General features: G+C 61.8%; 57 protein-coding genes and 2 pseudogenes (2 of these 59 cut by a window edge). 33 read left to right on the top strand and 26 right to left on the bottom strand.

What is annotated here, in order from left to right:
• The 5 genes from ACWIEX_RS11820 to ACWIEX_RS11800 all read right to left on the bottom strand — a co-directional run.
• On the bottom strand, positions 1-425 hold the start of the coding sequence (locus tag ACWIEX_RS11820; protein ID WP_454033191.1) for a xanthine dehydrogenase family protein molybdopterin-binding subunit. Its footprint begins 1816 nt before the window's first position; the window shows 425 of its 2241 coding nt (coding positions 1-425); the start codon lies at positions 423-425; the stop codon falls past the left edge of the window.
• A 10-nt stretch (positions 426-435) separates the two neighbouring features.
• A complete protein-coding gene (locus tag ACWIEX_RS11815) occupies positions 436-1461 on the bottom strand; it encodes an FAD binding domain-containing protein (protein ID WP_454033190.1) in 1026 nt (341 codons plus the stop codon).
• The gene (locus ACWIEX_RS11810; protein ID WP_454033189.1) at positions 1458-1973 is read right to left on the bottom strand and encodes a (2Fe-2S)-binding protein; all 516 of its coding nucleotides are present in this window, start codon (positions 1971-1973) and stop codon (positions 1458-1460) included. The genes ACWIEX_RS11815 and ACWIEX_RS11810 overlap by 4 nt, the downstream gene beginning before the upstream one ends.
• Positions 1974-2093: 120 nt before the next feature.
• On the bottom strand, positions 2094-3212 hold the full coding sequence (locus tag ACWIEX_RS11805; protein WP_454033188.1) for a catalase family protein: 1119 nt from the start codon (positions 3210-3212) through the stop codon (positions 2094-2096).
• A gap of 80 nt (positions 3213-3292) precedes the next feature.
• A complete protein-coding gene (locus ACWIEX_RS11800) occupies positions 3293-3796 on the bottom strand; it encodes a YciE/YciF ferroxidase family protein (protein ID WP_454033187.1) in 504 nt (167 codons plus the stop codon).
• A 254-nt stretch (positions 3797-4050) separates the two neighbouring features.
• Here ACWIEX_RS11800 and ACWIEX_RS11795 point away from each other — a divergent pair, with 254 nt between their 5' ends.
• Both ACWIEX_RS11795 and ACWIEX_RS11790 read left to right on the top strand, forming a co-directional pair.
• Positions 4051-5844: a thiamine pyrophosphate-requiring protein gene (locus tag ACWIEX_RS11795; RefSeq protein ID WP_454033186.1), complete on the top strand. Its 1794-nt coding sequence runs from the start codon at positions 4051-4053 to the stop codon at positions 5842-5844.
• 64 nt (positions 5845-5908) lie between these two features.
• Positions 5909-6507, top strand: a pseudogene (locus ACWIEX_RS11790) (flavodoxin family protein).
• 46 nt (positions 6508-6553) lie between these two features.
• On the opposite strand, the gene ACWIEX_RS11785 reads toward ACWIEX_RS11790, so the two are convergent.
• Together ACWIEX_RS11785 and ACWIEX_RS11780 are read right to left on the bottom strand one after the other, a co-directional pair.
• Positions 6554-7498, bottom strand: coding sequence for a cation diffusion facilitator family transporter (locus tag ACWIEX_RS11785; protein ID WP_454033185.1), 945 nt, complete (start codon positions 7496-7498; stop codon positions 6554-6556).
• Between the two features lie 107 nt (positions 7499-7605).
• The gene (locus tag ACWIEX_RS11780) at positions 7606-8886 is read right to left on the bottom strand and encodes a DUF763 domain-containing protein (protein WP_454033184.1); all 1281 of its coding nucleotides are present in this window, start codon (positions 8884-8886) and stop codon (positions 7606-7608) included.
• Between the two features lie 210 nt (positions 8887-9096).
• On the opposite strand from ACWIEX_RS11780, the gene ACWIEX_RS11775 reads away from it, so the two are divergent.
• Entirely contained in the window at positions 9097-11193 is a 2097-nt protein-coding gene (locus ACWIEX_RS11775; RefSeq protein WP_454033183.1) for a catalase, read from the top strand.
• A 151-nt stretch (positions 11194-11344) separates the two neighbouring features.
• Here ACWIEX_RS11775 and ACWIEX_RS11770 read toward each other — a convergent pair whose 3' ends face one another.
• A complete protein-coding gene (locus ACWIEX_RS11770) occupies positions 11345-11554 on the bottom strand; it encodes a cold-shock protein (protein ID WP_454033182.1) in 210 nt (69 codons plus the stop codon).
• Between the two features lie 126 nt (positions 11555-11680).
• On the opposite strand from ACWIEX_RS11770, the gene ACWIEX_RS11765 reads away from it, so the two are divergent.
• On the top strand, positions 11681-11926 hold the full coding sequence (locus tag ACWIEX_RS11765; protein ID WP_454033181.1) for a hypothetical protein: 246 nt from the start codon (positions 11681-11683) through the stop codon (positions 11924-11926).
• 216 nt (positions 11927-12142) lie between these two features.
• On the opposite strand, the gene ACWIEX_RS11760 is transcribed toward ACWIEX_RS11765, so the two are convergent.
• Positions 12143-12469: a hypothetical protein gene (locus tag ACWIEX_RS11760; RefSeq protein WP_454033180.1), complete on the bottom strand. Its 327-nt coding sequence runs from the start codon at positions 12467-12469 to the stop codon at positions 12143-12145.
• Between the two features lie 297 nt (positions 12470-12766).
• Between ACWIEX_RS11760 and ACWIEX_RS11755 the strand changes: the two genes are divergently transcribed.
• Both ACWIEX_RS11755 and ACWIEX_RS11750 read left to right on the top strand, forming a co-directional pair.
• Entirely contained in the window at positions 12767-12997 is a 231-nt protein-coding gene (locus ACWIEX_RS11755) for a hypothetical protein (protein ID WP_454033179.1), read from the top strand.
• A 34-nt stretch (positions 12998-13031) separates the two neighbouring features.
• Positions 13032-13592 (top strand): DNA-3-methyladenine glycosylase, encoded by a 561-nt coding sequence (locus tag ACWIEX_RS11750; protein ID WP_454033178.1) that lies wholly within the window; start codon positions 13032-13034, stop codon positions 13590-13592.
• Positions 13593-13669: 77 nt separating this feature from the next.
• On the opposite strand, the gene ACWIEX_RS11745 is transcribed toward ACWIEX_RS11750, so the two are convergent.
• Entirely contained in the window at positions 13670-14125 is a 456-nt protein-coding gene (locus ACWIEX_RS11745; protein WP_454033177.1) for an MOSC domain-containing protein, read from the bottom strand.
• 418 nt (positions 14126-14543) lie between these two features.
• Between ACWIEX_RS11745 and ACWIEX_RS11740 the strand changes: the two genes are divergently transcribed.
• Both ACWIEX_RS11740 and ACWIEX_RS11735 read left to right on the top strand, forming a co-directional pair.
• Complete coding sequence (locus tag ACWIEX_RS11740) at positions 14544-15395, top strand: SDR family oxidoreductase (RefSeq protein WP_454033176.1); 852 nt, start codon at positions 14544-14546, stop codon at positions 15393-15395.
• 224 nt (positions 15396-15619) lie between these two features.
• Complete coding sequence (locus tag ACWIEX_RS11735) at positions 15620-16111, top strand: hypothetical protein (RefSeq protein ID WP_454033175.1); 492 nt, start codon at positions 15620-15622, stop codon at positions 16109-16111.
• Between the two features lie 56 nt (positions 16112-16167).
• Here the strand turns inward: ACWIEX_RS11735 and ACWIEX_RS11730 are convergent, their stop codons facing one another.
• Positions 16168-16542, bottom strand: a complete 375-nt coding sequence (locus tag ACWIEX_RS11730; RefSeq protein ID WP_454033174.1) for a VOC family protein — start codon at positions 16540-16542, stop codon at positions 16168-16170.
• A 71-nt stretch (positions 16543-16613) separates the two neighbouring features.
• Here ACWIEX_RS11730 and ACWIEX_RS11725 point away from each other — a divergent pair, with 71 nt between their 5' ends.
• Both ACWIEX_RS11725 and ACWIEX_RS11720 read left to right on the top strand, forming a co-directional pair.
• The gene (locus ACWIEX_RS11725; RefSeq protein ID WP_454033173.1) at positions 16614-17003 is read left to right on the top strand and encodes a cupin domain-containing protein; all 390 of its coding nucleotides are present in this window, start codon (positions 16614-16616) and stop codon (positions 17001-17003) included.
• A gap of 143 nt (positions 17004-17146) precedes the next feature.
• The gene (locus ACWIEX_RS11720; protein WP_454033172.1) at positions 17147-18322 is read left to right on the top strand and encodes a pyridoxal-phosphate-dependent aminotransferase family protein; all 1176 of its coding nucleotides are present in this window, start codon (positions 17147-17149) and stop codon (positions 18320-18322) included.
• Between the two features lie 105 nt (positions 18323-18427).
• On the opposite strand, the gene ACWIEX_RS11715 is transcribed toward ACWIEX_RS11720, so the two are convergent.
• Together ACWIEX_RS11715 and ACWIEX_RS11710 are read right to left on the bottom strand one after the other, a co-directional pair.
• Positions 18428-19042: a hypothetical protein gene (locus ACWIEX_RS11715; RefSeq protein ID WP_454033171.1), complete on the bottom strand. Its 615-nt coding sequence runs from the start codon at positions 19040-19042 to the stop codon at positions 18428-18430.
• A 146-nt stretch (positions 19043-19188) separates the two neighbouring features.
• Positions 19189-19506 carry a hypothetical protein gene (locus ACWIEX_RS11710; protein WP_454033170.1) on the bottom strand — a complete coding sequence of 106 codons (318 nt, stop codon included), beginning with the start codon at positions 19504-19506 and terminating at the stop codon, positions 19189-19191.
• A gap of 146 nt (positions 19507-19652) precedes the next feature.
• On the opposite strand from ACWIEX_RS11710, the gene ACWIEX_RS11705 reads away from it, so the two are divergent.
• The 4 genes from ACWIEX_RS11705 to ACWIEX_RS11690 all read left to right on the top strand — a co-directional run bounded on the left by ACWIEX_RS11705 (position 19653) and on the right by ACWIEX_RS11690 (position 25511).
• Positions 19653-20405, top strand: a complete 753-nt coding sequence (locus tag ACWIEX_RS11705) for an ImuA family protein (protein ID WP_454033169.1) — start codon at positions 19653-19655, stop codon at positions 20403-20405.
• Positions 20320-21843, top strand: coding sequence for a Y-family DNA polymerase (locus ACWIEX_RS11700; protein WP_454033168.1), 1524 nt, complete (start codon positions 20320-20322; stop codon positions 21841-21843). Before ACWIEX_RS11705 ends, ACWIEX_RS11700 begins: the two co-directional genes overlap by 86 nt.
• The gene (locus ACWIEX_RS11695; RefSeq protein ID WP_454033167.1) at positions 21840-25100 is read left to right on the top strand and encodes an error-prone DNA polymerase; all 3261 of its coding nucleotides are present in this window, start codon (positions 21840-21842) and stop codon (positions 25098-25100) included. The genes ACWIEX_RS11700 and ACWIEX_RS11695 overlap by 4 nt, the downstream gene beginning before the upstream one ends.
• A gap of 69 nt (positions 25101-25169) precedes the next feature.
• Positions 25170-25511 carry a 3'-5' exonuclease gene (locus tag ACWIEX_RS11690; protein ID WP_454033166.1) on the top strand — a complete coding sequence of 114 codons (342 nt, stop codon included), beginning with the start codon at positions 25170-25172 and terminating at the stop codon, positions 25509-25511.
• Between the two features lie 628 nt (positions 25512-26139).
• On the opposite strand, the gene ACWIEX_RS11685 is transcribed toward ACWIEX_RS11690, so the two are convergent.
• Together ACWIEX_RS11685 and ACWIEX_RS11680 are read right to left on the bottom strand one after the other, a co-directional pair.
• A complete protein-coding gene (locus tag ACWIEX_RS11685; RefSeq protein ID WP_454033165.1) occupies positions 26140-26706 on the bottom strand; it encodes a hypothetical protein in 567 nt (188 codons plus the stop codon).
• A 33-nt stretch (positions 26707-26739) separates the two neighbouring features.
• Positions 26740-27039, bottom strand: a complete 300-nt coding sequence (locus ACWIEX_RS11680; RefSeq protein ID WP_055728248.1) for a PepSY domain-containing protein — start codon at positions 27037-27039, stop codon at positions 26740-26742.
• Between the two features lie 144 nt (positions 27040-27183).
• Here ACWIEX_RS11680 and ACWIEX_RS11675 point away from each other — a divergent pair, with 144 nt between their 5' ends.
• Both ACWIEX_RS11675 and ACWIEX_RS11670 read left to right on the top strand, forming a co-directional pair.
• A complete protein-coding gene (locus tag ACWIEX_RS11675; protein WP_113584195.1) occupies positions 27184-27687 on the top strand; it encodes a YciE/YciF ferroxidase family protein in 504 nt (167 codons plus the stop codon).
• 2 nt (positions 27688-27689) lie between these two features.
• A complete protein-coding gene (locus tag ACWIEX_RS11670; RefSeq protein WP_454033164.1) occupies positions 27690-28151 on the top strand; it encodes a DUF3597 domain-containing protein in 462 nt (153 codons plus the stop codon).
• Positions 28152-28160: 9 nt separating this feature from the next.
• Here the strand turns inward: ACWIEX_RS11670 and ACWIEX_RS11665 are convergent, their stop codons facing one another.
• The 4 genes from ACWIEX_RS11665 to ACWIEX_RS11650 all read right to left on the bottom strand — a co-directional run bounded on the left by ACWIEX_RS11665 (position 28161) and on the right by ACWIEX_RS11650 (position 36514).
• On the bottom strand, positions 28161-28700 hold the full coding sequence (locus ACWIEX_RS11665) for a hypothetical protein (RefSeq protein WP_142111728.1): 540 nt from the start codon (positions 28698-28700) through the stop codon (positions 28161-28163).
• A gap of 79 nt (positions 28701-28779) precedes the next feature.
• A complete protein-coding gene (locus ACWIEX_RS11660; protein WP_454033163.1) occupies positions 28780-31464 on the bottom strand; it encodes a response regulator in 2685 nt (894 codons plus the stop codon).
• 308 nt (positions 31465-31772) lie between these two features.
• Positions 31773-35237: an AAA family ATPase gene (locus ACWIEX_RS11655; protein ID WP_454033162.1), complete on the bottom strand. Its 3465-nt coding sequence runs from the start codon at positions 35235-35237 to the stop codon at positions 31773-31775.
• Positions 35237-36514: a metallophosphoesterase family protein gene (locus tag ACWIEX_RS11650; protein WP_113584190.1), complete on the bottom strand. Its 1278-nt coding sequence runs from the start codon at positions 36512-36514 to the stop codon at positions 35237-35239. Before ACWIEX_RS11650 ends, ACWIEX_RS11655 begins: the two co-directional genes overlap by 1 nt.
• A 367-nt stretch (positions 36515-36881) precedes the next feature.
• On the opposite strand from ACWIEX_RS11650, the gene ACWIEX_RS11645 reads away from it, so the two are divergent.
• The gene (locus ACWIEX_RS11645; protein WP_091862437.1) at positions 36882-37292 is read left to right on the top strand and encodes a Ros/MucR family transcriptional regulator; all 411 of its coding nucleotides are present in this window, start codon (positions 36882-36884) and stop codon (positions 37290-37292) included.
• Positions 37293-37378: 86 nt separating this feature from the next.
• Positions 37379-37723, top strand: coding sequence for a DUF2958 domain-containing protein (locus tag ACWIEX_RS11640; RefSeq protein ID WP_454033161.1), 345 nt, complete (start codon positions 37379-37381; stop codon positions 37721-37723).
• Positions 37724-37793: 70 nt separating this feature from the next.
• Here the strand turns inward: ACWIEX_RS11640 and ACWIEX_RS11635 are convergent, their stop codons facing one another.
• Positions 37794-38030, bottom strand: coding sequence for a hypothetical protein (locus ACWIEX_RS11635; RefSeq protein WP_139163632.1), 237 nt, complete (start codon positions 38028-38030; stop codon positions 37794-37796).
• On the opposite strand from ACWIEX_RS11635, the gene ACWIEX_RS11630 reads away from it, so the two are divergent.
• Positions 38029-38862 carry a transglutaminase-like domain-containing protein gene (locus ACWIEX_RS11630; protein ID WP_091862431.1) on the top strand — a complete coding sequence of 278 codons (834 nt, stop codon included), beginning with the start codon at positions 38029-38031 and terminating at the stop codon, positions 38860-38862. The genes ACWIEX_RS11635 and ACWIEX_RS11630 overlap by 2 nt on opposite strands.
• Before the next feature lie 173 nt (positions 38863-39035).
• Here ACWIEX_RS11630 and ACWIEX_RS11625 read toward each other — a convergent pair whose 3' ends face one another.
• Positions 39036-39974, bottom strand: a complete 939-nt coding sequence (locus ACWIEX_RS11625; RefSeq protein WP_454033160.1) for a L,D-transpeptidase — start codon at positions 39972-39974, stop codon at positions 39036-39038.
• A gap of 346 nt (positions 39975-40320) precedes the next feature.
• On the opposite strand from ACWIEX_RS11625, the pseudogene ACWIEX_RS11620 reads away from it, so the two are divergent.
• A pseudogene (locus ACWIEX_RS11620) lies at positions 40321-41190 on the top strand (cysteine desulfurase family protein).
• 3 nt (positions 41191-41193) lie between these two features.
• On the opposite strand, the gene ACWIEX_RS11615 reads toward ACWIEX_RS11620, so the two are convergent.
• From ACWIEX_RS11615 to ACWIEX_RS11605, 3 genes are all read right to left on the bottom strand, one after another.
• Positions 41194-41319 carry a hypothetical protein gene (locus ACWIEX_RS11615; RefSeq protein WP_280140842.1) on the bottom strand — a complete coding sequence of 42 codons (126 nt, stop codon included), beginning with the start codon at positions 41317-41319 and terminating at the stop codon, positions 41194-41196.
• A gap of 249 nt (positions 41320-41568) precedes the next feature.
• Complete coding sequence (locus ACWIEX_RS11610; protein WP_454033159.1) at positions 41569-42600, bottom strand: MFS transporter; 1032 nt, start codon at positions 42598-42600, stop codon at positions 41569-41571.
• A gap of 223 nt (positions 42601-42823) precedes the next feature.
• A complete protein-coding gene (locus ACWIEX_RS11605) occupies positions 42824-43240 on the bottom strand; it encodes an Lrp/AsnC family transcriptional regulator (RefSeq protein WP_091862419.1) in 417 nt (138 codons plus the stop codon).
• A gap of 131 nt (positions 43241-43371) precedes the next feature.
• Between ACWIEX_RS11605 and ACWIEX_RS11600 the strand changes: the two genes are divergently transcribed.
• The 13 genes from ACWIEX_RS11600 to ACWIEX_RS11540 all read left to right on the top strand — a co-directional run bounded on the left by ACWIEX_RS11600 (position 43372) and on the right by ACWIEX_RS11540 (position 52914).
• Positions 43372-45024, top strand: a complete 1653-nt coding sequence (locus tag ACWIEX_RS11600) for a M20/M25/M40 family metallo-hydrolase (RefSeq protein WP_454033158.1) — start codon at positions 43372-43374, stop codon at positions 45022-45024.
• A gap of 384 nt (positions 45025-45408) precedes the next feature.
• Entirely contained in the window at positions 45409-45594 is a 186-nt protein-coding gene (locus tag ACWIEX_RS11595) for a hypothetical protein (RefSeq protein ID WP_091862412.1), read from the top strand.
• Between the two features lie 303 nt (positions 45595-45897).
• The gene (locus ACWIEX_RS11590; RefSeq protein ID WP_091862408.1) at positions 45898-46143 is read left to right on the top strand and encodes a hypothetical protein; all 246 of its coding nucleotides are present in this window, start codon (positions 45898-45900) and stop codon (positions 46141-46143) included.
• Positions 46144-46152: 9 nt separating this feature from the next.
• The gene (locus tag ACWIEX_RS11585) at positions 46153-46449 is read left to right on the top strand and encodes a SemiSWEET family sugar transporter (protein ID WP_091862405.1); all 297 of its coding nucleotides are present in this window, start codon (positions 46153-46155) and stop codon (positions 46447-46449) included.
• A gap of 330 nt (positions 46450-46779) precedes the next feature.
• Positions 46780-47037: a hypothetical protein gene (locus ACWIEX_RS11580; RefSeq protein WP_091862402.1), complete on the top strand. Its 258-nt coding sequence runs from the start codon at positions 46780-46782 to the stop codon at positions 47035-47037.
• A complete protein-coding gene (locus ACWIEX_RS11575; protein ID WP_425284634.1) occupies positions 46991-47521 on the top strand; it encodes a metallophosphoesterase in 531 nt (176 codons plus the stop codon). The genes ACWIEX_RS11580 and ACWIEX_RS11575 overlap by 47 nt, the downstream gene beginning before the upstream one ends.
• Entirely contained in the window at positions 47514-47897 is a 384-nt protein-coding gene (locus ACWIEX_RS11570; protein WP_091862396.1) for a metallophosphoesterase family protein, read from the top strand. Before ACWIEX_RS11575 ends, ACWIEX_RS11570 begins: the two co-directional genes overlap by 8 nt.
• Before the next feature lie 139 nt (positions 47898-48036).
• Positions 48037-49020, top strand: a complete 984-nt coding sequence (locus ACWIEX_RS11565) for a 3'-5' exonuclease (protein WP_454033498.1) — start codon at positions 48037-48039, stop codon at positions 49018-49020.
• Positions 49021-49342: 322 nt separating this feature from the next.
• Positions 49343-51412, top strand: a complete 2070-nt coding sequence (locus tag ACWIEX_RS11560; protein WP_142115642.1) for an ATP-dependent helicase — start codon at positions 49343-49345, stop codon at positions 51410-51412.
• Complete coding sequence (locus ACWIEX_RS11555) at positions 51403-51702, top strand: hypothetical protein (RefSeq protein ID WP_139163630.1); 300 nt, start codon at positions 51403-51405, stop codon at positions 51700-51702. Before ACWIEX_RS11560 ends, ACWIEX_RS11555 begins: the two co-directional genes overlap by 10 nt.
• A 14-nt stretch (positions 51703-51716) precedes the next feature.
• Positions 51717-51962, top strand: a complete 246-nt coding sequence (locus ACWIEX_RS11550) for a hypothetical protein (protein WP_091862381.1) — start codon at positions 51717-51719, stop codon at positions 51960-51962.
• The gene (locus ACWIEX_RS11545; protein ID WP_091862378.1) at positions 51962-52180 is read left to right on the top strand and encodes a hypothetical protein; all 219 of its coding nucleotides are present in this window, start codon (positions 51962-51964) and stop codon (positions 52178-52180) included. Before ACWIEX_RS11550 ends, ACWIEX_RS11545 begins: the two co-directional genes overlap by 1 nt.
• A gap of 11 nt (positions 52181-52191) precedes the next feature.
• A complete protein-coding gene (locus ACWIEX_RS11540; RefSeq protein WP_091862374.1) occupies positions 52192-52914 on the top strand; it encodes an SOS response-associated peptidase in 723 nt (240 codons plus the stop codon).
• A gap of 361 nt (positions 52915-53275) precedes the next feature.
• On the opposite strand, the gene aspT is transcribed toward ACWIEX_RS11540, so the two are convergent.
• Together aspT and ACWIEX_RS11530 are read right to left on the bottom strand one after the other, a co-directional pair.
• Complete coding sequence (gene aspT / locus ACWIEX_RS11535) at positions 53276-54961, bottom strand: aspartate-alanine antiporter (protein ID WP_454033157.1); 1686 nt, start codon at positions 54959-54961, stop codon at positions 53276-53278.
• A gap of 110 nt (positions 54962-55071) precedes the next feature.
• Positions 55072-55393: the end of a bifunctional aspartate transaminase/aspartate 4-decarboxylase gene (locus tag ACWIEX_RS11530; RefSeq protein WP_454033156.1), read on the bottom strand. Its footprint extends 1322 nt past the window's final position; 322 of the gene's 1644 nt are visible here — the last part of the coding sequence; its start codon lies beyond the right edge, outside the window; the stop codon is at positions 55072-55074.

The following is a 55393-nucleotide window of genomic DNA, read 5'->3' as shown; positions in this document are numbered from 1 at the left end:
CGCAGATCGGTGAGATGAGGCCGTTGCTCATATGAAACCGACACGAGAGCGGCCGCGTCCCGGGCTGCGTCGAAGCTCGTCGCGACGACCAATGCGATGGGCTGCCCGCTGAACTGGATCTCGTCGCTGTAGAGGGGGCGGAAAGGCGATCCCGGAGGTCCGACCTGATCGCGGTACTTGTAGGTGAACCAGGCTGTTCGCGGCTTGTTTTCGTGCGTGAAGACCTTGATCACGCCAGGTGCCGCTTCTGCTGCGCTGACATCTATGGCCTCGATGCTTCCGCGCGCGATCGCGCTCTCGACGATGTAGCCATAGCCAAGGTCGCTCGCGGCAAACTCCGCTGCGTAGGTTGCGGCGCCCGTGACCTTGGCCGGCCCGTCGACGCGATTGCGTGGGGCGCCGATATGGGGATCGTTTCTCAGCATGGCGCTCTCCTCACGCGATCCGCTTGTCGGCAAGCGACTGCGGCGTGCCAGCTGCCCCCTGTGACAGCGCGCGAACAATTGCGCGGCGCGCCAAATCGATCTTGAAGGCATTGTGCTCGTGGGGCCGGGCGCCTTCGAGCAGGATATCGGCTGCGCGGGAGAACGCTGTCTCGTCGGCGGGCAGGCCGACAAGCGCTTCCTCGGCTTCCTGCCTTCGCCAGGGCTTGTGCGCGACGCCTCCGAGCGCCAGTCGCGCCGCGGTAATGCGTCCGCCATCGAGCTGCAGCGCAGACGCCACCGATACGAGGGCGAAGGCATAAGAGAGGCGATCGCGCAGCTTCAGGTAGGTGTGGTTCGCCGCGAAGGCTGCAACCTCGCGCGGCAGGATCACCGCGAGGACGATCTCGCCCTCGCGCAGGGTGTTGTCCCGCTGCGGCTCATCGCCGGGAAGGCGGTGATAATCCGCGAAGGCGATGCGACGTTCACCGGCGGGTCCGGCGACCTCGACGGTGGCATCGAGCGCCGCAAGCGCGACGCACATATCGGATGGGTGCGTCGCGATGCAGTGGTCGCTCGCACCCATGATGGCATGGATGCGATTCACGCCGCCGATGGCGCTGCAGCCCGCACCGGGCTCGCGCTTGTTGCAGGCTGTCGCGACGTCGTTGAAATAGTAGCAACGGGTGCGCTGATTGAGGTTGCCGCCGGTCGTCGCGGCGTTCCGCAATTGTGGCGTCGCGCCTGCCAGGACCGCTTGGGCCAGCAGTGGGAAGCGCGAATTGATCCGCTGATCGTAGGAGACATCGCTGTTCGGCACGAGGGCGCCGATGCGCAAACCGCCATCCGGTATCTCGGAGATGCCGCTCAACTCCTGGAGACGCGTCACGTCGACGAGTTCGGCCGGGCGCTCGACCTCGTACTTCATGAGGTCCACGAGGTTCGTTCCGCCGGCAATGATGGCGGCAGCCGGGTTGTCCTGGAGATGCGAGATCGCGTCGGCGACCGTCTGGGCGCGATGATACGAAAAACGATTCATTCCGCGGCCTCCCGGACGAAGCCGGAGCGCTGGGCCAGAACGTCCTCGATCGCGTCGACGATGTTCGGATAGGCGCCGCAGCGACAGATGTTGCCACTCATCAGTTCGCGAATCTCGTCTCGCGTGACGGCATGCCCTTCTTCGATCAGCGCGATGCCGGAGCAGATCTGTCCGGGCGTGCAATAACCGCACTGGAACGCGTCGCGCTCGATGAAAGCCTGCTGCAACGGATGCACGGCGCCGCCGCCTCCGATCCCCTCGATTGTCGTGATCTCCTTGCCATCCTGCATCACGGCGAGCTGGAGACAGGAATTGATGCGGCGGCCGTCGATGAGGACGGTACATGCGCCGCACTGTCCGTGATCGCATCCCTTCTTGGTGCCCGTCAGGTCCAGATCGTGACGCAGCAGGTCGAGCAGCGTGGTCGTGGACTGCACCTCGATGAGGTGCGGCTTGCCATTGAGCGTGATCTGGATCGGAATAGCGGGCGAGCCCGTCTGGGTCTGGGACATCCGAAGCGCTCCGATCCGATGATGATGATGACCCCCCGGCCTGATATGGTTCCAACAGGAAGGTGCGAACGAAGTTCCGTGGAATTGGAATGGTTCGCGATAGGATCGGTTCGAGGCCGCTCAGGCAGGCAGATCGACGTCGTCCAGCTTCCGCGGCTGGTGCATGGGGCAGCCGCTGTGCTCCGAGCGGAACCGGGCCGAGCTACGATAGGCAGCCTTGCGCAGCCGCATGATGGAGCCGAGCGGGCGATGCGCCGCAAGCCCATGCCAAGGGCTGAACGACTGGCCGTCGTCGATGGCGCGCGACTTTTCCGCATCCCACGCGATCTGCGCGGGCGCGCTGATGGTCGCGATTGTCCGATAGGGGCTGATATCCTGCGGCCACTCGACGCTCGCGTTCTCGATCGGCATCACTTCTAGATCAGTGCAGAGCTGAACACGCAGCTCCCAGCGCCCGCCGTGATGAGCAAAGAACTCATTGCAGGCCTCCCGCAAGCCATCAGGATGCCTGAAGAGCTCGACCGGCTGATCAGTCAGGCTGGTCAGGTCGGGCGGAACCGGAGCGAGTTGAACTTTGGCCATGTATTCACCAAACAAAATCGGGGCGGCGCTGAAATATGTCTCGCCGAGAGGATGCGTGGCAGGATGACCGCCGAGCGGCTTAAGCGCGGCGCTGTCCCCTCCCACCGCCTCGACAGCGGTTGCCAACCCTCGCAAGGTGTAACTCAGCGCCTTTTTGAGGAACTGGGCTTTATCGGTTGTCGCGGCGAGCAGCTTTAGGTTGCCAAGAAACGCCTTGCCGGTGGGAGCGGCAAAGACAGGCTCGTTGACGAGCACGAAATCCTGCACAGTCTCGCTCTCCGAACCCGGAAGCCGTTCTCCTTCGACGCCGATCACCTTGAATGCGAGACCGCGAGGCACCGACACGTCGTCGTCGAGCACATCGCCAGGGATGGTCGAGAGCCGCATAATCACAGGGTAAGAGCCGGGCCGAGCGAACAAACCTTGGGCGAGTTCGGGTGGCAGGTCGGGCGCGACGGTGAGCTCGCCTTGCAGCAGCGCATGGCTCTTGGCGTGGACGCTGCGCAGGACACGGCCTTCTTCCTTAAGCGTCGTCTCGCTGATGCTTCGGAGTGTCGCGACGAGACCATCTTCAGTCGCGCGCTCCTGGGGCTCCGGTTGCTCGTACTCAGGTTGAAACGGCAGGGGGCAAACGGCAGAATCACGGTACTGGCTCATGACAGGCTCCTGGGAAGAACGCCACTGAAGCGGCCGCGACAAGCTAAGCGCTCCCGTCTTGGACGGGAGCGCTTGAGGAGTCAGGCGGCCTTGCGATTGATCCCGCCGGTGGCGAGCTTCGTCAGTTTCTTATCGGTGGCAGCCTCTTCATCTAGATTCTGCTGAAGCAATGCCGCGCAGTCATCGCGTCCAAGCTGTTTGGCCCACGCTACGAGCGTGCCATAGCGCGTGATCTCGTAATGCTCGACAGCCTGCGCGGCAGCAACTAGCGCGGCATCGAGCACCTGCTTGTCTTCGACCTCGCCCGCGACCTCGCTTGCCTCCTTGATGATGCCGTCGATCGCGGGGCAGGTGACGCCCTTTTCCTCGACGCCGTGCTGCTTGAACACCTGCTTTAGCCGCTGGATATGACCCTCGGTTTCCCCGAGATGGGTCTCGAAGCCGGACTTCAATTCCGGGCTCGTCGCCTTCTCGATCATGTCAGGCAGCGCCTTCTTGATCTGGTGTTCGGCATAATAGATGTCGCGCAGCGTATGGACGAACAGATCGTCCATCGTGGCGATGTCCTTGGAGAACCAACCCATGGTCGTTTCCTTTCGGTGAGGGGTGATAGCCCCTCAACGAGCCGCGCCTGACGTCGTTCCTTCGAAACAGGTGCGTTTTGCGGTTCCTCTGGGGTCGCCGCAGCGCCTTCGGATCTCTAACGGTGACTCGAAGGGGAACCTCGCTTGGAGCAGGCTGTTCAGCTCAGAACCTAAGCGCTGGGGGAACTGCGCACGGCGTTGAATGAGACGGGAACGCGTCTCGTATTGCGCTGTCCAATCCTCTGGAGAGCCTAATGGCCGATACCGTCTCGGATTTCATCTGGAGCCGATTGCACGAATGGGGAGTCAGGCGTGTCTACGGCTATCCCGGTGACGGGATCGGCGGACTGATCGCGGCGCTGCAGCGACGCGAGAAAGATATCGAGTTCGTCCAGGCCCGGCATGAGGAGATGGCGAGCCTCATGGCATCGGGTGAGAGCCGCTTCACCGGAAAAGTCGGGGTATGCATTGCGACCTCGGGGCCTGGAGCGGTTCACCTGCTCAACGGTCTCTACGATGCACGGCTGGATCATCGTCCGGTGGTAGCACTCGTCGGCCAGCAGGCTCGCTCGGCAATGGGCTCGCACTATCAGCAGGATCTCGATCTTCAATCGCTCTTCAAGGATGTGGCCGGCGCCTATATCGAGACAGCATCAGTTCCTGCCCAGGTGCCTCACCTGATCGATCGTGCCTTCAGGATTGCTGAGGCGGAACGTCGCGTAACATGCGTGATCCTTCCAAACGACCTCCAGCTCGAAACGATGGAAGAGCCGTCGCGCGGACACGGGATGACGCATTCCGGCGTCGGGATCGAACTGTCACCCGTGGTCCCGGCCGAGCCGGCTCTGCAGCGTGCGGCTGATGTGCTCAATGCTGGAGAGAAGGTGGCAATCCTGGTCGGAGCCGGCGCACTGGGCGCGACCGATGCTGTGCTCGCTACGTCGGAGAAGCTAAAGGCTGGAATCGCGAAGGCGTTGCTTGGCAAGGCGGCGGTGCCCGACGACGTGTCGTTCTGCACCGGCTCGATTGGCCTACTCGGTACAAAGGCGAGTTGGGACCTCATGCAGGGCTGCGACACGCTGCTGATGGTCGGTTCGGGCTTTCCCTATACCGAGTTCCTGCCGAAGCCGGGACAGGCGCGCGGTGTCCAGATCGACATCGATGCCGGGATGCTGGGCCTGCGCTATCCGATGGAGGTCAATCTGATCGGTGATGCAGCGGCGACGCTGGAAGCGCTCCTGCCCCTGCTGAAACCGAAGGCAGATAATGAATGGCGGGCGATGATCGAGACGAATGTCAGTGAAGGCTGGCAGGAAGTCCGTGATAGCGCACTGGTCAAAGCCTCGCCGATCAATCCCCAGCGCGTCGCGTCTGAATTATCGGATCGCCTGCCGGACCAATGCATCGTCACCGCCGACAGCGGGACAACCACTGTCTGGTATGCGCGGCATCTCCGATTCCGGCGTGGGATGATGGGATCGGTTTCCGGCACACTCGCGACGATGGGCTGTGCCGTTCCCTATGCCATCGCCGCGAAGTTCGCGCACCCCGACCGGCCTGTGATTGCGCTGGCGGGCGACGGCGCGATGCAGATGAACGGTATGTCCGAGCTGGTGACCATCGCGAAATATTGGAAACGGTGGCGTGATCCCCGTTTGATCGTGATGGTGCTGAACAATCGCGAGCTGGCCTATGTGACCTGGGAGGAGCGCATCCAGGCCGGCGATCCGAAGTGGCCGACGAGCCAGGATTTGCCTGACATTCCTTACGCCGATATCGCGAAGCTCATGGGTTTGAATGGGCGTCGTGTCGTAGACCCGGAGCAGGTCGGGCCGGCATGGGACGAGGCTCTTGCGGCCGACCGACCATTCATTCTCGACATGGTCACCGATCCGAACGTTCCTCCGCTCCCGCCCCACATTACCCTCGCTCAGGCGCGTGGATTGACTGGCGCACTGATGAAGGGCGATCCGGAGGCCGGAAACGTGGTCACGAATACCGCACGGTCGCTTCTGGGGACCTTGCTGCCATCGAGGAAGGATCGCTGACTACGCCTCCCCGCAAGTGACACGTCGGGGCGCCCTGAAGCCTCTAAAGCGATTGGATTTGCAGATCACGCTCACAATCCTTGCTCTCAATTGTACCCTGAAGTCCGAAGGTGCATCTTCAACCCAGGCATCCTGTAATTGGCTCTCGATGAGTTCCCCGACAGCTGTAAGCACGAAATCGTTCGCGTCGCCGCGCTCAACATCAAGCCAGGCGTTTCCTCTGACGAAGGAAAAGGGGACGACTGGCCGGCCCTTAGGCGGAAGATTGATGATTGCGACATATTGCTGATCGGTACCCCGATCTGGCTGGGTCAGCCATCGAGCGTGGCCAAGCGTGTCCTGGAGCGCATGGACGCGTTCCTCGACGAGGCAGATGATCAGAACCGAACGCCGGCCTATGGCAAGGTTGCAGCCATTGCAATCGTCGGGAACGAGGATGGAGCCCACCACGTCTCCGCCGAAATCGCCCAAGCCTTGTTTGACGTCGGGTTCACCATCGCGGCCGGCGGGCCGACATATTGGGTCGGCGAAGCCATGGGCAGCGTGAATTTCATCGATCTCGACGAGATTCCGGAAACGACCGCCAAGACCAACAGGATGATCGCTCGGAACGCGGCCCATCTCGCGGGACTGCTGAAGCGACATGCCTATCCTGGATACTGAGGCAAGCCGTGGTGATATATAGCGCTGCCGTCGCCGGTCTAAATTTTCACTCGACGAGCTTGGCCCGCCGCTTTCGCCAGGTGGCAGAGGTCTGCGGCTTCACGAAAACCGAGGCAATGTCCGAGCGGCGCTGTTTGAGCCTCGCTTCAATGCGCTCCACGCAATCTTCGATGTCCTCGGTTGACCGATCGTCCTTGAATTCAAGGCTCAGCGCCACGACGATCTGATCCGGACCCAGATGGACGGTCGTCATGCCGTTGACACGCTCGACGTCTGGATCTCCATCAACCGCCGCCATGATCTCTTCCTGCACGTGGGGCAAAGCCGCTTCCCCGATCAGCAAGGCCTTACTTTCGCGCGCCAGAAGCATGGCCGTCATCGCCAGAATGAGGCCGATGAAGATCGACGCCACGCCATCGAGCTCAGGGCGCTCGAAGTAGGCTGCTGCCGTGATCCCGATGAAGGCGATGAACAAGCCGAGCAAGGCTGCGGTATCTTCGAACAGGACCGTGAAGACGCTCGGATCCTTGCTTTGCCGGACCGCGGCGAAGTAGCTCAACGAGCCTTTCGCTGCCCTGAACTCCTTCAGCGCGATCCGCCAGGAGTAGCCTTCGAACAAGGCCGAAAGGCCTAAGACGATGTAGTTCGTGGTCAAATTCGTTGCCGGGTGCGGGGCAATGACATGGGAAATGCCTTCGTAGAGAGACACACCGGCGCCTACCGCGAAGACCAGGAGCGCGACAACGAAGCTCCAAAAATAGAGCTCGCGGCCGTGGCCGAAAGGATGCGTGAGATCCGGTGGCCGCGCGGCCCGGTTGAGGCCATAGAGCAAAAGCACGCCATTGCCGGTGTCGACCAAGGAGTGAACGCCCTCGGACATCATCGCGGAGCTTCCGGTCCAGGCCGCCGCGATGAATTTTGTCGTCGCGATCAGCAGATTGCCTGCTAGCGCCGCATAGATGACTTTCCGTGATCCCGAATGTGCAGCCATCTAGCTCCCCGCCCAGGCGCAACGGGGTTTAGCGGTACGTGTTCCCTAATCCCGACCTCGAAAGGGTTGAAACAGGAGAATGGAGAACGGGCGGTGCGGTACCGTTGTTATACGCGTCGACGCGCTGCGCTGACGCTCTCAACATGTGCAGTCTCTGACTCCTCCCACCCGAAGACGCTTCGGCCGCCGTATTCCGCGGATCGACGGCGCTCCTCGGCGACATATTCGACAAATGTCGGACCGGTCGTACTCCGCTCCAGCCGACGGCTCTCACTGTCCACCCGTGCAATGGCGGCGAGGCGGTCGTCCTGGCCGATCTTAGCCCGATCGATGGCCGACCGCAGGACAGCGATGGTCTGGTTGTAGACCTTGGTTGGCACTGCGAATGGCTGTCGGTCCTTGCCGCCATTGGCGAGAGAGAAACGCGCCGGATCACTGAAACGGCAGGGCGCGCCATGCAGTACTTCCGCGACCATCGCGAGTGATCGCACGGTGCGCGCGCCGATGCCGGGAACAAGCAGCAGTTCGGAAAAGTCTTCTGGCCCCCGATCGGCTGCTGCAGCCAATGCCCCGTGCAGTCGTCGCGTTATGACGTCCTTGGGCCTTACATCATGGTGCGCCGGCATCACGAGATGCGGGAGGGTTAGCTGCGGGGCGTTTTCATTCGCAATGGGGCGCGCCGGCTGTAGCGCCTCCAACTCGCTGACGATCCTGTCCGGTCCCTGATCGCGCAGCATCGTGACCTGCGCATCGCGGGCGCGCTCGGCGCGCGCATCGGTCAGATTGACGATGCTGCCGGTATTACGCCCCTCGATCGCGGCGTGGGGTGCTTCGACGAAACTGCCAAGCCCCTCGGAATGCCAATGATAGCGCCGTGCCAGGCCGCCATCGCCGTTCATGCCCTGTTGCACAACCGTCCAACGGCCGTCATCGGTTACAAAGAAGCCGTGCAGATAGAGGTCGAAGCCGTCCTGCACCGCCGCGCTGTCGACCTTGGAGACGAGCCTGCTTGCCTGCGCCAAGGCTGTCCCGTCAAACCCCACCTTCGCGCCAATCTGTTCCAGCTCGGCCGGTGTCCGACGGGAATGGTTGCCTCGCCCCCCGCATACATGCAGCCCTAACTCACCGGCCAGCGGCTTCAGACCTCGTTTCAACGCTCCGATGACGCTGGTCGTGATGCCCGAAGAATGCCAATCCATGCCCATGATCGCGCCGAACGACTGGAACCAGAAGGGATGCGCCAGTCGCCGCAGCAGCTCGTCGCGCCCGTACTGCTGGATGATGGCTTCGCAGATCACATCACCTAGCCGGGCCATGCGCTCGCCGAGCCAGAGCGGCACACGCCCGTAGTGCAGGGGAAGATCGGCACTGCCTGATCGCTTTGTCATTGCTCACCAGAACAAAATAGGAACAGCGAATATATACGTCGGTCCCCGTTCCTTGACCACCCCGAGCGGGCGGCGCCGGAACTTGGAACGGTTCAACTTCGTTCAGTGAGCGTCCGCGGGCGCGGAAACCTGAGTATTCACCTCTGCGACCCATCGAGGTGAGACTTCAGCGCCACGCAACTGCTCGCATCACATAACGAGGATGGTGACATGGCCCGCTCCCCCCGCGATCTCTCGGCAAATGCCAAAACCACCCTGGGAGAGGGCGGCGAGACGCACCAGTCGACGTCTGCGCCGGAGGCTCGCATCACGACCAATCATGGGGTTCCGGTCAGCGACAATCAGAATTCGCTGAAGGCTGGCGGTCGCGGTCCGACGCTGCTGGAAGATTTCGTGCTCCGTGAGAAGATTCAGCATTTCGACCACGAGCGCATCCCGGAGCGCATCGTCCATGCGCGCGGTTCGGCCGCTCACGGCTTCTTCGAACTGACGGAGTCGCTCGGCGAATTTTCGCGCGCGAAGGTGTTGACCGAGGTCGGGGTCAAGACCGAGGTATTCACCCGATTTTCGACCGTTGCCGGTGGTGCCGGTTCGGTCGATACGCCCCGCGACGTGCGCGGTTTTGCAGTGAAGTTTTACACGAAGGAAGGGAACTGGGACCTCGTCGGTAACAATATGCCGGTCTTCTTCATTCAGGACGCGATCAAGTTTCCCGATCTGATCCATGCGGTGAAGATGGAAGCCGATCGCGGCTATCCGCAGGCCGCAAGCGCCCACGACACCTTCTGGGACTTCGTAGGGCTGATGCCTGAATCGACGCATATGATCATGTGGGCGATGTCCGACCGGGCCATTCCGCGCTCCCTGCGGATGATCGAAGGCTTCGGCGTCAACACTTTCCGCCTGCTCAACGACAAGGACGAGCCGACCTTCGTCAAATTCCACTGGCGGCCTCGGCTTGGCACGCAGTCAACCTGTTGGGACGAGGCGGTGAAAATCGCCGGCGCCGACCCGGACTACCATCGCCGCGATCTGCATGAGGCCATCGCCAAGGGTGACTTCCCCGAGTGGGACTTCGGCGTGCAGCTGTTGAGCCAGGATGAAGCCGACGCGCTGCCCTTCGACATCCTCGACGCTACCAAGGTGATCCCGGAGGAACTGGTGCCGATCCGCATGATCGGCCGCATGGTGCTGAACCGCAACCCGGACAATTTCTTCGCCGAGACCGAGCAAGCTGCCTTCCTGCCAACCAATATGCCGCCTGGCATCGATGTTTCGGAGGACCCGCTTCTGCAAGGCCGGCTGTTCTCCTATCAGGACACGCAGCTCTCCCGGCTCGGGACTGTGAACTTCCATCAGATCCCCATCAACCGGGCCAAGGGCTGCCCTTTCCAGAACCTGCAGCGCGACGGACAAATGCAGACGCAAGTCTTCACCGGACGCGCGAATTACGAGCCGAACAGCCTTGCAGAGGCTGGCGAGGACGGCGGCCCGCGCGAGGATCCTGTCGGTGGCTTCCGGACGGCGACGATCCCGGTTGAGGAGCATAAGGTTCGGCTGCGCGCGGAGAGTTTCGCTGACCACTACAGCCATGCGCGTCTGTTCTTCCGCTCGCAGAGCGAGATCGAGCAGGCACATCTCGTGAGCGCGCTCGTTTTCGAGCTCTCCAAGGTCACGCTGGAGCATGTCCGCAACCGCGTGATGTCGAACCTCGTCAATGTCGATGAAGCGCTGGCGCAGCGCGTTGCTGACGGACTCGCCATGTCCCTGCCGAAGGGTTCGAAGCCTGCAGCGATCCCGATGGACATGGAGCTATCGCCGGCACTTCGCATAGTCGGCAAGTACCCCGAGACCCTGAAGGGCCGGACCGTTGGCATACTTGTCTCTGATGGGGCGGACGGAGCCCGGATCGCGGCCGTCAAGGCTGCCGTCGAAGGCGATGGCGGAGCCGTCAAGATCGTCGCGCCAAAGATCGGCGGCGTGAAACTCAAGGATGGGAAGACGCTCAAGGCCGACGGCCAACTCGCGGGCACCCCGTCTGTGCTCTTCGACGCGGTCGCTATCATTCTGTCCGAAGCTGGCTGCGCCGCATTGATGAAGGAAGGCGCGGCAATCGATTTCGCCAAGGACGCCTTCGGGCATCTCAAAGCGATCGGCTACAGTGCTGAAGCCAGGCCGCTGCTCGACAAGGCCGGAGTCGAGCAGGATGAAGGGATCGTGGCGTTGGACAAAAAGGTCGCCGCCTTCCTGAAACCAGCGCGTACGCGCCAGTGGGCTCGAGAAGGCAAGGTTCGCACGCTGGCGTGATTTCTTGTTGCCGGCTGTGCGCAACTAGCTTGCGGCCAAAGCGGTGTGTCGTTCGATGGTCGCGATCAGCGAGGCGCGCCGCCCTTTCGCAAATGAACAGATCCGTCGCTCGATCGCGGCGGGTCTGCGCACGTGGGTAACGACCCGGCCGTTATTCTGCTTTGAGATTATCCGCGGACTGCTTGCCCGACCTTTTGTCGGCAACGAGTTCGTACGACACTTTCTGGCCGTCGTTCAGGCTACGGAGACCGGCGCGCTCGACCGCACTGATGTGAACGAACACGTCGTTTCCGCCGCTATCAGGCGTAATGAAGCCATAACCCTTGGTCTCGTTGAACCATTTCACAGTGCCGCTAGCCATTTCCATCTCCAAAGTGAAGCGCCAGCATGTGCCAACGTCGGTTTCTCGGCAAGTTAGGGGCTGGCGCAGGAACTTCTGGATCGCGAGGCAGTCTCCCTAGGAGCACATAAAATTTGGAGGTGCTCGATGACCAACCGCCAGGATCCGGATATTCGCGAGGCCAACGCACGAGCCGACAGGCAGACGGAAGGCCCGGGCGGCGGGGTTGTCGCTCCGATGCACCCAGACAGGCATACGACCACTGACCCTGCCGTGGAAACGCCCGTCGAAGGTCGTCAGGGATTTCTGGGCCGCCCGGTGCTGGCGGTGCTCGTGGGCGGCCTTATTTTAGCTGGGCTTGCTTGGATCGTCGTTCACTACCTGGCTCGATGATAGCCTGATATGCCCGCTGCGGGCGGGATGCGTCTGAGAACTAGCCGCGGTCAAGAAGATGTCGGTAGGAACGTGGGTTTTTGTGGCAGTTGCGCCTCAATTACCCATCTCACGTTCTGCAACGGAGACGAACTTAACGCCGCCCTGGATCGAGCGATCTACCCCCGCAGGATGCGCGAGGGGGCGATCAAGAACGAGAGCTCGAAACCATCAATGTCACGGTCGAGCTTTCTGAGCGGTCATTTGCAGTTGATATCGCAGCCAGCCGGAGCACTCGGCGATCAGGGCATGATGTTCCGAGCGGCAGTGGAGTAGAATAAATCTGTATCCGTTGGACTGCCACCACCCGATAAGGATGAGAAGTTCGCTGCAGGTGCCGTCGCCATTATCGCCTTCGTCATCGTGGCGATATTCCTCGGCTTCAATCTGAATCAGGCTCTGACACAACGCGAGCTGCAATTCGGTCAGGTCGATCGAAAGACGCCCCGAAGGGTCCCACTGATTTACAAGAGCCACCGCCGCCGTTGAAGCGACACGTTCCACGCCTCGGCCGAGGTGGGAACCAGCAGATGCTCTGCTCGTTGACCGGCGAAACGCTTGAGGTGGAAAACTTTGGTTGCAATTTGGAAAAGTGACGGCCCGAATAAGCGACCGACGCAAGTACGGCGCGCGCTCCATACGGAGCACTGCCGCGACAACGACGGCAAGCGCTACAGAGTTGTGATGGCCTGGTCTCTCGCTCACGTCTTATACGCTCGAAGATGGTACGCCCGTGCACTATGAGGACGAGTGCTATTTCACACTGCCGTCCGGGAAAATGCTCACGCGCTGCGAGGATGAATGAACGAAATCGAGGATGGAGAGGTTGTCGTCGTGCTGCGGCAGGATGTGAAGCGCGGCGGTGAGCTTCTGGCAACGTACCAGATGGAATATCGTGACCTGGCTACTGCGCTTTCGGCGATTCGTGCTGATCTCATCGCTGGGCGGGTCGAAGTCATCACCGTTGCTGGACGGGAGCTCAGCGACGACGAGATTACTGCACTTTCGTTGCAAGCTACCAACCCTCGGTAGATTCAGAACATTGTGCGAAGCTCGGGTTGATGGAATGCCCTTAAATTTACTCGAGCTAAAGGCCTTGAACGCCCTAGAGCTGGCTCCGCGCCTGATCGGTATGAAGCTGCTTGTCGGGGGGGTAGGAGGTTCCATTGTCGAAACCGAGGCCTATCTCGCCGACGATCCAGCTTCGCACAGCTTCCGCGGTCCGAGACCGCGAAATGCGGCCATGTTCGGTCCATCTTGGCACGCTTACGTTTATCGGTCCTATGGGCTTCACTGGTGTTTGAATATCGTCGCCGAAGGCGCGGGCGCGGTCTTGCTTAGGGCCATCGAGCCGACAGAGGGGCTGGCTGAAATGCGGGTGCGTCGCGGCAGCAGGGTAAGCCTATGCAATGGGCCGGGACGGTTGGCCCAGGCGCTTGGGATAACGGGCGCCCATAATGGGCTTAGTTTGGAATGCCAACCGTTCTCGATTGTCGACCGGTCGCATGCGCCGGAGATTTCCAGCAGCACTCGCATTGGAATTTCGAAGGCCACCGAGCAGCCTTGGCGATTTGGCTTTGCGGGTTCGCGTTTCGTGAGTCGCGCTTTCCCAAAGCCTGGGAGGTGAGCAGCGCCGCGGCAAACTGCCGTGAGTGAGCCAGCAACAGAGCATTCCGGGGCCAACAATCTCTTTGGACGATGGACCTAGGCAGATCCGCCTGCAACCCCGTCCGGGAGGTCGACGACAACATCATCTCCGAGCTTGACCGTACCGCTCTCGATGATGCGGGCAGTAATGCCGCCGAGCCCGCGAACGGCGTTGTACCCGCCAACGCCGAGGATCTCCTCCATTCGCGAACACGGATGGCACTCTCCGGTGGTTTGCAAAACAGCGGAGCCAATCCTGAAGTGCTTGTCTTTCAGCGCGACCAGATTGATGCCTTGAGTAACGACATTGCGGCGCAGGTCGCCCGGCAGAACTTGTGAGAGGCCAAGATGGCTGGCGATCGTCCCGAGATGCTCGGCCTGGATCAAAGTGACCTGTCGAGCCCCCCGCGCCCGCGTATAGCGGTCGCCTATAACACCGCTCGTAATATCGAAATCCGCGCTCTGAACCTCAATGAGCGTTTCGCGGCGGCCAGGCCGGATGCCGAGCCACATAACTTGACCCGCCCTGAGAGGGGCGTTCAGAAGCTGCGCGAGTGAGGATGATGGGCTGAAAGGCATGGTTTCGACCCGGGCAGTCCTTAGCGCGCTGAGAGACGCTGAACGATATCTCGGGCGAAGCCGACCACTCGCTCCCGCAACTTAGGTCGGGTCGCGAGCATCCATCCCGCCGCGCCGGCCAATATCAACCTGATCATTGTGAACATCTCCGAATGGCACCAGCGTTCCGCGGGCATGTTCGAAACGCGCTTCCGACGGATAGGTTCTCAACGAACGGGCCGTGCTCTGAAGCTGCCATCGACCCGCTTTGAGTTTGGGAACCAGTCATGGTTCAGGCGGTTCGATGACTAAGCGCTGGGGGCAGATTTGCTGAGGGCACATGCGTGCCGCAGCCTCACCTCAGGAATTGTCCATGTCCGCCACAGAGCCCATGATTCATGAAGACGGTCTGCCGGGCCACGAGTCCGCACTAACGCCGAAGCCAGAATGGGAGCCGCGCTATCCCGGGAGCGATCGCCTTAAGGGGAGGGTGGCGCTGATCACCGGGGCGGATAGCGGCATCGGTCGCGCTGTTGCTGCGCTGTATGCCCGCGAAGGTGCCGATATCGCCATTGTCTATCTGAGTGAGCATGACGATGCCAAAGCGACCGTTGGCATCGTCGAGCGCGAGGGGCGCCGAGCGATCGCTATCCCGGGAGATGTCGGCGACAAGGCATTTTGCACCGACGCCGTCGCGCGGACCGTCGAAGCGTTCGGGAAGATCGATATCCTAGTAAACAATGCGGGCGAGCAGCATCCCGATAAGGACATCACGGACATTACCGAGGAGCAGCTTCGCCGAACGTTCCAGACAAACATCTTCGGTATGTTTTTCATGACGCAAGCCGCGCGGCCGCACCTCCAAAGTGGCGCCGTTATCGTCAACTGCACGTCCGTCACAAGCTACCAGGGTTCCAGCGAGTTGCTCGATTACAGCTCGACAAAAGGCGCGATCACCGCATTCACGCGGGCCCTTTCCGAAAATCTGATCGAGAAGGGGATCCGTGTAAATGCGGTGGCGCCAGGGCCGATCTGGACGCCTCTCAACCCCATGGGCGGAGCAAGCCCAGAGAAGCTCAAGCACTTTGGTGAAAGCACGCGCATGAAGCGGGCCGGGCAGCCGAATGAGGTCGCGCCCAGCTTTCTGTTCCTGGCGTGTGAGGATTCCAGCTACATGTCCGGCCAGGTGCTGCACCCGAACGGCGGCACGGTTGTGAACGGGTGAGTAGCCGTCGAATGCCGATCGGCAACTCAGTCCTGCCCATGAGGCGAAGGCTGCCATCGGCAGCGGATTGCATAGCTGCGAGCGTGGCGGATCGAGCAACTTTGCCAATGATCGCGAGCGCGCGTCGGAGCAGGTTGCAGGGCGCCAGCACTAATCACCGTCGCAGTGAGAATTGAGTGGGCGGTTCCTGTCGGGCTCGCCCTTTTCGCAATAAGGAGACCAGAATGCTTCAAGTCCGAACGATTACCCGAACCTACCAGACGTTTGAAGATGCTCGAAATGTCGCGGTCCGCTTGGCCGAGGCTGGCATCCAGCCGGAGAGGATCGGCCTCCTCGGGCAGCAGGCTGGCGGCGACGACAATACGGCTGCAGTCGCTGGCATCGGCGGAGCGGCAGGCGCCGCGACGGGGCTAGCACTTGGGTTGGGCGCGCTTACGATTCCGGGCGTTGGGCCGATCATTGCGACAGGCTGGTTCCTCTCCGGTGCGGTGACTGGCGCGTTGGCAGGGGGCGTTCTCGGGGCACTCGTCGACGCCGGCGTACCGGCGAGCGACGCCGAACATCACGCTAGAGAACACGCCCGGGGTCGGTCCGTGGTCTCTGTCCGAGTTGAGGAATCGGATGTCGCGCTAGCGACACGGATATTGGATGCAGCAATGCCGCTCGAGGCGAGCGACAATCCTCCTGAATCCGATTTCTCGAAGGTCGTTTCCTGAAATCTCAACAGCAAGCTCTAAGCGATCACGGACATCATTTAGCGCAACCGCCGCACTTATTTTGTCGGTTGGGAGCGCGCCGTCAGCTTGTTCCCATCAGGGTCGCGAAGGTATGCGACGAAGGCACCATTGGGACGCTCGCTCGGCGGGGTCTCGATCGACTTTCCGCCATGCGCCGTTCCAGCGTCGTGCCAAGCCTGGACATGTTCTTTGCTAGCCGCAGCGATACCAATCGTGCCCCCGTTTGCGAATGTGGCCGGATTTCCGTCGATTGGCGTCGTGATCATAAGCCTGCCGCCGCTGTGAGTGTAGATCAGCCTGCCTCTGGCATCGACCTCACCGCGCTGGCCTCCCAAGGCGACGAATGTCGCGTCGTAAAAGCCCTTGGATCGCTCCAGGTCGTTGCTGCCAATCATGATGTGCGTGAACATGCGTGTCTCCAAAAATCCTGCGCGAGATAATTGCAGCATGGCGCGGGCGACACGTTGGAAGGAACGAACGCATGCGCGTGATTCAGCCCAACTCGGAGCTCGAAAAATGGCGAGAGGGCGTGCTTACCTCGATGCGAATTTCAGCGGTCGTCGGATCGCACCAGCTCTGCATTTTTGAGCAACTTTGCCAACCAGGCCTTGGCGCGCCGATGCACTCGCATACCGTCGAGGAAATCCTTGAGGTCGTTGAGGGGCAGGCCGAGATTCGCATCGAGGACGAGGTGATGTCGGTGCTGCCCAACCAGTCGGTCATCGTGCCCGCTGGCAGCCGTCATGGATTCACGAATAGCGGAGCCGGGACACTGAAAGTTCGCGCCACTCTCGCTTCGCCGGTTTTCGAAGCAAGCTACGACGACAGCGAAGAGGTGAAACGGAGGTACAGCCCGGACGCACCACCATAGAGAGATTTTGGACACCACTGGACGGGCGAGTCGGCACACGCGTCATGCAGAGCGAGATGTCGAGCAATGCGCGCACGCACTTGCCCAGGAAACGCGCTTGGCGGATCTCTGCTGTGGTGATTTTACTGCCCTGAGGATTCGGCATGTCCCTGGCGAATGGTCGGCCGCTGCTCGCGATGCCAGGCCCCACTAATATTCCCGATCGCGTGCTCCAGGCGATGATGCGGCCGGCTGAGGAACTCAGTTCCGACAGTATCGTGAGCCTGACCGAAACGGTTCTCTCCGATCTCAAGCGCGTCTTCCGGACTGACGGCGAAACCTTCGTCTACGCCGCCAACGGCCATGGCGGCTGGGAAGCGGCTTTCACCAATGTTCTGTCACGAGGCGATCGGGTTCTGGTGCTGGAAAGCGGCCGCTTCGCCATCGGCTGGGGCGAGATGGCCCGCTTTATGGGCGTCGATGTCGAGATGCTGCCCGGCAGCTGGCGCCGGGCCGTCGATCCAGCCGCGGTCGAAGCCCGGCTGCGTTTTGACACGCAGCATAAGATCAAAGCCGTGATGGTCGTGCAGATCGATACCGCTGCAGGCATCGTCAACGATATCCCAGCCATTCGCAGGGCCATCGACGCCGCCGGTCACCCCGCTCTGTTCATGGTCGATGCCATTGCCTCCCTCGGGTGCATGGAATTCGAGATGGATGCCTGGCGCATCGACATCGCCGTCTCAGCCTCGCAGAAGGGCCTCATGTCCTCGCCCGGCCTCGCCTTCGTCGCGGCCAACGACAAGGCTCTGGCCGCCCATAAGCGCGCCAACCTGCGCACCGGGTATTGGGATTGGAGCGGCCGGATGAACGTGCTGGCCTACATGAAGCATTGCGGCACTGCACCGGAGCATCTCCTCTTTGGACAACGTGCCGCGCTCGACATGATCTTCGAGGAAGGGCTGGAGGCGAGCTGGCGCCGCCACGCTGCTCTTGCCAAGGCGACGCATGCTGCCGTCGATCTATGGTCGAGCGGTCAAGCTCTCACCTTCGGAGTGACCGAGGGATCTGAGCGAGCGCCGTCTGTGACAGCGGTGCTAAGGCCTGGCATTGATGTAAGCGTCATCACCTCCTTTGCGCGCGACGTCTGTGGTGTGACGCTCGGCCTCGGGATCGGGGATTATCACGGCAAGGCCTTCCGGATCGCCCACATGGGTCATTTCAACGCCGCGGCGCTTCTTGGAGCTCTCGGCGCCGTTGAGATGGCGCTTCAGGCTAAAGAAATCCCGCACGGCTCGGGTGGTGCGGCAGCTGCAATCGCCAGCTTAGCCGCCGCGTGAAAGAGACCGCGCTTCTGCCGCCTGGAGGCCTTGAACAGACAGGATGTCGCTCATGTGGACAGATTCATGGAGTAGCTCTTCTCCCGTCCGTCCGGGCGGCGTGCCTCACCTAAGCAGACCTTCAGCCTCAAACTCTTCCCAGCCGTCGAGGCCGGTTTCCTGTTCATCGGGAACGGGCGCAGCCTTACGGGATTTGGCCGATCGCTTTCCGGCGCGCGTCAAAGCTGCCTTTCCTGCCGCTCGGCGCCGATTCTCTGCTGTCGTCGCGATATCCTCTTCCCGCCAGATTTCCGGCAGGCCGCTATCGAGGACATGCTCGATGAAACTTGGGGTGAACACGTGGAAAGTGACCGCCTTGGCCCGGCCACGCAGCTTGACCGTCTTTGTCCCCGCGCTCTGGAGCCGGCCGTCGTCGAGCCACTTGTGGCGCTCGCGAGATGAGATGGAGAGAATGTCCTCGGCCTCGCTGGGGAGGATGGGCAACTCTGTAATATCGGCCAACATATCCGCTACGAGCGCAGATAGGGCTTCAAACTCAGCAGCTCCGGTGTCCGGCATGTGAAGGATCGCTCTGCCAGATTCGACCGTCAGGTGCTTCCGCGTCGACCAAGGAAGCCGCCGCCTGATTTCGCGCTCGATTCCCTTGGCGCGGATCGACGATCCAAGGGTGGCCGTTGATGGAAGAGACCACTCAGCGAGCTGCGTTGAGGTGCGCTTCACATAATGCTCTGTTCAGGTTTGCGGGTCTGGGACTAATCGCACGGATCGATCGCGTGTTCCCAGCTTCTACGCTCCTTGTCGTGCGGCACGTACGGTTGCTCCCTAGTGCGTGGGCGTCCTGAAGGTGGCCGATACTCGGTGGGCGATCAGCTGGCTCCCGATTTCAGCCATTCATTTCGGAGCTTCTGTCGATCGAGCCGCGCTTCAGCGAGTTCCTCGCGAAGGCGCTCGTTCACACCTTCCAGTTCGGCCCGCAACGCGCCTCGCTCGAGTTCGGCTGGCATTGCCTCGCTGTTGACTGTCTGATCGAGAATATCTGCCAGCACGGTGTGAAGGAACTGGGAGCACTCCTCCTCGTTCTCCGGCGCTGGAACCAGGATCTGCGCCAGAAGGGCTAGCGCGAGCCCTCGCCAAGCGACCACCTCGTACGACTGCTGGACGATTTCGGTTGGATCCTCGGACATTTGGTTCTCCTGCTCGGATGCAGAGGCTGCTTCTCGGCAACCTCCCGTCGCGTCGCTGTGTTCCCGCCAAACACCGAGCTTGACTCTCAGCCCCTCGCTGAGAACATAAGAGGAACATCAAGTGTCGTTCTAGCAGGTAAAGTCCGTTGCGGCCACAGCCGTTATTTCAGTCGCTCCGCGACCAGATCGAGCGGATCGAGGGCCGAGGCGCCCGCGGCCGGACGGTGCTGCCGTTCGGTATCGCGACGGTCGACTCACGCTTGCCTGGTGGAGGCCTCGCGCTAGGAGCACTGCATGAGGTCGCGGGCGGCGGCAACGGCGCGATTGACGGTGCAGCGGCGGCATTGTTCAGCGCCGGGGTTGCCGCGAGGAGTCGCGGCAAGGTGCTCTGGTGCCTCACCCGAGCCGATCTGTTCGCGCCGGCGATGGCGCAGGCGGGGTTGATCCCTGACCGCGTGATCTATGTCGAGGCCGGCGATGACAAGACGGTGCTCGCCTGCATGGAAGAGGGCCTGCGCCATGGCGGGCTGGGCTCCGTCGTCGGCGAGGTAGCCCGCTTGTCCATGACAGCGTCGCGTCGCCTTCAGCTCGCCGCGGAGGGGACAGGTGCTATCGGCATCGCGCTGCGACGATGGCGACGCGAGGTCGACGCCTCTGATTTTGGTCAACCCACGGCGGCGATGACCCGATGGCGGGTTTCGGTGCTTCCATCGACAGCGCTGCCAGTGCCGGGGGTAGGGCGGTCACGCTGGCTTGTTGAATTGATTAGGGCCCGGGCAGGCGAAAGCGCGGATTTTGAGTTGGAGGCATGCGATGATACGGGTCGTCTCGGTCTTCCTCCCGAACTGGTCGACCGATCGGTTTCGGCGGATGGCTGGCGGCGCGGCGCCTCCGCCTGAGGTCCCGCTCGTCCTCATCGCTCGCGACGGCAGCAGGAGGGTAGTGCAGGCGGCGAATGCCGCTGCACTGACAGCCGGGCTTCGCGTCGGCATGCCGGCCACGAAAGCGCAGGCGCTCGTGCCTGGCCTGCTGGTCGAGGAAGCGAATCCCGCCGCAGACGCACAGGAGCTTGAGCGGCTGGCAATCTGGCTGCATCAGCGCGTCGCCCCGATCGTCGCGCCGGACCCTCCCGATGGTATCGTCATCGACACGACGGGTGCAGAACACCTGCATGGCGGAGAAGCCGACATGCTGGACGCCATCGTTGGACGCTTGGCGATATCGGGCGTCGAGGCCAGGGCTGCGATTGCTGACAGCTGGGGGACGGCCCATGCGCTCGCTCGATACACCTCTCGGGCAACGATCGTGACTCCGATCGGGCATGAAGCGCAGCCGCTATTGCCGCTGCCGCTAGAATGCTTGCGACTGCCCGCCACGATATCGAACGACCTGCGCGTTCTAGGCTTCGAGACTGCCGGCGACATTATCGCCCAACCGCGCTCGCCGCTCACGCTGCGCTTTGGGCCAGCGATCGCTCGCCGACTGGCCCAGGCGCTCGGGGAGGTCGCGGAGCCGATCGTCGCCATCCGACCTCCCGACCTGATCGAGGTCCGCCGGGCTTTCGCCGAACCGATCGGCGCGCCGGAGACAATCGCTCGCTACATCAGCAAATTGGTTGCCCAGCTCTGCGATCGCCTCGAGGCGCACGGTCTTGGCGCTCGGCGCCTCGATCTCGTCTGCCATCGCGTTGACCGTGGACTGCAGACAGTCCGGGTTGGGCTCGCCAAGCCTGTTTGTGACGTGAAACGACTGACGCGGCTCCTCTGTGAGAAGATCGAGGCGATCGAACCTGGCTTCGGCATCGAGATCATGACGCTGGCAGCGACCTTGGCTGAGCCCCTCGAACGAAAGCAGGCGGTCAGCTCCCTAGTTGAGGAGACCAGCGCGGACGTGTCCGGCCTTATCGACATCCTCGCCAATCGTGTCGGCGAGCGGGCGGTCTATCGCATGGCTCCGGTTGCCAGCGATGTACCCGAGCGCTCTGTCCGCCGTGTCGCGGCGCAGACTGAGGAGACCGGAGCAGTCTGGCCCAGCCACTGGCCACGGCCGGCGCGGCTGCTGCCCCGACCCGAGCCAGTCGAGACCATGGCGCTCCTGCCGGATCATCCTCCCGCCTGGTTTAGCTGGCGCGGGATCCGCCGTCGGGTTCGTCGCGCGGACGGACCGGAACGCGTGTTCGGCGAATGGTGGAAGCGCGAGGCCGAGATGGTGGCCGTACGCGACTACTTCCGCGTCGAGGACGATGCCGGCGAGCGATATTGGCTTTATCGCGCCGGCGACGGTGAGGACGTTGCAACCGGATCGCATCGCTGGTTCTTGCACGGCGTGTTCGGATGAGCGTGCGCTATGCAGAGCTTCAGGTCACCAGCCATTTCAGCTTCCTACGCGGCGCCTCGTCGGCCGAGGAACTGTTCGCCCAAGCGGCACTGTTCGGTATCGAGGCGCTCGCTGTCGTAGACCGCAATTCGCTCGCCGGCATCGTCCGCGCCCACGAGGCCGCGAAGACCACAGGCGTCAGACTGATCGTCGGCTGCCGGCTCGATCTTACTGACGGCATGTCGCTCCTGGTTTATCCGACCGATCGGCCTGCCTACTCGCGCCTCTGCCGACTGCTTTCGATCGGCAAGAACCGCGGCGGCAAAGGCCGGTGTCACCTTGAATGGTCAGACGTCGTCGCCCACGGCGAAGGTCTGGTCGCGGTGCTCGCGCCGGATCTGGCTGACGAAGACTGCGCCTTTCGACTGCGTCGGCTCCGGGAAGGATTTGGCGACCGTGCCTATCTCGCCCTGTCGCTGCGGCGCCGGCCGAATGACCATCTCCGCCTGCATGAGCTATCGAACTTGGCGACGCGGATGCGCGTCCCCACGGTCGTGACCAACGATGTGCTCTTCCACGAGCCGGCCCGGCGGATACTGCAGGACGTTGTCACCTGCATCCGCCACAACGTCACGATCGACGCTCTTGGCGATCGGCGCGAGCGCCATGCCGACCGCTATCTGAAGCCACCGGACGAGATGTGCCGGCTCTTCGCGCGTTACCCCGAAGCCCTGGCCCGAACGCTGCAGATTGCCGATCGCTGCCGGTTTTCGCTCGACGAGCTCGCCTATCAGTACCCGGAGGAGCGCGACGATCCCACGCTGACGCCACAGGAGACTCTTGCAAAGCTGACCTGGGAGGGCGCTGCCCAACGCTATCCCGAAGGGCTCTCCGAAAGCGTCCGGGCGAGCCTGAACCGTGAGCTGACGCTGATCGAAAGGCTCGGCTACGCGCCATATTTCCTGACGGTGAATTCGATCGTCCGCTTTGCCCGCTCGCGGGACATCCTCTGCCAAGGTCGTGGCTCGGCGGCAAACTCGGCCGTCTGCTTCGTTCTTGGCATTACCTCAATCGACCCGGGCCGCAACGACCTGCTGTTCGAGCGCTTTGTCTCCGAGGAGCGTCGTGAGCCGCCCGATATCGATGTCGACTTCGAACATGAGCGGCGCGAGATCGTCATGCAGTGGGTCTTTGACACCTATGGCCGCGATCATGCCGCTCTCTGCTCGACCGTCATTCGCTACCGGACCAAGGGGGCCTTACGCAACGTCGGCAAGGCGCTGGGCCTCCCCGAGGACCTGATCGGCACGTTGTCGTCGCAAGTCTGGGCCTGGTCCGAGGAAGGCATCGAGAAGCGACACGTCGAGGAGCTCAACCTCAACCCGGCCGACCGACGGCTGCGCCTGGCGCTCCATCTCGCCCGCCAGCTTCACGGCACCCCGCGCCACCTCTCGCAGCATCCCGGCGGGTTCGTCCTGACCCATGACCGCCTCGACGACCTTGTCCCGATCGAGCCAGCGGCAATGGCCGATCGTCAGGTCATCGAATGGGACAAGGACGATATCGGCACGTTGAAATTCATGAAGGTAGACGTCCTCGCGCTGGGCATGCTGACCTGCATGAAGCGAGGCCTGGACATGCTCGCCGATCACAAGGGTATCGCGCTCGACCTGGCCTCCATCCCGGCCGAGGATCCACGGACCTATGCGATGATCCGGAAGGCCGACACGCTCGGCACATTTCAGATCGAGAGCCGCGCGCAGATGTCGATGCTGCCCCGGCTTAAGCCGCGGACGTACTATGACCTCGTCGTGCAGGTCGCAATCGTTCGACCAGGTCCGATCCAGGGGGACATGGTCCATCCCTATTTGCGCCGACGCGAGGGCCGCGAGCCGGTCCACTATCCCAAGCCCGAGCTGGAGAAGGTTCTGGGCAAGACGCTCGGCGTGCCGCTCTTCCAGGAGCAGGCGATGCGGGTCGCGATCGAATGCGCCGGCTTCACGCCCGGCGAGGCAGACCTGCTGCGCAAGAGCATGGCGACCTTCAAGTTCACGGGCGGCGTGTCGAAGTTCAAGGAGAAGCTCGTCGCCGGCATGGTCGCCAACGGTTACGAGGCCGAGTTCGCCGAGCAAACCTTCCGACAGCTCGAAGGCTTCGGCTCCTACGGCTTCCCTGAGAGCCACGCGGCCTCCTTCGCTCTGATCGCCTACGCCTCCGCCTGGCTGAAATGCTGGCATCCGGACGTGTTCTGCGCCGCGCTGCTGAACAGTCAGCCCATGGGCTTCTATGCTCCTGCACAGATCGTGCGCGACGCCCGCGATCACGGCGTCGAGGTTCGGCCTGTGTGCGCAAACGCCTCCCGCTGGGACTGCACGCTGGAGCAGACCGGAGACGAGGGGCGGTTTGCCGTTCGCCTGGGCCTCCGGATGGTCAAGGGGTTGTCCAATGCTCACGCTGCCGCGATCGCCACGGCCCGAGCCCGCCTTCCGTTCGAGTCGATCGAGGATCTCTGGCGCCGGGCTCGGGTGCCCGTGGCAGCGTTGGCGCAGATCGCCGAAGCCGATGGGTTTCGGCCCAGCCTTGGGTTGGCGCGGAGAGAGGCGCTCTGGGCGATCCGCGTCCTGCGCGACGAACCGCTGCCCCTGTTCGCCGCGGCTGCGGATAAGCGCACCGATGAAACGCCGGAGCCTGCCATCACGCTCCGGCCTATGGCGACCGGTGGAGATGTGGTCGAGGACTATCGCCATGTCGGGCTGTCGCTTCGCGATCATCCGGTCTCATTCCTGCGGCAGGATCTTCGGCGCAGGGGCATTGTCAGCTGTCAGGCCGCAATGGAAGCGCGCGATGGACGTTGGCTCGAAGCCGCCGGCATCGTCTTGGTACGGCAGCGGCCTGGCTCGGCCAAGGGTGTCATGTTCATTACCCTCGAGGATGAAAGCGGGATCGCGAACCTCGTGGTTTGGCCCAAGGTGTTCGAGCTGTTCAGGCGGACGATCCTTTCCGCAGGGATGATCTCGGTCCGCGGACGCATCCAGCGCGAGGGCGAGGTCGTCCACCTCGTGGCGCAGAGGCTCACTGATCTATCTGCCGACCTCGCCGGTGTTGGGAAGCGCGGGCAGCCTTTCCCGCTGCCTCATGGACGAGGTGACGAGTTTCATCATGGCTCTGCAACGCCTGATCCGCGCGATCTTCCGCCCAAGGGACTACGAGCCCGGGACATTTATATCCCCGATCTGCATATCGACGCGATCAAGGTGAAGACGCGGGATTTTCGTTGATCCACCTGCCAGCGGGGATGGAAAGGCTCCTGCCTTGTATGGACCAGCTGAAATGCTGATCTACAATCCATGCTCAGTAATCGCGTTCGGGTCATCGACCTTGAGACGGCCGGCGACGGCCCCCACGACGTCTGTGAAATCGGTTGGCAGGACGTCTCGCTAGGAGCCGATGGACGCTGGGAAGTCACCGAGGAACGCGGCGCGCTTCTCGTCAATCCCGGACGCGCCATCTCCGCCGATACGATGGCAGTGCACCATATTCGGGATGAGGACGTTGCTGGCGCGCCGTACTGGAAGGATATAGCGCCGTCTATCCTGAAGCCGGAGCGCGGAGTATTGGCTTTGGCGGCGCACCGAGCGGCGTTCGAACAGCGATACTGCCGACCGCGGCTGAGCGCGGGTGCTCAATGAATCTGCACCTGGAAATGCGCCTTGCGCCTCTGGCCGGAGCTGCCCCGGTTCTCAAATCAGATGCTTCGGTATCAGCGGAAGCCGGCGGGCCTCGTGCACGAGATTGGCTTGCCCGCTCATCGCGCGATGCCCGATGCGTACGTAACTGCGCACCATCTCCGCGACATGTTGAATGAAGCTTCGATCGACCAATTACTTGCGTGGAGCATAGAGCCCGGCTTGCTCCCTCGCGTGCCAACGGGGCCTGATCGCGGCAAGACATGGGGCCAGCTGAGCGTGCCGGCACTCTCAGAATGCGCTGCCAGTCGTGATGTCGATCTTCGATTCAGTGCTCAAATTGAGCTCGAGCGGCGAAATGGCCGGAACGAAGTCGACCGCGAACCTGCACAGGCGCGCTTGCTCTGACACTCCCATGCTCCGTCTGCTGCGCTTCTTGGTAAGGCGCGCTTTTGCGGACCGAGGGAGAGATCGTCGCCTGATGACCTGCCTCTCGATCACTCTCAGAGGTTCTGCCTGATCGATCAATCGAGCCGCCGTGAAACATGCAAAGAAGCTCTCGCGCTTGTCTGAACGCCAAACAGAAAACAGCCCCGGTCGCCCGAGGCCGTTGTTCAACATGCGCGCGCCGTCAGATCACGGCAGGCGGCACTCGGCCCGACGCGGTGGCATCCCGAACGTAAGGATCGGCGTTTTCGTCGAAGCGCGACCAGCCGCCAGCTCGATAGTCAGCCTCGCGGGTCGCACGGTCGATCGGAGTGGCGCCGTCAAGGATAGCTTGGACGGTTGCCTCATGCTCGGGTTCGGTGCGGACGGATACGACCGATCCGCCGCGGCGAACGGTCTCGGCGTAGTAGTTCGCCTCGTCCTCACCGTGGCCTTCCTTCACGAATGAGCCAACCAGACCACCGGCGGCGGCACCGGCGACGGCACCTGCGGCGGTGGCGGCAAGCCAGCCGGCGGCAACAACCGGGCCGACGCCGGGGATCGCCATGATGCCAAGGCCGGTCAGCAGTCCGGCGGCGCCGCCGACGCCGGCACCGATTCCGGCACCTTCGGCGGCGTTGGTCTCGTCAGTCTTGCCGTCGCTGCCGACAATGCTGATGGCGCGGCTGGAAACGCCAGCGGCCTCGAGTTGGTCCACGACCGAGCGGGCGGTGGCGTGGCTATCGTAGGAACGGGTCAGGGTACGGGTCATGTCGTTCTCCAGTTTTCGCGGTGCGAGCACCGATCAGTTGCGGGTGATGTTGCCGCGGTAGTCGACGGAGACGTTGACCTGCGCCCCCGAGTGGGTCGCGGTGCCCTTCCAGACGCCATTGTCGTCCTTCTTCAAGGCTCCAACGTTTGAATAGCCGTTGGCCTCGAGGCGGCTCTTGGCCTGACCCTCGGTGAAGCTGTTGGCGCCCGGCAGCGGGGCATTCTTGTCGGCGTCAGCCTTTGGGGCGGGCATCGGCGAGGTCGTCGACGTCTGTGCGATCGCGCCAAAGGATGTCGCGGAGGCGATCAAGGTGGCAATGAGCAGCTTCTTCATGATGGTCTCCCGTGGGCGTGCGGCCGATGCCGCGATGCACAATCCAACGGCAGATTGCCCCCGAAAGTTCCAGCGGAGCGGAATGGAACACGGGCTCTCAGGGTTCGTTCAGACCATCGACTAGCCACATCGCTGGAGGAAGACATGGCGACCGAACCGAAGCCGCTCGACGACCTGTTCCACGACATGCTCAAGGACGTCTTTTACGCGGAGAAGCAGATACTGAAGGCGCTGCCGAAGATGGCGAAGGCGGCCAAGTCGCCCGAGCTCAAAAAGGCTTTCGAGACCCATCGCGAAGAGACCGAAGGTCACGTCGAGCGCCTCGGTGAGGTGTTCGAGCTTATCGGCAAGGCCCCGCGCGGCAAGACCTGCGACGCCATCCTCGGGATCATCGAGGAAGGCAAGGCGGTCATTGAGGACTATAGCGACAGCCCGGCGATCGACGCCGGCCTGGTGGCCTCGGCACAGGCCGTAGAGCACTATGAGATGGCCCGCTACGGTACCCTCAAGGCGTGGGCCCAGCAGCTCGGCCATAAGGATGCGGTCAAGCTGCTCGACGCGACGCTCGCCGAGGAGACCAAGACCGACAAGACGTTGACGCAGCTCGGCGGCGCCGCCAACACCGCCGCGACGAAGAAGGCAGCCTGATCATGGGAATTTTCAACAGCATCAAGAAGGCCATCTTCGGCCAGGCCAAGGCCGATACGGTCGCCACTTCAACGTCTGCTCCCGCACCGGGTGCGGTTGTCCCACCGTCCGGCACTTCCACCGCACCAGCCTCGTCGCCGGCAGGGACACCCGTCGGTCAGACCACGGCAAACATCGGCACTGCGCCTGGATCGATGGCCTCGCAGCAGGTCGACGTCGCGCCGATCCTCGACAAGGCGGCCAAGGACAGCGGCCAGCAGCTGAACTGGAAGACGTCCATTGTCGACCTGCTCAAGGCGCTCAAGATCGACAGCAGCCTCACCGCCCGCAAGGAACTGGCGCAGGAACTCGGTTACACGGGCGATACCAACGACTCGGCGACGATGAACGTCTGGCTGCACAAGGCAGTCATCAAGAAGCTCTCCGAGAACGGCGGCAAGGTCCCCGCCGATTTACTCGACTGAGCGTACAGCTCAGGCGCTACTCGCCTGATAACGACCTACCGCCGCGCTTCTGCGAGGAGCGCGGCGTTCTCGATTGAGATCGCAGCGTGGCCGCGATCGCCTTGACGATCTCCTCTGCCTCTTCATCGAATTGCCCAGGCTCGTTGTGGGCAACAAAATGCCGCCGTGCACGATGCCGGCTCGCGAGATGACCGCGACCGCCAGATAACAGACAGCCGACAGATGGCTTTTTGGCATCCCGAAATGAGGCCCGTTCAGGTCGTAGAGCGGGTCCTTTCGAATGTCGTCAGAATGTAAAGCGCGCAAGCCGTTAAAGATCGACGCGAAAATCTCGGTCTTGCGAGGCATTTCGACATCGGCAAAGGCTGATCTCGGAACGCCCGCTAATTTGTAAGGGCGATACGCCTCCCCGTTCTCGTCGATCTGATTATAGAAAAACGCGCCGAACGTTCCGCCCGACCCTCCCGCGCCGGCCTCCGTCACGATTGCAACCAGCTCAGCCAGCTCGAATTGCGGCATGCCGCTATCGCAAACGATCGGCAGCGACAACCAGCCATGTCATTTGGTGGTTTTGTCCGCGCCAAGTGGTCGGGATCCACCCTGGGCAAAACTGGACTCGGTCTTGCCGCTAGGTTTGCAATCGCTCAGCTGCAAGCGCCGCAGCAAGATCAGCCGCGCCATAGGGCTTTGAAACCAATCGGGTCCGGTTGTCCATTTGGAACCCGTCGAGCTGGCTGCGACCCGTCGCGAATACAACGATCAGATCGGCATTGCGCTCTCTCAAGCGGGTCGCGAGGTCGACGCCGCTTATGTCCGGAAGCCCGATATCAGTCATCAGGCGGTCGATCGTATGCGTTTCGGCTAGGGCGATCGCTTCGCGACCCGATCCAGCCTCTAGCACCTTGTGACCGAGCGACTCGATCATTTCGGCCGCATCCAGACGGATGATGGCATCGTCCTCGACCAGCAGCACCGTCAAAGAAGCGGCGTCATCAGATGTGGTAGAACTGTTCGGTGGGGAAGGGGCCTTTTCCGCCGCAAGCACATACCGGAGTTTCCGAGCCATGGCTTCACGCGTGTATGGTTTCGATAGAAGGTGAACACCCTCGTCCAACCTTCCTCCGTGTACGATGGAATTTTCGGTGTAGCCGGAGGTGAAAAGGACAGCGAGGCGCGGAAGAATTGCTTTCGCGCTGCGGGCAAGTTCGGCGCTTTTCAGCGGACCAGGCATGATAACGTCTGTGAAAAGGAGATCGATCTCGGTGCCGCTTTCGATGATCGACATCGCACTCTGCGCATTCGGCGCTTGTAGAACGCGATAGCCGAGCTCTGAAAGCATATTCACGACCGTGTCGCGCACAGCATCGTCGTCTTCGACGACGAGAACCTGCTCTGTCCCGCCGATGACAGGCAGTTGATCACTGTGGTCGATGACATCCTCCGTGTCATGCGATCGCGGGAGGTAGAGCTTGATGGTCGTACCGTGGCCGAGCTCGCTGTAGATTTTCACGTGGCCGCCGGACTGCCTCACGAAGCCATAGACCATTGACAGACCCAGGCCCGTGCCTTTTCCAACGGGCTTCGTCGAAAAGAACGGCTCGAACACCTTGGCTAGCACCTCGGGCGGCATTCCGCTGCCCGTATCGGTTACGCTGATGACGACATATTGCCCACGCGCTGCTTCAGCGTTCCACCGAACGTAATCGTCGTCGAGGTAGCTGTTGCCCGCCTCGATCGTTAGGCGCCCAGCACCATCCATCGCGTCGCGTGCGTTGATCGCCAGATTCAGGATCGCATTTTCGACATTCGTCGGGTCGACGAACGTGTGCCAAAGCCCACCGGCGACGACAGTCTCAATCTCTATTTCTTCACCGAGTGTCCGCCGCAGAAGATCGTCCATTCCGCGGATAAACCGTCCAACGTTGATCACCCTCGGCTCAAGTGCCTGGCGCCTACCGAATGCAAGCAACTGCGCTGCCAACTGCGCCCCTCGAGACACACCGGCCACGGCGTTGGCGATGCGGGTATGGGCCTTCTCACTCAGTCCCGGTTCCTTTTTTAGCAGCTCGAGATTGCCTCCGACGACCTGCAGCAGATTATTGAAGTCATGGGCGACTCCGCCGGTGAGGTTACCGACAGCTTCCATCTTTTGAGCCTGCGCAAGCATCGCTTCGATACGCTGGCGTTCGGCGGCCTCCGCCCTCACCAGTTCGCTGGCCTGCGCTAGTTCGGCGGTTCGATCGGCGACCTTGGCCTCAAGCTCGGCGCTGCTCGCATTGAGTTTCTGAGACGCCTCGGACATCGCGTCTCGAAGCGCGATGAATTCGGTTAGCTTGGTCGGCACCTGGATCGGTCCGGAGAATTTGCCCAGCCGCGCGCTAACCAAGGTCAAACTACGCAGGGGTTTTCCGATGAGGCGCCAAAGAAGCGTTGCTGCTATCAGCATGACGAACAGGCTCGTGACCCCGCCAGCGGTCAAGGCAATGACCGCGCTTCGAAGCGGCTGCTCAACCACACTTCGGCGGATGTTCGCGGCGACTAGCCAATCTGACAATTCAGAACGCGCATATCCGACCAGAATCTCCTCGCCTAATGCGCTCTTGCCGACAAAGGTGCCTTGCTTCCCGACAGCTTGAGCCAGAAATGCCGGCACCCCGGGTTGCCCAGTGAACCTGTCGTGGTCTTCCGAGCGCGTGACATAGACGCCGTCTCTGTCGCCGATCGCCACAAACCAGCCAAGCGGGATCATAGGCTTGATGACATCTGCAAATAGCGCCGTTTCAGCGCCGACATGCAGGAGGTAACGAGGCGCTCCATCGACGAAGATCGGCACGATCACGGCAACCAGTGGCCGCTGTGCGATCGCCCCGGTGAAAACGTTAGTGACGTGAGGTCTCGCGGACGCGATGACCTGCTGGTCGACGGGGAAGGGAGTGAAGGGCAACTCTTTACCCCAGGACTGCCTGGTGTTGACGAGTTGCTGACCGCTGAGGTCCCGCAATCCGATGTCAGCTCCGATGAAAGCCTTCACCTCGAGAGCCTGGCGATAAAAACCTTCCAGATCGCCGTCCCTTAGGGCTCTTGAGGTTCCCAGCGTTTGAAGCGTGATTTGCCAACTGCGAATGTGCCGATCGACGACGGCTGCGCCCGTTGTCGCCGCCTCGATTGCCTCCTGTTGATAGCGGCCACGCTGAACTTCAGCGTACCTATTCATGAGAATGGCCGCGAAGATAATGCCCGGGATGACGATGACGGCGAATACCGCGACTATGATCAGCCTGGCTGGAATTCCGGAGCTGAAAGTCCGCGACATGAAGCTCTGTCCTCGCGCCATCCAGCGCGCATGGCATAGTTCTCCAAATATGCCAATCTGTCGCTCAAGGTGCGAGGCTCTCGAACACGGCTTTAAGATCCATTAGGCTCTTTTCGTGCTCATCTTTTCCGGGGAAAGTCGGCGAAGTCGGATATGGCTTCCGTTGGCCCTCATTGATCTCCGAGGAAAGTTTACGCTCGACAGCGCGATAGCACGGTCCTAGCGCAAGCAATGATTTGCCAGGTTCGGGTGGGCGATCTCGGGTTTGCCTCACCGGCGCCGATTGCTCTGAAGTTCGGCCCCCAACCCTATTGGAATACGAGTTGGTGCACCGTGACGTCTGAGCAGGCTCGGAGTGCGATATCGATAAGGTGGTGGTGGTGCGTCGCGACAATGACTTGACCGCTGGTTGCCATTCCACCGAATAGGCGGCAGGCCTCCTCGGAGCGGAAATCATCGAAGGTTTCGAGAATGTCGTCCGCGATGAACGGCAATGACGGACGCGTCTTGGCGAACTCATGATAGCCGGCAATACGGAGCGCCAAATAGAGCTGAGCCCGCGCGCCAGTCGACATCTCTGTCGCGAGCTTTGACCCGCCGCCGGCCATGACGCCAAGAAGAATCTCCTTGTCGCCATTCGGTTGTGTGGCCAGCCCGGAGTAGGCGCTCATCGTGATCGTCCGATAGGCATCGGAAGCGTGCTGCAGCATCGACGTGCGATGGGTATCCCGATAGATCTGCAGAGCTTGGTGAGCGGCCGCTATGCCCAATTTCAGGCGCGCATATTGGACGGCCTTTTCTTCGAGCTCGACCAGGACGGTGCGCCGCTCTTCGTCGAGACGAGCTACAGCGTCGTCGCCTCCGATCGCAGCGAGTGCACGATCGGCCTGCAGATGCCGGGCATGGAGTTCGTGAGCTTCACGGTCTTGCCCCTCGAGCCGACTTGCGAGACTAGCCGCCTCCGCCTCCAGACCAGTTTGCTCGAACTCCGCGAGGATGGCTTCGGCGGCCTCTAAGGTTTCCGTTCGGCATGCTGCTGTGATCCGGCTGCTCAGAACCTTCAGCTGGCGCTCAAGCTCGGATCGCCGGTTGGCCTCGTCGATTTTTGCGCTGACCTCCATAAGCGACGCGACGCCGAAAAACGAGGTATGCGTTTCGACATCCGCTCGGTGAAGGGTGAGCTCTTCCAGCGCGTCGCGATTAACGATCACCGCTCGCTCGAGTTCGGCCGTCTTGCTGCTCCGTTCGCGCTCGTGGGACCGAGCCGTCTCCAGCCGCCGATGCAAGTCCGCAGCGAGTTTGACAGGGTCATCTTCGTCGGCCGGTATCTGGAGGGAGCTGGCAACGCTGCTTACAGCCTGGATGAACTGGTCCTGATCCCGCTTCATCGCCGCAATGCGATGGCTGAGGCTTTCGCGTTCGCTTTCCAGCGGCGGGATTTCGGCAAGGACGTTGAGGACCTGACTGACTTCGTCAGGGCCGAGAGGCGAGGGCACTTCGCTCAGCCAACAGGACTTGACCGTGACGTCCCATTCCTGTTGCCAATCATCCTGAGCCGCTTGAGCCTCAGCAACGTCCCTCTGCCTGGTGGCGAGCTCAGTAACGCTTTGTTCGAGCGATTTTGCAGCGTGGGAAAGCTCGGACCGCAGTGTCGTCCGGCGATCGATCGCTGTTTGAAGGCCGACCAGGAGGTTCGCGAACTCGTTCTCGGATGGGAGCACGCCAATCGATTTCAGAGCTGCCGCCAGTCGTTCAACATGCGCGGCGCCATCCTCTTGGGCTGTGCGGAGATCGGCTGAAGCTACCTCGATCTGTGCGCTGATCTCCAGTGCCGAGGCGCGGCGCATCAGCAGTCGTTCGAGATCAGCAACGTGCGCGTCGCTTGGCAAGCCGATCACGATGAAGGTCGCCGCCAGTTCGGCGTCCAGACCTGCCTTCAACGCCAGCGTGTCGGTATGAAGCTGCTCTGCCCGCCGCAGCTTTGCGGCTGTCGTTGCCTCCGCCTGGACGGCCTGCCTCAGATCGGCCGCAAGGCTGGTTTGGCTGAGCCTGGTTTCCGTGATCCCGTCATCATTTCTCAACGCGGCTTCGAACACAGCTGCAGTCGCTTCGCTCAAGACCTCGCGATGTGTTCGCCAAGCGTCATCGCGATCCACACGAGAGGTGCGGGCAGTCGCATCATCGACGAGCCCGGTCGCCGCCTTGATCGAGGTGATGGTGGCGGCGAGCTCGACCATGCGGTCGGTCAGGCTTTCGATATCGGAAGCGTGTTTTACACTGGCTTGGCGGATCACTTCGCCTCGGCGGCGCCAGTCTTCGATCTGGTGTGTCGTCGGGGCTTTCATAGCTGCGAGCTGATCGAGGTCACCGTTCCAGGAACCAAGCTGATTTAGCTGCTCCTTGAGTTTGTCCTGGAGGCCGATGACAACGCGGAAGGCAGCCTTCTCGCGAGCAGCATGATCGCTTGCCCGGGCTTGGTCGAGCGCCAGCCGAACCCGCGCCGCGAGCACTTCATCCTGGTCGGTGGCGTCGAGCGAGGCGAGCACCTGCTTTGCCGCAGAAAGTGCATCGCTTGCTCGGATACATTCGCGAGAGGCTGCCTGAAGCCTCTCGCGGAGGCCAGAACGCCGATCGATCAGCCCGCGCAGCTTCCCAACTAGCGTGGCGGGTAACACCAGTTTCGCGGGTAATTCTCCTGCACGATCAAGACGTTCGGAGATTTTCTTCAGATTTCCTTCGATGACGGCAAGCTCGGATTCTCGCTTTGAGATATCAAGAGCTGCGACATACCGCGCCTCGCTGTTCCGCAGGGCATCGATTGCCGGCCCGGCGTCAATGAGCACTTGCTCGATCTGGATACCGTCGCGCTCGCGGCGGATTCTATCGACATTGGCCGACGCGATCTCACAAGCTGCCTTGATGCGGCCCTCAGCGCCGATGAGCTCCGGCAGTCTTTCGGCCCAGGCGGCTGGTGGTTGCGGTACCTCTGCTAGGGCTGACAGGTCCAAACGGAGACCCTTCAGGGCCACGAGATCCGGCAGAACGCCGAGATATCGGTTGATCTCGTCGAAGCGAAGCTTGGATTTGCTGCGTTCGGACAGCGCTGCCTCATACTTCGCGGAGGCGTCATCGCGATCCAGCATCAGCTGTGCATGGGTGGTTGCGAGGACGTTGATAGCCTCCTTTCGGGCTTTCAGCTCGTCGAGCCTCGCCTTGAAGGCTGAGAGCTCGGTCGATCTGCCACGCGGCTTATGGAAGGCGTCCACTATCTCTTGCAGCTTGCTCAGCCGCTGGCCGAAGGCTGCGAGGCCCGCGCTGGCAGAAAAAAGCAGCTGTCCGAGCTCGCCCTGGCTGGCGAGAATGCTCTCGCCACCCATTCGAAGCGTCTCCTCATCAAGGCAGAACATCATCCGGTAGGCTTCGCGGTCGATGCCTGAAAGGCCAGCCGTCAGGATGCCCTCATCGATGGCTTGCCCGCTCGCATCGCGCAGCCTCGCCCCCCGTTTGACCCGCACCACCTCCCGCTCGCCGCTCGGAAGCTCAAGCGCGGCGCCGATCTGCATACCGTCATAGCCGTGTAGAAAGCCGTATGGGGAGCGCTGACCCATGCCAAAGAGCAGATCAACGATGGCGGCCGTAAGGGTCGATTTTCCGGCCTCGTTGGCACCGACGATCAGATGGAAATCGGGCTTCCCGGCTTCGGGGGCTCCAAAGTCGATCGAATGATTGGTGAAGCGGCCGTAGCGGGTGAGATCAAGGCGCCTGATCCGCATCAGATCCGCGGCTCCTGGTCTGCTTCATGCAGATGGGCAATGACGTCGAGCGCGCCGTCCTGGGATAATTCAGCGACGGCCTTCTCGAAGCTTGCCGGGTCGCTTCCAAACATTTTGTGGAGCTCTCGGGGTAGCGCGCCCTGCAGCTCAGAAATCAGCTCGCTGGCTTCGAGCCGGTACGAGTCAGATTGCAGGACATCCTCGGAAATCAGTTGCGACAGCTCGGCGACTGCGCCGGCGCTGTCGATCGCGGCATCGCGCGGAGGCGAGCAGGCAGAGGAGACCTTCTCGATCCAGGTGTTCCCGATGATCGCCGCCTGCTGTTCGGCTTCGGTGCGCAAGAAATCTCCCTCCCGACGCAGCCGCCAACTAAGGGACGTGGCGCCGATGAGCGAGATTCGGGCAATGAGGTGCTCAGACGCGGTTCTGTCCCGCTCCGCGGCCAGTCTGCGCCCGATGGCCCGCATAGCTTCTGACCAGTCCTCGATCCCGGACAGATCTACCGAAACACGCTCGAACTGAGCGGTACTCGTGCGGTGCTCTGCTATGGCGATCGCACCATCGTCGCCAATCGTAATGAGAGTGACGGATTTGGCGCCGCTCTCATTGATGTCCCGGCCCTGCGGGATGCCGGGCATGACGATCGCTGGCCTATCGAGGTGAACCTGGCGCTTATGGATATGCCCGAGCGCCCAATAATCGAATCCTGCACCGGCTAGGTCCGCTACGCTGCACGGGGCATAACGGTCATGACCCTCGGCGCCAGCAAGGCTCGTGTGCAGCAGCGCGATATTAGTCGCGCCTTCGACCGGCGGCTTGAACTTCGGCAGCAGGCTTTCCGGGGCGTGCGGCTTCGGGAAGCTGATCCCGTGGACAACGACGTCTCGGCGACCGTTGAGGCCGGGCAGGGGAATAGCGGCAGCGGAACCTTTAAAAAACGTGACGCTTTCGGGAAAGACGAGTTCCTTGGTGATCCGAGACTCGGCGTCGTGATTGCCGCGAATCCCGAACGTCCGAATTCCAGCTTCATCAAGCCTGCGGAGTTGCGTGGCGATGAAGCCGGCTGTCTTCATCGAGGTCTGATCGCCGTCGTAGAGATCGCCCGCGATTAGCAGCGCATCGACCTTTTCGTCGAGGCATAGATCAATCGTCGCGACGAAAGCCGTTCGTGTCGCACTCGACACCAACTCTGCGAGTTCCGGGTTGCGCAACGCCAGCGACTTCAGCGGGGCGTCGATGTGCAAATCGGCGCAGTGGACGAACCGAAAACTGGAAATGACGCTTAGGCCCCTGTCCGCGCGAAACTACCTAACTCTCAACATATTCGGCGCCTTGGGCGATGCGGAAGGAGCGCCTTCTGGCTTGTCCGCAACAAAATGGTTCGAAGGACCGATATGTGGGCTCGGCCATCTATAACCCATACGGCGCACCGGATTGGCAGGATAGGAGGCTCAGAGCGATTGCGCCGTGTCGAGGCCGCGATGGTCACAATTAGAGGCTTCGGCTTATCTTCCTGAAGATTCACATTTCCAATAAGCAGCCATCGCCGCACCGACCTAAGTTTGACTTCATCAGTCTGGCTCAATAATGACCGCGCCCTGAAGCGAGTTAATTGCTGCGCAAAGTCGCAGCCGGGAGAATGCGATGTCCGAAGCCAATGCCGAAATCATCGATCTCGTCGCCCATATCGTTTCGGCTTATGTATCCAACAATAGCGTGCCGGCCGCGGACCTTCCCGCGCTGATCGCCACAACGCATTCGGCGATAGCGGGCTTGGGCAATGAGCCGGTCGGCCCTGCGCCTGCTGAAAAGCAAGCTCCGGCGGTGTCGATTAAGAAGTCGATCACAGCGGACTTCCTGATCTGCCTTGAGGACGGAAAGAAGTTCAAATCGCTCAAGCGCCACCTTCGGACGGCCTATGACATGACACCGGAGGAATATCGCTCGAAGTGGGGCTTGCCGAACGATTACCCGATGGTCGCCCCGGCCTATGCAGAAGCACGTTCACAGCTCGCGAAGTCGATGGGCCTCGGTCAGCAGCGCCGGAAGCACTGAGACTCGCGTCTACTACGTTGAACAAGTGTCCCAGTCGCGGATTCAGCGATCGGAATTGTCTTCCCTTGCCCCTTGGAATTCGTTTGATGTTGGCTATTCCCGAAAATCTAAGACACGAGCTTCTCGAGAACGGCCGCTTGGCGAAGATCGATCAGCATATCGACCCGCTCCCAGTGCTGAAGTTTTTCTGCCCATGGGATCGGCGCACCTGGCTCGTCTCTGAGATGAGCCCCGATGACAACGACATCCTGTTCGGGCTTGCAGACCTCGACGACGGAGAGCCGGAGGTGGGCATGATCGTTCTCAGCGAGCTCGCTGCTGAGGTAGGGATCGGGGGCCTCAGGATTGAAGTCGACCGCTTCTTTCGTCCCAATCGGACGCTCAATGAATATGCCAGCGACGCGGCAATTGCTGGAAGGTTCGTCGCCTAGATGGAGCAATTGCGAGGTGTGACGGCTACTGCCGCTGCGAGGTGCAGCGGTCTGACACCTCAATCCTGCATTACGGCGGCGGGCACCCGTCACTGTCGGGAAGATTGAGATGGGGTTGTAGCGCCGAGCGCGACGCAAGAAAGGATTCTATTTCAGTGATCCTTTCGCCGCAGTCCGCGGTGGCATCGGTGGAAGCCGCGTCGCTGCGATCCTGCTCCCAGCTGCGCAAAATCTCATCAAGACGATCGGGAACAGACGCCTGAATTCGCCGGTTGCGCTCGAGCGTCACTTGCGAAAGAGCCCTCATGGAAATCCGCCTCGGCTACCGGATCGAGATCACCACCGTTCAGCCAACCCCGGTATTACTCCTACTCGATCCCCATCCCAGCCGAGCCGGAGACATTATTGAGGGGCCAAATCCCAGCATCACCTCTCTGAGCGATGGCTGCCCGCTTGCAGCGTCCGAATACACCGATGGCTTCGGCAATCTGTGCCGCCGGGTGGTCGTGCCGGCGGGCGGGGCTGCCTTCAGCAATGACATGCTCGTCCGAGACAGCGGTCAGCCGGACCAATGGGACAAGAGCGCCCCGGAAATCTGGCCAGCCGACCTCCCGCCGGACGTGATCGAATACACACTCTCCAGCCGCTACTGCGAGGTCGACGAACTCTCTGCGACCGCATGGAGCCTGTTCGGCACTTATGCTCCAGGCTGGAATCGCGTTCAGCAAATCTGCAACTACGTCAACGCCCAGATCCGGTTCGACTACCAGTTCGCCCGTGCCACCCGTACCGCCGCGCAAGCCATGAACGAAGGCGTCGGCGTATGCCGCGACTTCACGCATCTCGCGATCGCGCTGTGCCGCGCGATGAACATCCCGGCGCGGTACTGCAACGGTTTCCTGGGCGATATCGGCGTGCCGCCGGATCCCGCGCCGATGGATTACAACGCCTGGTTCGAAGCCTATCTCGGCGGCCAATGGTACATATTCGATGCCCGGCACAACGTGCCTCGCATCGGTCGCGTTCTCGTGGCGCGTGGGCGAGATGCGGCTGACATTCCGATGATCCACAGTTTCGGGCCGCACATCCTGCAAAAGTTCGAAGTGATCACTGAAGAGGTCGCAGCCTCGGAGTCCTGAAGACTGTCATTGGCGGGGCGGAAGGATCAAATAGATCGCCCGCCGGCTCGGAAGCGACAGGCCTTTGACGGGTGTCGATATCACGAAATTCTGCGAGCACCCTTCGTCATTTTCGGAAGACGAGGGCGGCTCCTGTCCGGGGGCCAATTCAAACCAGCGGCCGCAACGGTCGCCTATTGCAGGAAGCGGACGGTCGTGCCGGGCCTGACGATCCGCGCCAATTCCTCAGCGTCCCAATTGGTGAGCCGGACACAGCCATGCGACGACGCCTTGCTGATCCGCGAGGGCTCCGGCGTACCATGGATGCCGAAGGTCGGCTTCGATAGTTCAATCCAGATAGTCCCCACCGGGTTGTTGGCGCCCCTGGGGAGCACCATCCGGCGCTTGTTCTTGCCCTGCTGAAAATTCTTCACTGGATCATAGTGATAGGTCGGATTCTTGACTACGCGGATCACCTGATATTCGCCGTCCGGCGACGGAGTGTCCTCGCTGCCGATGGTGGCTGGATAGAGCGCGATCACCTTTCCGGTCGCATCCAGCGCGCGAACGATTCCGTTCGTCTTGTCGGCCTCGACCGTTCGGGCTTCGTCTGAAGGAAGGGTTCGTCCGACCGAGACGACGTGCAGCGTTTCCTCCCGCTTCCGATAGTGCATTCGCGGGTTGAGTACCCTGAGAAGGCCCTCGCTCATGTGAAAGCGTTCAGCGAACATCTCCTGCGCGTTCCTGTAGCCGAGCCGTTTCATTCGGGCCTGACGGGCGTAATCGCGAGGAATGCGCCTGACGAACCGGGTCTTGATATCCTCATTCGTCATCTCGTAGTCCGAGACGATGTCCGCGCTGCCATCCCCTTTGAGCGCCTGCCAGGTCGGTGCGTCGATGATCTCGCCAATTCCGAGATTTTCACGACGGCGGAACTGGTCGATGGCTTTCCGATAGTTGTCGCCGTCCAGCCCGTCGATCTCCCCGGGAGAGACCCCTTGACGCGCCAGTAGGACCTGAGCCTTGACGATCGACGCGCTGGGGCGCGTCACCTTGCTTTTCGTGGCCGGAGGGCGGCCAGAACGGTTGACCTCGTCGGCAGTCAGGGCATTTGCGACTGCCGGTGCCAGCAAGGCGCATCCACACACTAGGGCTACCTGGAAGGTCTTAAGCAGCTCGAAAGTGGCTCGCGGCACCGACATCACCATTGCTCGCTTCATGCAGCGGCAACGCGATGTTTCATCGCGGAGTTCCGCGACACGCGATGGGATTGGTGGCGATGACTGGCGATCATCCCCCCGCTCGCGAGAAGCTGTTAGGTTGGCGAAGCACGCTCCCAAGGATCCGAAGCCTATGTCCGCTCCTGATCGCCCGATCTATCTCGATTACAATGGCACCACACCGGTGGATCCCGAGGTGCTCGATGCGATGCTCCCCTTCCTGCGCGAGCAGTTCGGCAATGCCTAATCGACCACGCCGCTGGGGCGTGCGGCTCGCTCTGCGATCGAGAAAGCCCGAGCCGAAGTCGCGAAGCTGATCGGTGCGAAGCCGGAGGAGATCATCTTCAACGGTGGCGGGACCGAAGCGAGCAACCACGCGATCCGCGGCTTCGCTGCGGTGGCTCCGGTCAGCCGCAGGCGGATCGTCACCAGCAAGGTTGAGCACCCAGCGACCGAGATGTCGTGTCGCCGGCTCGAACGGGAAGGCTTCGCCGTCAGTCGCATCGGCGTTGACGACGACGGCGTCGTCGACCTGGCCGCGGCCCGCGCAGCCATCGATGACGAAACCGCGCTGGTCACGATTATTCATGCTTAGAACGAGATCGGGACGCTCGAACCGGTAGCGGAACTCGCCGAGGCGGCGCGCTCGGTTGGGGCTCCGATCCATGTCGATACCTCGCAATCGCTCGGCAAGGTTCCGGTCGACGTGGCCGCCTGGGGCATCGATGCGCTGACGCTCGCCGGACACAAGCTCTACGCGCCGAAGGGCATCGGAGTCCTCTACCTCCGACGGGGACACGCCATCCCGAGCGTGCTCGACGGAGCAGGGCAGGAGGGTGGCCGTCGGCCCGGGACGGAGAACGTTCCCTATATCGTCGGGCTTGGACGAGCCTGCCGCATCGCCCGGGAGCAGTTGACGGAGGATTCGACGCGGATCGCCGCGTTGAAGGAACGGCTATGGCAAGCGCTTGTTGGGGGCGTGCCGCGTCTGAGGCGATTGGGTGGGGAGCTTACCTTGCCGAATACCCTGAACGTGCTCTTCCCAGGAGCGGTCGGCAACAACCTCCTCGAAGCGACGCCGGCGATCGCAGCCTCGACCGGTTCCGCCTGCCATGCCGGAAGCTCGTAACCCTCAGCGATCATCCTCGCGCTCGGCATCTCCCTGGGCGAGGCGCTCGGTGCCGTCAGGCTTTCGCTTGGCCGTTCTACCGATGCCGTGCAGGTAGATGCCGCCGCAGCCGCGCTGATCGAAGGCCATCGAAATTCGCCCGCCCAGTAAGGGGTGCCGTCCGGATTGATCGGTGAGTCGGATTTATTTGTATTGAAATGGTCCGCAATGCGGTGGTCGGCGCGAATAGCGGTTGCAGGCTTAAGGCGACGAAATGGCTTCGCGCCGGCGATCATAGCGATGGAGTTCTTGAGCGATCACTATCGCTGTGGTCACGATCATGAAACCGACCGAGGCCCACAGGACGCTGGTTGCCAGACCGTTATCCAGCAGAAGGCCTTAGAGGATGGGCCCGATCACGCCGCCGATATTGAGACCCGTCGACACGAATCCGAAGGTCTTGCCCTCCTGACCGGCGGGCGACGCGGCACGGACCAGCATGTCCCGGGAAGGTGCGACGACCCCCGTCAGGAAGCCTGTGGCACCGAGCGTCAGGATCAAAATTGGTGGCGGCAGGCGAACCAGGATCACCATCGTGACCAATAGCGCAGCCAGCGCGAAGGCAATCGCCGCCACGAAGCCGTGGCGTGAGGTGCGGTCGGCCAGAACGCCTCCGGCGAGCACGCCGAAAGCGCTGGCGAACAGGAACGAGGTCAGGGCGATGTTGGCAACCGAGAGAGGTACCTGGAAGCCTTGAACCAGGGCTGTCACCGAGAAACGCTCGATCGCTCCGGTGCTGAGGCTCAGCACCATAAACAGGAGTGTGAGCACCAGAATGGTCGCGCGGGCGGCTCGAACAGGTTGCCGTGTATCGGTCGAATGCTCGCCAGCATGGGCCGCCTGCCCAGCCGCGGGCATCCCTCTGCTTCCGAGCGAAACGAAGGTCAATGTGATGACGCCTACAACAGCGGCGGTCGCGAAGGCCCATCGCAGATCGAATGCTAGGGCCATGCCGAGGATGATCGGCGGTGTGATCGCTCCGCCGAGGAAGCCGGCGAAGGTGTGGATGGAGAAGGCCCGTCCCATTCTCCGGGCATCCATGTTCTGCGACAGGAGCGCATAGTCAGCGGGGTGATAGACGCCATTGGCAACCCCCGCGATCGCCATCCCCATAAGAAGCCCGGTGTAGGTCGGGATGGCAGCCACCAGCGCGAATCCGGAGCTTCCTAATGCCAGGCCGAACATCAGCACCCGCCGCGCTCCGAAGCGATCGACGGCGAAGCCCAGTGGGGCCTGACACAAGGCCGAGACGACGTTGAAGACGCCGAGCGCGATCCCGAGATCGACGAAGCTGACCTTCATCGCGTTGGGGAGCACGGGAAGCAGGGCAGGGACCGTCATGAAGTGGAAGTGGCTGATCAGATGTGCCACGGAGATCTGCGCCAATAGGCGGGTCTGAGGGCCCATCGCGATCAAAACTTCCTCGTCAGAAGGGGGCAGGTTGCCGCAGCGGCTGCCAGCGGAGCGGCACACGCTATCGCCGTTCGCAGGCGTGCGTAATGGGCGCGACGCCGCGGCATGTTCTCGAACTTCTGAAGCGATACCAATGAAGGGCGCTCGCGTTCGCTGCTCGCGAGGCCCGCTGACAGGGTTCTTACGCCGGACCCAGAAGAATGTGCGTTTCTGACTTCGAGATGCCGTCCATGATTCGGATGCCGCTCACCAGCCGATTGAACTCGGCCATGTCCAAGACCTCGATTTCGGCGATGAGGTCCCAGAGCCCATTAGTGGTGTGAAGTCCGGCAAATCCCGGATTCCGCCTGAGCGCGACTACCGTGCTTTTCACATGCCGCCCTTCCAGCTCGATCATCATGATGCCGCGGATCCGATCAGTGGCAGCATGATCCTTTAGCCGAACCGTGAACCCGGCAATCGTTCCGTTGGCGATCAACCGATCCATCCGGGTCTGGACCGTGCCCCGTGCGACACCAAGGAGCTTGGCTAATGTCGGAACCGTGGCGCGGGCATTCACGCGCAGCTCCGCAATCAAGCGGTGATCGAGATCGTCCATTGGATTGCTCATTCTGGCAGAAGTGCTGACGATAAAGACAACATCACGCCCAAAGCGTGTGGATGTGACGTTTCTGCTCACCTGTCGGTCGCATATGTTGGGCGTGCCCGCAATGCATCCGGAGCGTTCCGATGGAACAACGACGAAAGCTGGAGTTCGGTCCTCGCGTTCGTGAGCTAGCCTGCCGCCTGGTAGGCTGGGGAAGCGAAACCGGCACGCCTGGTGAAGCAGAGTTCGGAGCGAAGCTCGCGGGACTTCTGCGCGAAATGCCGTACTTCCGCACCCACCCGGATCAGGTTCGCCTCGTAGATAGTCTTGGCGATCCAATGACCCAGAGCGTGATAGCTCTCGTGCGTGGGCAGGGAGCCCGGGCGCTGGCATTGGCCGGGCATTATGATGTCGTGTCGATCGATAACTATCGGGAGCTCGCTCCCCTTGCGTTCAAACCCGACGAGCTGCTGGCGGCCCTGATCGCCGATCTCGAGAGCAGGCCTTTGAACACCACGGAGCAACGCGCCCTGGAGGACCTTAGGAGCGGCGAATTCCTGCCCGGGCGCGGCTTGCTCGACATGAAGAGCGGGATCGCGGCGGGCATTGCGGTACTGGAAGCCTTCGCGGCCCAGCCGGACCGGCTAGGCAATCTCATTCTCATTGCGACGCCCGACGAGGAGCGTGGCTCGCGAGGGATGCGCAGTCTTCGAGATGCTCTTCCGACGTTCGCGAACGAGTTCGGGCTGGATATCCAGGCGGGGATCAATCTGGATGCAACGAGCGACCAGGGAGACGGCGAGGAAGGCCGCGCGATCTATCGCGGCACGATCGGCAAGGCGCTTCCGTTCGCTCTGGTCATCGGACATTCCTCGCATGCGAGCTATCCGTTCGAAGGCGTCAGTGCCCAGTTGATCGCGTCCGAGATCACCAGGGCGGTTGAGGCGAATCCGGAGCTTTGCGACACGGCCGGGGGCGAGATTTCACCGCCGCCGATCTGTCTCGAGGCCAAGGATCTACGCGGTGGCTACGAGGTGACCACACCGGAACGAGTCTGGCTCGGCTTCAACTGGCTTTCGCATCATTGGGCGGCGACGGACCTTCTCGGCCTCTTCGAGCAAGTAGTCCGCACCGCGGCCGCCGAGGCCATCGAGACCTTCAATCGGCGAGCACGCACCTATTGTACGATGCTGGGAACGAAGCAGACGGCCGCGGCGCCGGACGTTGCGGTCATCTCGGCTGCGGAACTGCGGGATCGCGTCCAATACGTCGGCGGGACGGAAGCCATCACGCGGTTGAATGAGGTCGGGAGGAAATGGCGCAACGCCGATGATCCCCTGGCTCAAACCCGTGCAGTCGTCAGTGCCATGGTGACAGAAGCCGGCTTGATTGGCCCCGCCGTCGTCTATGGCCTGAGTAGCCTCGTGTATCCTTCGACCCACATTTCCAGGTTGAGCGGGCATCCTGAGTTTGCTGCTGCGATCGAAGCGGCGCGACTGACACAGGAGGAGAGCGGTCACCCAGCGATCAAGTACCGAGAATTCTTCACCGGCATCTCCGACATGAGCTTCTTCGGACATCGCCCGCTCGATACCGACCGCGCGCTGATCGCGGGCAATACGCCAGCCAGGGAACTCATCGATGATGTGCGGACCGATGCACTTTCGTTTCCGGTGGTGAATATCGGACCTTGGGGGCGCGAATTCCATCAAAGGCTCGAGCGGGTGCATGCACCTTACGCCTTCGAGGATCTGCCGAGGTTTCTTCGCCAGATTGTCAGCCGCTTCTTGGGCTAATGGTTGGACACACGCTGCAAAAGTTCGAAGTGATCACCGAAGGAGTCACAGCCTCGGGTCTTGAAGGCGTGGCTTTGCGAGCCGGATCAAATAATAAGCCCGCCACTTGGAAAGTGGCGGGCCTCTGACTTCTGTCAGGACTAGGCGGCTCCGGCCATCGCCGGGAAACTGGCTATGCCCTCCTGTCGGTTGCGGCCGGTACATCCGCGGCGACGCATCCAACCGGAGAGCAGGCAGGCATCCGAGGATGCCGCGCTGACAACGAGATAAGCGCCACTTCGGTTCCCGCAAGATTTTAGCAGCCAGTGAGCGCCGCCGCCGGGAACGAGCTCGCGTCCGCGGACGTTCAACCTCAGCCTCGCGGGAAGGCCGATGGAGGAATGCATGGCGAACGAACGAAGCCCGGCGGTCGAAAGCCTCCGGCAGGAACAGAAGACCCAACGCAAGGAGGAGCGCGAGCTGACCCCCGATCAGAAGCTCGAAAGGGCGCTCAAGGATACCTTTTCCGCGAGCGATCCGGTGGCCGAGCAAGTGCCTATCACACCCGGTGGAGCCGAGGAGCAGAAATGATCAGGGCTGCATTTTCCAGCTTGGCGGGCGCCTGGATTGCCCGGAATGTCGAGCAGGGTGAAATCCCGGAACGGTTTGCAGTTCCTCTGACCTTGCTGGCCACCCGGCTCCCGACGCCAGTCATTATTGCGGGAGCGATCGGCTACGGGCTTTATCGCCTGAACCAGGACGCGCGGGCCATGGCGGCAAAGGACGTTACCCCCAAACGCCGCGCAAAGCCGACAGCCGCACGCGCAAGACCCGCCTCTCGGCGCGCGCGACCGAACACAAAGCGACAGAACTCCGCAGGCCGAAAGGCGTCAGATGCTTAAGCTCTTCCTTGAAATGTCGATGCTGGCATTCGAGTCGCAACAGGCCATTTGGCTCAGAAGCATGAAGGTCGCCGCTGGCGGCTCAGCCGGCGAGCGCGAAGCCAAGTTGATGGTGAAGGAAAAGATCACGGCTGCTCAGACAGCTGCTATAATGGCGGCGACGGGGACCGGGCCTGTCGGCATCGCCCGCGGCTATCGACGCAAGGTGCGGGCGAACGTCCGTCGTTTGTCGAAATAGGTTTCTGCGATGAACTGGGTCGCTGTCGCCGGCACTCTGGCCGCACTGTGCTCCACAATCTGCTTCGTGCCTCAGGCGTGGCGGATCGTCAGGACGCGCGATACGAAAGCGATCTCTCCGCTGACCTACAGTCTCACCGTCACCGGCTTTGCGCTTTGGACCGCCTACGGCCTCGGCTTGGGCCAATGGCCGTTGATCGTCACCAACAGCATTTGTTTCGTCCTCTCCGCCTTCATCCTGATCATGACGCTCCTGCCGCGCCCGAAGAAGGAGGCAGTGGCCGAAACGATCGATCCTGCTGCTTGAGCAGCGCTGGAATTCGCTGGGTCGTGCCGTGGGCAGTGCCTATGATTGTTCGATCATGCCGTTTTCGTCTCTGAGTGATCCGGTCGATGTCGCCCGTGCCCAGGGTGCTCTCGATACAGTCTGGAACGAAATCCGACCTAGCGTTCCTGACGCGGATCAGGAGCTCGAACGGGAGCGCCTTGCCGATATTGTGGCTTGTCTAGCTCGTATCGCGTTGGATGAGGCAGATCTCGTTCGTCGCGCTTTGGAACGATACCGGCGAAAAGCCGATTAGCCGTGCCGAATTGAGGAAGCGATCCTTGGTTTGGACCCTGCTGAAGGACGTCCTCCATGACTGATCATATCAAGAATCCGGAGGTCGATAAGCTGACCGGGGAACCCGTCAGTTTTTCCGGGACCTCGAAAGGCGAGGCAAACAAATCTGCGAGCGAGCACGAAACTGCCCAGAGCAGTCTGTCGATGCGCGATCGAATGTCTAAATCCCTCGCGATGGTGCAGGCGGCAGGGCCGTTTGCGCTCGGCGATCACAAGCGCGAAACCGATGAGATGTGGGGCGAACACGGATGCAGTTCGTCGACGCGACCGTGAGCGATCCCATCGTCTGCTTCAACGTGCGTCACGAGACGGCCGGCGGGCTCGCCGCCTTGGATTGCGAAATGGGTGGGTATGCATGCTTCTCACCTACGCGATAGGCGATGTCCACGGTCGCTCTGACCTCCTTCAAACAGCCATCACATTCTGTGAGAAGGATGCGGCTCGCATGGGCGGCACGCCGCGGATCATCTTCCTCGACGATCTTGTCGACCGTGGTCGAGATGCGAAGGGAGGTCTTGAGATTGTCGGTCGTGCCCTGACCGACCATCCTGCTTCGGTTTTCCTGCGTGGAAATCACGACGACTGGTTTCTCCGATTCCTGGAGAATGACCGGCGCCAGCTCCGCACGTGGTTTCATGACGGCGGCAGGGAAACCATAGATTCCTACTGCGACCTCAACATCGACTGCACGTCGGTTCATCCTGAGCCGGCATCCCGGCCATTTCGACCTTCTTCGCGGCTCCACATTCATGATTGAGGAGGGCCCGTTTCTTTTCGCGCATGCGGGCATTAGACCGGGCGTCGCCCTCAAGGCGCAGTCGCCTGAGGACCTGATGTGGATCCGGGAGCCGTTTCTCAATCATTGCGGCAAGCTGCCTCGGGTCGTCGTTCACGGCCACTCGGTCATGGATCCTCCTCGACCCGTGATCACAGAGAATCGGATATCTATGGACACGGGCGCCTGCTGGACGGGACGATTGTCGGTCCTTGTAATCGATCAGGCGAGACAAGAGCTGTCGTTCTTCCAGACCGATGGGGAAGGCCGATCGATCGTCAAGGTCGATCCTGTGGAACGCAACCGCGGGGATGGGACGTTGCTGGATGATCTGTCCTGGCTTGCGCCCCAGCAGTAACTCGAAGCATCTGGAGGTATCCCGTCGCTCAATGCGACGGGCGCGAGGAGCACGGTCGTTCGCTGGGATCGAGACGACGTCCCGGGAATGGAGGTTGGTCCGTAATGACGATGGCAGCAAGGGCTCAGCCTTGAAGAGCATTTCCAGCCAGTTTGACTTGTTCGACGATGCGCCTGGCTATCGGCAAACGCCGAGAGCTACGCCGCGCAAGCGGAAGTCGGAAAGTCCGTCCACTCCGCCCGGCTGGGATGACGAGGAGGCCGCACAACGGCTGGAGCAGGGCGGGCGCTATAGAATCCTGCGCAAGCTCGTGCCGCGTTCGATCATCCCGCGAGCGGAGAGCGCATTTCCGAACCTTGCAGTTTTGGTGGACACGGAGACGACAGGGCTCAATCACGCCAAGGACGAGATCATCGAAATTGGAGCTGTCGCCTTCACCTACGACGACGAGGGAGCGGTCGGCGACGTCGTGGGAATCTATAGCGGCCTGCGTCAGCCCTCGGATCCGATCCCAGCGGAGATTATCCGGCTGACGGGCATCACCGACGAGATGGTCGCCGGTCTTGAGATCGATGTTGCAGCGCTGGATGCTCTTATCGAGCCTGCAGATCTCGTTATCGCCCATAACGCCGCTTTCGACCGGCCATTCTGCGAAAAGCTCTCGCCGACTTTTGCCTCGAAGGCCTGGGCATGTTCCGTCAAAGAAATTCCGTGGGCGGATTTAGGCTTCGAAGGCAACAAGCTCGGATACCTCGTTGGCCAATCTGGCCTGTTCCACGAAGGCCACCGCGCGACGGATGATTGCAATGCGCTTTTAGAGGTACTGGCGAGGCCGGCCGGGGAGGGTGGCGCGCCACCATTCTCGCAGCTCTTGCGTTCAAGCGAGCGGAGCCGCGTCCGCATCTATGCGGAGAACGCGGCGTTCGACATGAAGGATCACCTCAAGGGCAGGGGCTATCGCTGGTCGGATGGAAGCGATGGCAGGCCGAGAGCCTGGTGGATCGAGATCGATGACGAGCTCGAAGAGGAAGAGCTCCGCTATCTCCGCACCGAGATTTACGGCTGGGAGGACGCGGAGCCACTGATCCAGCGGCTTACGGCATTCGATCGATATCGCACCTAGCCGGCGCCCATTCGTGCAGGGTGCCCGGGTGTGAATTTTGCCTGGTATCTTGACTCCTCGCAGGTGATTGTTCTCATAATGTTCTCATTCTTGAGGACGCATCCATGCCCCCGGTCGTGCTGAAACAGGCGCCTGCTCCAAAGCCTATGGAGCAACAAATCGACTCTGTTCTGGCGGAGTTCGAGGGCGATGCCCGGGCTGCCATCAGGGCCTTACTTCACAACCGTGATGAGCTCTTGCGAGATGCCGATCGGGCAGCCTCACTGGGCTTCCTTCGCGGTCGGTTCTCGGAAGGAGCGCGGCCGGTTCGGGAATTGAAGTCATGAACGCCGTCGCGCCGATCAGCTATCTCGACGCGCTCAACCCGGCGCAGCGACGCGCGGTGATCCATGGTGTCGGCGCGGTGGCTTCCTCGCCGCTGCTCGTCATCGCGGGGGCCGGCTCGGGCAAGACCAATACGCTTGCACATCGCGTCGCCCATCTCATGGTGAGCGGCGCCGACCCGCGGCGGATCCTGCTGATGACCTTCTCGCGGCGCGCGGCTTCCGAAATGGCAAAGCGCGTCGAGCGGATCGCCCGGAAGGTGCTCGGCGATGGTGCCGGCGTACTCGCCGACGCGCTGACCTGGGCAGGCACCTTCCATGGCATCGGCGCGCGCTTGCTGCGCGACTATGCCGAGCAGCTCGGACTCGACCCGGCTTTCACGATCCATGATCGGGAGGATTCGGCTGACCAGATGAACCTGGTTCGACACGAGCTCGGCTTCTCCAAGACGGAGTCGCGGTTTCCGACGAAGGGCACCTGCCTGGCGATCTATTCGCGCTGCGTGAATGCCGAGCTGCCGATCGAAGACGTTCTGCGCCTGTCCTACCCTTGGTGCGCCACCTGGGCGGCTGAGCTGAAAGAGCTGTTCGCGGCCTATGTCGAAGCCAAGCAGAGCCAGAACGTCCTGGATTACGACGACCTGCTACTCTACTGGGCCCAGGCCGTGACCGATCCCGACATCGCGGCGGACATCGGCGGTCGCTTCGACCATGTCATGGTCGACGAGTATCAGGATACCAACCGGCTCCAGTCCTCGATCCTGCTGGCGCTCAAGCCCGACGGCCGCGGGCTTACGGTGGTCGGCGACGATGCCCAATCGATCTATTCGTTCCGCGCCGCGACAGTCCGCAACATCCTCGATTTCCCAGCAGCCTTCGTGCCGCCAGCCGAGGTCATCACGCTCGATCAGAACTACCGCTCGACCAGCGCCATCCTGTCGGCTGCGAATGCCGTCATCGACCTTGCGGCCGAGCGCTTCACCAAGAACCTCTGGACCGACCGCGCGACCGGATCGCCACCGCAACTCGTCCATGTTCGAGACGAAGCGGACCAGGCGCGTTTCATCGCGGAGAAGGTGCTGGAGAGCCGCGAGGGTGGCTCAACCTTGAAGCAGCAGGCGGTCCTGTTCCGCGCCTCCCACCACAGCGGCCCGCTGGAAATCGAGCTCACGCGACGGAATATCCCGTTCTTGAAATTCGGCGGCCTCAAGTTCCTCGACAGCGCCCATATCAAGGACCTGCTGGCGCTGCTGCGCTTCGTGGAGAACCCGCGCGACAAGGTATCCGGCTTCCGGGTGCTGCAGCTCTTGCCCGGCGTCGGCCCGACCTCGGCGCAGCGCGTCCTGGAACATGTTGCCCAGGCCTCGGCGCCCCTCGAGGCACTGGAGAACGCTCCGGCTCCGCCGCGGGCTGGCGACGACTGGTCGTCGTTCGTCGCTGCGGTCGGTGAGCTGCGCGCCGGCACGGCGGGTTGGCCGGCAGAGATTGAACTTGCTCGCCGCTGGTACGAGCCCCACTTGGAGCGGATCCATGAGGACGCCAGCACCAGGCAAGCCGATCTCGTGCAGCTCGAACAGATTGCGGGCGGTTACCCGTCGCGCGAGCGCTTCCTGACTGAACTGACGCTCGACCCGCCGGACGCGACAAGCGATCAGGCCGGCGTTCCGCATCTCGACGAGGACTATCTCATCCTGTCGACGATCCATTCGGCCAAAGGGCAGGAATGGAAATCGGTCTTCGTCATGAACACAGTCGACGGCTGCATCCCTATCGACCTTGGCGCCGGTGCGCGTGATGAGATCGAGGAAGAGCGGCGTCTGCTCTATGTCGCGATGACGCGGGCGAAGGACGATCTGCACCTCGTCGTGCCACAGCGCTTCTTCACGCACGGCCAATCGGCGACGGGCGATCGTCACGTCTATGCCAACCGCACCCGTTTCATCCCGAATGCGCTGCTCGGCCAGTTCGAACGGACGGCCTGGCCCATCGCCGCCGCGGAAGCCTCGCGAGCACCATCTGGTGGCCCCAAGGTGGATGTCAGGGCAAAGATGCGGGGCATGTGGCGATGACCGCGCATTGGCTGCACCAGGTCGAGATCAAGCTGGATAGGGCGTCCGCGGCCGAACGTCTTCGCCGGATCGAAGCATGGTGCACCGATTGGCAAATCGGCTTCCGCGTACTCGGCACAGTGACGGAGGACCTGATCCGGGTGGCTTTCGAAGAAGCGCGGTTTGCGCGTGCCTTCCACGCTCATTTCGGCGGCGTCATCGCGCCTGCTGATGAACTTGAAACGGCTCTGGCCGCTGATGCCGCGGAAGTCGACTTGTATGATCGGCTTGCGGGCGACTACCCTGACTAGGGAGGGCCAGCGTCATGACGGATGTGGTCAGGCTCGGATCAGGGGTGCCGCGCGTCCCATTGCGGCGGGCTGATGATTTGGTGGATCGGATCGAGGTGTTGAAGAACGAAGCGGCCGCCAGAGGGTTTGGCACGCTGGCCTACTTCCTTGATACGGCCTTGATAGAGGCCAGGATGCAGAACCAACACATCAGCGATGACACCGCCATAGCGAGAGCCAAACCCGGTGAGCTTTGGCTCCCGGTTAGGGATCAGGAGTGATGGCTGAGCCGCCCGAGTTGCCCGAAATCGATCTCGATGTTGCGGATGTGAAGCGGATCGCGCTGACGACCGATCCGCAAGGCGAGACGATGATCAGCTTCGAGATGGCCAGCGGTCAGGTGATGAACCTGATGTTCTCACCGGAGATATTCGCGAAGCTCGAGGCCATGATGGCCAAGGCCAACGAGGCGCAAGCTCAGGTCTCACCGATCCAATAGGAGCGGAGCGCATGTGCGGACGGTTTAGCCAAGCCTACACGTGGGGCGAGATCTACGCCTTCAGCCAGCCTCTCACCGAGCCGGAATCGCCAGCCCGCAATCTGCAGGCCAGGTATAATATCGCCGCTACGACGACGATTGATATCCTGGTCAAGACCAATGTCGGTCGGGAACTATGGAAGGCACGCTGGGGTCTGATCCCCCCTTGGCACAAGGGAACGGCAAAGCAGATCAAGCCGCATATCAATTCCCGCGTTGAGGGCATCGACACCAACAGCCTTTTCAAGCGCGCCTATGTGAAGAACCGCTGCATTATCCCGGCGAGCGGCTTCTACGAGTGGACGGGCGAGGAGAAAAACAAGACGCCCCATTTCATCAGTCCCAGGGACGGCGCCATTCTCGCGTTCGCTGGCATCTGGGAGCGGTGGCGCGACGAGAACGGCGAGGAGATCATCAGCGCGAGCATCATCACCCGGGACGCGAACGATTGGATGCTGAAGATCCATACCCGCATGCCGGCAATGTTGCATCCCGACGACTTCGAAGCCTGGTTAGATGGCTCGGCCGGTAAGGACGTGCTGGTGCGCTCGTCGCCGGAGCTTCAGGAATGGGTCGTCGATCGCCGTATGAACAAATCGGGGGCCGGAGACGACGATCCGGCGACGGCCGCTCCGATCGAACTGGAGGCAGCCGCCCCGTCTGCTTCGCTGCCGGTGCAAGGCACTCTCTTCTGAGCCGGCTATCAGCATCGCCTGCATCGGAAGCATTTAGGCGACATTGGTCGAGGTAGAAACCCTGCGCCGCTTCTGGCCCATTGCGGACGCCGGGAACGTCCGCTTTCCGGCAGTTAAGCTCAAGGCCCAACCACAGGACAGCAGCTGACCACACCGCATTGCCGGAGCAAGGGAACGGCCTCCTGCTTCTTGCAGCTATCGTGCCGTAGGTGTGGAAGCTCTCGATCGTCTTGCCCCCCAGGCTTGCCCCTTTTCCGCGCCGTCTCGGTTCCGGTCACGGTCTGCCAGTCCAGGGCGAGGATCGGTCACGCCATCACGGGGAATGAGGTCGAACGTGGCACAGCGTCCCCAACGTGCTTGATCAAATAGTCATCAGAGCAATCAAGACGGGCCCCCACGCAGTCAGAAGAATGTTCCCGATTGCGTAGGGGACTGTGTACCCGAGCGCTGGAATACTGCTTTGCGCCTCGTCCTGAACGGCTCTCAGGGCCGCAGTTATTGTACCGGCTCCGGCGCATGCGCCGAGAAGGATCAGTGGGTCCATCTTTAGGACGTAGCGACCGAACAGAATCGCGACCATGTGCGGCAGCAGAGCTGACACCAGGCCCACGGCAGCCAGGCTGATGCCTGTTGCCTTCAGACCGGCGACAAAGCTTGGTCCGGCGCCAAGGCCGACAATGCCGATGAACATGCACAGCCCCACCGTGTCGAATATCCAAATCGCGGGCTCCGGAATGCGGCCGAAGAAAGGATATGCTGAGCGCAGCCATCCGAAGAGAAGCCCCATGAACAACGCCCCGCCGCTGGCGGTCAGCGTGAGAGGGATCCCCCAGGCAGTGACCGAGAGCAGACCGAAGAGCCCGCCAAGGAAGATGCCAACTCCGACGAAGATCATATCGGTCGCCGATGTGCGCCTGTCGGGATAGCCGATTGCAGTGGCGACACGTTCCACCTCCGACATAGGTCCCATCAGGGACATGACATCTCCCCGATTGAGGCGGGTCGTGGGGATCACCGGCATCGCGATGCCCGAACGGGTCAACTTGGCGAGAAAAACCCCGCGCGCGAATTGGTCTTCGGTGATTTCTGCGAGAGATTTGCCGTCGATCTTGCGGCTCGTCACGATCACGTCGAGCGCTTCCAGCGGAATGTCCAGGAGTTCGGGGTCGCTGACCTCGGCGCCGATGATATCGCCGCGCGCCGCATGGACCTCGAAACGCGCCATGACTGCGATAACATCCCCCGCCAGGGTCCGATGATCCGAGGTCTGATCGAACAGGATATCGCCGCTGCGCCCGCGTAGGACGAAGACACGAGATGTCTTCGGTAACGTCTCCAACTCGGCGACCGTCTTGCCCAACAATTTTGGATTTTCGATCCGATAGGCCCGAACGTCGAACAGGCGCGCGGCGGAGGTGACGCCTTCTATCTCCGTGGCCGATCCGGCTATCTCGCTACGCCGTGCGGTCGCAACCTTGCGCAGGTCGATTCCCATCAGCCTGGGACCGATCTTTGGCAAAAACCAGACCAGAGCGGTTGTCCCGATCAGATAGGTGACGGCATAGGCGACGGGGATATTGTTGACGAGCGCCGCGCGCTCGGCTTGCGGGAGATCGAGCCGCTGAATCGCCTCGCCGGCTGTGCCGATCACCGTCGATTCCGAAAAGGCGCCCGCCAGAAGCCCTGCCGCAGTGCCCATGTCGTAATTTAGCAGCTTCGCAAACCCCAACGCCGTGAGCAGGCAGGTCACACACAGGACCACCGTCAGGGCCACTTGCGGTAAGGCATCCTTTTTCAGCGCACGAAAGAACTGCGGGCCGACCTTGTAGCCGGTCGTGAACAGGAAGAGATCGAAGAACACCGCTTTGGCGACCGCCGGAACCTTGATGTCCAATTGGCCGACCAGAACGCCCGCCAGCAGGCAGCCCACGACGACGCCAAGGCTGAAGCTCCCGAATTTGAGCCGGCCGATCAGAAAGCCGAGTGCAACCGTCAGGAAAACGGCCAGTTCGGGGTTAGCGCGCAGGGCCTCGATGACGAACGCCATACCGTGTCTCGCTGAGCGGTATTGAGATTCGGAAGTGGCCGTATGCTGTGGCGTCGATGCGGCTCTGCATACGGCCGGAAGCCGATTGCGATCCGGTCCGATGAGCCGACCTATTCTCCGGCTGTCGGCGTCGGCCGCCCCTTTTGTGCCAAAGCCATGTTGTAGGCGTCGAAGGCCTGCCGATAGCCGCGCGCGACGGCACGCGTCGCCCGGCCGATCTGCCCATAGACCTCATCGTCGAGATTGGCGAAGGAGACGCGCACCGACCAATCCGGCGCGTGAAAGCCACCGCCGTTCAGCAGCACGATGCCATGGTCCTCGGCCAGGCGGAAAACGATGTCCAGCGGGTGGACGTGCTCCTTCATATAGGCCACGACCTCGGGCCCGACATATTTGTTGGCCCAGAACTCGAAATCGACAAGCCCGTAATAG

Source organism: Allobosea sp. NPDC055353 (assembly GCF_053644975.1).
The sequence above is the reverse complement of the archived record's forward strand: the minus strand, read 5'-3'. Positions and strand labels throughout refer to the sequence as shown.

Bases quoted from the DNA above. Each gene is read 5' to 3' on its own strand.
- ACWIEX_RS11570 (WP_091862396.1), top strand. From the start codon at position 47,514: ATGATTGAGGAGGGCCCGTTTCTTTTCGCGCATGCGGGCATTAGACCG.
- ACWIEX_RS11540 (WP_091862374.1), top strand. From the start codon at position 52,192: ATGTGCGGACGGTTTAGCCAAGCCTACACGTGGGGCGAGATCTACGCC.
- ACWIEX_RS11590 (WP_091862408.1), top strand. From the start codon at position 45,898: ATGCTTAAGCTCTTCCTTGAAATGTCGATGCTGGCATTCGAGTCGCAA.
- ACWIEX_RS11595 (WP_091862412.1), top strand. From the start codon at position 45,409: ATGGCGAACGAACGAAGCCCGGCGGTCGAAAGCCTCCGGCAGGAACAG.
- ACWIEX_RS11560 (WP_142115642.1), top strand. From the start codon at position 49,343: ATGAACGCCGTCGCGCCGATCAGCTATCTCGACGCGCTCAACCCGGCG.
- ACWIEX_RS11765 (WP_454033181.1), top strand. From the start codon at position 11,681: ATGACCAACCGCCAGGATCCGGATATTCGCGAGGCCAACGCACGAGCC.
- ACWIEX_RS11575 (WP_425284634.1), top strand. From the start codon at position 46,991: ATGAGATGTGGGGCGAACACGGATGCAGTTCGTCGACGCGACCGTGAG.
- ACWIEX_RS11680 (WP_055728248.1), bottom strand. From the start codon at position 27,039: ATGAAGAAGCTGCTCATTGCCACCTTGATCGCCTCCGCGACATCCTTT.
- ACWIEX_RS11675 (WP_113584195.1), top strand. From the start codon at position 27,184: ATGGCGACCGAACCGAAGCCGCTCGACGACCTGTTCCACGACATGCTC.
- ACWIEX_RS11720 (WP_454033172.1), top strand. From the start codon at position 17,147: ATGTCCCTGGCGAATGGTCGGCCGCTGCTCGCGATGCCAGGCCCCACT.
- ACWIEX_RS11770 (WP_454033182.1), bottom strand. From the start codon at position 11,554: ATGGCTAGCGGCACTGTGAAATGGTTCAACGAGACCAAGGGTTATGGC.
- ACWIEX_RS11745 (WP_454033177.1), bottom strand. From the start codon at position 14,125: ATGTGGCTCGGCATCCGGCCTGGCCGCCGCGAAACGCTCATTGAGGTT.
- ACWIEX_RS11545 (WP_091862378.1), top strand. From the start codon at position 51,962: ATGGCTGAGCCGCCCGAGTTGCCCGAAATCGATCTCGATGTTGCGGAT.
- ACWIEX_RS11780 (WP_454033184.1), bottom strand. From the start codon at position 8,886: ATGACAAAGCGATCAGGCAGTGCCGATCTTCCCCTGCACTACGGGCGT.
- ACWIEX_RS11800 (WP_454033187.1), bottom strand. From the start codon at position 3,796: ATGGGTTGGTTCTCCAAGGACATCGCCACGATGGACGATCTGTTCGTC.
- ACWIEX_RS11735 (WP_454033175.1), top strand. From the start codon at position 15,620: ATGCTTCAAGTCCGAACGATTACCCGAACCTACCAGACGTTTGAAGAT.
- ACWIEX_RS11775 (WP_454033183.1), top strand. From the start codon at position 9,097: ATGGCCCGCTCCCCCCGCGATCTCTCGGCAAATGCCAAAACCACCCTG.
- ACWIEX_RS11580 (WP_091862402.1), top strand. From the start codon at position 46,780: ATGACTGATCATATCAAGAATCCGGAGGTCGATAAGCTGACCGGGGAA.
- aspT (WP_454033157.1), bottom strand. From the start codon at position 54,961: ATGGCGTTCGTCATCGAGGCCCTGCGCGCTAACCCCGAACTGGCCGTT.
- ACWIEX_RS11645 (WP_091862437.1), top strand. From the start codon at position 36,882: ATGTCCGAAGCCAATGCCGAAATCATCGATCTCGTCGCCCATATCGTT.
- ACWIEX_RS11785 (WP_454033185.1), bottom strand. From the start codon at position 7,498: ATGGCTGCACATTCGGGATCACGGAAAGTCATCTATGCGGCGCTAGCA.
- ACWIEX_RS11635 (WP_139163632.1), bottom strand. From the start codon at position 38,030: ATGAGGGCTCTTTCGCAAGTGACGCTCGAGCGCAACCGGCGAATTCAG.
- ACWIEX_RS11660 (WP_454033163.1), bottom strand. From the start codon at position 31,464: ATGTCGCGGACTTTCAGCTCCGGAATTCCAGCCAGGCTGATCATAGTC.
- ACWIEX_RS11630 (WP_091862431.1), top strand. From the start codon at position 38,029: ATGGAAATCCGCCTCGGCTACCGGATCGAGATCACCACCGTTCAGCCA.
- ACWIEX_RS11585 (WP_091862405.1), top strand. From the start codon at position 46,153: ATGAACTGGGTCGCTGTCGCCGGCACTCTGGCCGCACTGTGCTCCACA.
- ACWIEX_RS11730 (WP_454033174.1), bottom strand. From the start codon at position 16,542: ATGTTCACGCACATCATGATTGGCAGCAACGACCTGGAGCGATCCAAG.
- ACWIEX_RS11700 (WP_454033168.1), top strand. From the start codon at position 20,320: ATGATACGGGTCGTCTCGGTCTTCCTCCCGAACTGGTCGACCGATCGG.
- ACWIEX_RS11655 (WP_454033162.1), bottom strand. From the start codon at position 35,237: ATGCGGATCAGGCGCCTTGATCTCACCCGCTACGGCCGCTTCACCAAT.
- ACWIEX_RS11795 (WP_454033186.1), top strand. From the start codon at position 4,051: ATGGCCGATACCGTCTCGGATTTCATCTGGAGCCGATTGCACGAATGG.
- ACWIEX_RS11740 (WP_454033176.1), top strand. From the start codon at position 14,544: ATGTCCGCCACAGAGCCCATGATTCATGAAGACGGTCTGCCGGGCCAC.
- ACWIEX_RS11750 (WP_454033178.1), top strand. From the start codon at position 13,032: ATGCCCTTAAATTTACTCGAGCTAAAGGCCTTGAACGCCCTAGAGCTG.
- ACWIEX_RS11550 (WP_091862381.1), top strand. From the start codon at position 51,717: ATGACGGATGTGGTCAGGCTCGGATCAGGGGTGCCGCGCGTCCCATTG.
- ACWIEX_RS11600 (WP_454033158.1), top strand. From the start codon at position 43,372: ATGGAACAACGACGAAAGCTGGAGTTCGGTCCTCGCGTTCGTGAGCTA.
- ACWIEX_RS11640 (WP_454033161.1), top strand. From the start codon at position 37,379: ATGTTGGCTATTCCCGAAAATCTAAGACACGAGCTTCTCGAGAACGGC.
- ACWIEX_RS11810 (WP_454033189.1), bottom strand. From the start codon at position 1,973: ATGTCCCAGACCCAGACGGGCTCGCCCGCTATTCCGATCCAGATCACG.
- ACWIEX_RS11725 (WP_454033173.1), top strand. From the start codon at position 16,614: ATGCGCGTGATTCAGCCCAACTCGGAGCTCGAAAAATGGCGAGAGGGC.
- ACWIEX_RS11710 (WP_454033170.1), bottom strand. From the start codon at position 19,506: ATGTCCGAGGATCCAACCGAAATCGTCCAGCAGTCGTACGAGGTGGTC.
- ACWIEX_RS11685 (WP_454033165.1), bottom strand. From the start codon at position 26,706: ATGACCCGTACCCTGACCCGTTCCTACGATAGCCACGCCACCGCCCGC.
- ACWIEX_RS11605 (WP_091862419.1), bottom strand. From the start codon at position 43,240: ATGGACGATCTCGATCACCGCTTGATTGCGGAGCTGCGCGTGAATGCC.
- ACWIEX_RS11690 (WP_454033166.1), top strand. From the start codon at position 25,170: ATGCTCAGTAATCGCGTTCGGGTCATCGACCTTGAGACGGCCGGCGAC.
- ACWIEX_RS11615 (WP_280140842.1), bottom strand. From the start codon at position 41,319: ATGGCCTTCGATCAGCGCGGCTGCGGCGGCATCTACCTGCACGGCATC.
- ACWIEX_RS11755 (WP_454033179.1), top strand. From the start codon at position 12,767: ATGAACGAAATCGAGGATGGAGAGGTTGTCGTCGTGCTGCGGCAGGAT.
- ACWIEX_RS11815 (WP_454033190.1), bottom strand. From the start codon at position 1,461: ATGAATCGTTTTTCGTATCATCGCGCCCAGACGGTCGCCGACGCGATC.
- ACWIEX_RS11695 (WP_454033167.1), top strand. From the start codon at position 21,840: ATGAGCGTGCGCTATGCAGAGCTTCAGGTCACCAGCCATTTCAGCTTC.
- ACWIEX_RS11805 (WP_454033188.1), bottom strand. From the start codon at position 3,212: ATGAGCCAGTACCGTGATTCTGCCGTTTGCCCCCTGCCGTTTCAACCT.
- ACWIEX_RS11670 (WP_454033164.1), top strand. From the start codon at position 27,690: ATGGGAATTTTCAACAGCATCAAGAAGGCCATCTTCGGCCAGGCCAAG.